Origin of the sequence: Acinetobacter sp. YH16038 (genome assembly GCF_013417275.1) — a bacterium.
Classification (GTDB): Bacteria; Pseudomonadota; Gammaproteobacteria; order Pseudomonadales; family Moraxellaceae; genus Acinetobacter.
This window is the reverse complement of sequence record NZ_VPEG01000023.1, coordinates 1-57,671: the sequence shown is the minus strand read 5'-3', so window position 1 is coordinate 57,671 and position 57,671 is coordinate 1. Positions and strand designations below refer to the sequence as shown.

Below are 57,671 nucleotides of genomic sequence, written 5' to 3'. Positions count from 1 at the left end.
GAGCCAGACTGTAATCACCTAGATGGGTATATTTGTCATAAATTGCCTCATCCAGTTTTTTACGGTGTACATGCGCCAATTCTGTAATCTGACTGGCTGTTGGGGGCATATCAAAACTGAGCCCTTCAAGAGTTCTTTGCATCATGTTGTTCTCCTTTTCTTTTGTTCTATTGTTAAAATCTATACCAACCAAACTTCCAAGTGTGTATAGTTTGATCGTACAAACTATAAATTAAGTAAACAGGAAAGCTGATATAGTTGACTTTTCCATTATTCTGTAATATTAGTTTAATAATACTAAGTTATATTTGTATTTAGACTTAAAAGTCTATCCGAAATCATAATTAAAATTAAGGAGTTTTTATATTATGCAGAATATCTCTCAACATGATTTGGAACATCTGTATGCAGATGCAGTGAATACCATTCAATCGCAAATGAACTTTGTCGATGCAGTAAAACAATTAGAAGATGCAGCGCGCGCCGGTCACGGTAAAGCAGCTCTCTTTTTAGCTGAACTGTATTATCAAGGTTTTCGTGTAGAACGAGATTCACTAAAAGCACAATACTGGCAGAACATGGCCACCATGCAAGCCTGAAGAAACGTCACCTCGGTGACGTTTTTTTTACGCCATTTTTTCGAAATACTGCAATTAAGACATAATTTATTACGATTGCTTGCAAAGCTGAAACAGTAATTTCACTGGAACTTTCTAGAATAGAGCTGAACTCTAATAGCACTTTATTTTAACGACAATGCGAAAAATTATTCAATACGACCCGATTTGTAAAAACTTTCTTTTGAGGCTCACCATCCTCAAATCTATGATGTATTGCGGCGTTTTGTGGGGCGTCTATCATCAGGGTTGGGCGATGATGCGTGATCAGGAAGATTATATTTTTCCATTCTGGCTTAATTCTCTGGATGCCAAAAATTATGCCAAGGAACATTGGCCAGGTTATGTACCCCGTAGAATCAACCCGGAAGATTTCGAAAACAACTTGTTACCTACACTGTCCCGACTAGCCGTGACACCTACTTTATGTAGCGGCAATGGCACTAAACTAAAGTTATCCATTCCACAGATGCGTCACCTGTTTTTTTCACAACAAAGACTGCACTTTGCCTAAAAACATGTTATTTATAAAGACATAAAATAGACACCTAGAGATGTTCAGCTGGATACATACTCTAGGACTAATAATAATTAGATAAAAAGGACTCAATAGAATGACCAACGTAGCACAAGTGCTCGGTGATAAAGTACATCAGGCAGTTTATACCATCCGTCCAGACTCTACAGTTTTAGAAGCAATTAGCCTGATGGCAGAAAAAGGAATCGGGGCGCTGGTCGTTACCCACGAAGATAGTGTGGTCGGCATTTTGTCAGAGCGTGATTACACCCGTAAAATCGCATTGATGCAAAGAACCTCTTTTGATACCACGGTCAATGAAATTATGACACCTAAAGTCATAACCGTGACTTCTGCAACTTCTGTTGAAGACTGCTTAGCATTAATGACTGACCGCCATTTACGCCACTTACCTGTAGTTGAAAATGACAAACTGATTGGCCTGATTTCGATTGGTGACTTGGTCAAAGCTGCAATGGAAGATCAACGTAAGCTGATTGATCAGTTACAACAATATATTTCAGGCTAAAATTCTTTCTTAGTTGAATACGTAAATTAAGACTCAAACTCAAAATGTCATTACAAACAAATGACAATGTCATATCAAAACCAGATTAGATATAAAAAATCCCAGCCTTAAGACTGGGATTTTTTGATTATTAGATCAAATTAAAGACCGAGTTTCTCTGCGACATAGTCAGAGTCTTTATCACCACGACCTGAAAGATTCACTACAATCTTAGTCTCTTTAGGCAGTTTACCCGCTTCACGAATTGCCCAAGCCACTGCATGTGAACTTTCTAATGCTGGCACAATTCCCTCAACGCGTGACAGGGTCATAAAGGCATCCAGACACTCCTGATCTGTTGCTGTAGTGTATTCCACACGACCTAGATCTTTCAGCAGGCTGTGCTGTGGCCCTACGCCTGGATAATCCAGCCCAGAAGCAATCGAATGCACAGGTAAAGGCTCACCCTGCTCATCTTCGAGTACATAACAGGCCATACCATGCAACTGGCTTGGTTTACCCAAAGTCAGCGTTGCGGAATGCTTATCAGTATTTAAGCCATGACCTGCAGGCTCTACCCCCACCAGTTTCACTTCTGGATCATTCAGGAATGCCGTGAATGCCCCCATGGCATTTGAACCACCACCCACACATGCCACCACAAAGTCTGGGTTTGCACCGAAGCGTTCATTGGTTTGAACCTTGATTTCATCGCCAATAATGGACTGGAAATCACGCACCATCATTGGGAATGGATGCGGTCCTACCACCGAACCAATCGCATAGATATAGTTTTTCGGATCTTTCAAGTATTCTTCAAAAGCACTGTCGACTGCATCTTTAAGGGTCGCAGTACCACGCGTCACAGAAATCAGCTTAGCACCCAAGATTTTCATCTTTACGACGTTTGGATGTTCTTTTTCGATATCCACCTGGCCCATATGAATTTCACATGGAATACCCACCAAAGCACATGCAGTAGCCAATGCTACACCATGCTGACCTGCACCGGTTTCTGCAATGACTTTGGTTTTACCCATATATTTCGCCAGCAGTGCTTCACCCAGGCAGTGATTGATTTTATGTGCACCGGTATGATTCAGGTCTTCACGTTTTAAATAGATCTGTGCTCCACCTAACTGGTCAGAAAGGCGTTTAGCATGAAACAAAGGGCTAGGACGGCCGACATAGTTAGCAAACAGGTCTTTTAATTCATTTTGAAATTCTTCAGTTTGACGGATTTCCTGATAGGCAACATTGATGTCATCCATGGCCTGTTTTAGATCCGGTGGAATGAACTGACCGCCATATTGACCAAAGAAACCCTCTTCATTGGGCAACGCAATACTATTAATTTGATGAGCCATAATAATTCCTGAATATTGGAATAAGGTATAATAAGTGACTTTATACTAGAATAATTCGTTTTAAAGCACTAATAACTATAGATAAAGTCACTTATAGATAAATGGAATCAACGCGCCAGATATTTGGTCATATCCTCAATACCTTTTAAGGTCATTGGAAACATATGATCTTCAAAGATTTGCTTAATCAGGCCAATAGTATGCGTGTAATGCCAGTATTTTTCTTCTTCAGGATTGAGCCAAGCGGTTTTATCAAAATGCTGACGCAGACGCTGTAACCAGACCTGTCCTGCCTCATCATTCATATATTCGACCGAACCACCGACGGAGTTCAACTCATAGGGTGCCATGCTGGCATCACCCACTACAATCACCCGGTAATCCCGTCCATAGGTATTGAACAGATCCCAGGTATTCATGCGCGAGCTGGAACGACGGACATTATCTTTCCAGACATAGTCGTATAGACAATTATGGAAATAGAAATATTCCAGAGTCTTAAATTCGGTCTTAGCGGCGCTAAACAGTTTTTCACACTGAGCGATATGCGCATCCATTGATCCACCGATATCAAACAGCATTAGTACTTTAATACGGTTACGACGCTCCGGCACCAATTGCACATCCAGAATCCCCTGTTTGGCGGTTTCACGAATAGTACTATCAATGTCCAGTTCTTCAGCCGCACCCTGACGAGCGAACTTACGCAAACGGCGCAGTGCCATCTGCATCTGACGACTACCAAGAATCTGATCATCATCCAGATTACGGTATTGACGCTGTTCCCAGACTTTGACGGCGGAACGTTTACGCCCCGGCCCGCCAATGCGCACACCTTCAGGATGATCACCATAGGCACCAAATGGCGATGTGCCACCAGTACCAATCATCTTATTCCCGCCCTGATGTTTTTTATGCTGTTCGCGCAAGCGTTCTTCCAGCATTTTCATCAGTTCTTCCAGCGATCCGGCTTTTTTCAGTTCTTCACGCTGTTCAGGGGTTAAGTGCTTTTCCAGAAGTTCCAGATCAAACCAGTCTTTGGGTAGTTTATGCACCTGATTCAGCAGTTCATCCAGATCAAAAGTCGCGATACCATCAAAGTAATCTTTCATGGCGCGATCGAACTTGTCGAAGTAGCGCTCGTCTTTGACCATCACAGTTTTAGCAAGCTGATAGAACTCGCCCTGATCAGCAAAAACCACGCCTGCCGCCACCGCTTGATTCAGATCAATCAGCTCACGGGTGGAAACTGGTACGCCATATTTTCTGAGGGTATAAAACAATCGCACAAACATGCGTGTTTCTCCCTTAGCGACGCGACATAAAGGCTAGACGTTCAAGCAGTTGTACATCCTGCTCATTTTTGATCAGCGCGCCGTACAAAGGCGGAATCGCTTTGGACTTGTCGGTATTTCTTAAAATGTCTTCCGGCATATCATCTGCCATGAGTAGGCTTAGCCAGTCGATCAGTTCTGAAGTTGAAGGTGGTTTTTTCAAGCCTGGAATCTGACGTAACTTGAAGAAGACTTGCAGAGCTTCATTCACCAGCGTTGCTGAAATATTCTCAAAATGTACATCGATAATTTCACGCATGGTCGCTTCATCCGGAAACTCGATATAGTGGAAGAAACAACGGCGCAGGAAGGCATCTGGAAGTTCTTTCTCGTTATTTGAAGTGATGATGACAATCGGACGCTGAGTCGCAGTAATGGTTTCCCCCGTTTCATAAACGAAGAAAGACATCTTGTCGAGTTCGTGTAGCAAGTCATTTGGGAACTCGATATCTGCTTTATCGATCTCATCAATCAGCAATACACAGCGTTCTTCACTGGTAAATGCTTCCCAGAGTTTACCCGGCTTGATGTAGTTCTTGATGTCATAAACGCGATCATCACCTAACTGACTATCACGTAAGCGTGATACCGCATCATATTCATACAGGCCCTGCTGTGCCTTGGTCGTTGATTTGATATGCCAGGTAATCAGCTTCAGTCCAAGGCTTTGTGCCACCTGTTCAGCCAACAAGGTTTTACCTGTACCCGGCTCACCTTTAACCAGCAAGGGTTTTTGCAAACTACGCGCAGCTTTCACAGCTAGTTTTAAACTGTCAGTGGCAATGTACTGATCCGTACCTGAGAATTGTTGAATATCAGCAGACATGATTGAACCTTATTTTTCTATTTACAACGGTGAACTTTTCTTGTTTGACCCAAGACCCGTTTTACTGGATGCATAGGTCGACCAGCAATAGCCAATCACAGACCCGATACCAATGACAAATAAAATAAGTGACGCATTAATCCAAACGAGTTCATATTCCTTGGTCAGAATACCAAACAGCAGCCCGAAAATAGCAGGTGCAACTGAAGCATTGCTGCCTTCAGAAACGGTTGGAGTCAACAGCACGGCAAAGGCCAATAGCCATAAAAAACCGCCCATTGCCTTTGGCATGCGCTTGGTCACCCCATACCAGCAGGCTAACGCAATCAGACTGCCCAGCAGATACACTGCAAACGCAATACTCTGGTCAGGAATTGAGTCCAATACAGCTACAAAACCATTCATTTCACAACTCCTGAACTGAGCTTAAGCCCCACGAAGACCTTCTGGCGCTGGCGCATTCGGGTTAATCAAACCTTCTGGTGGCATTTGCAGGAAGAAACCACGAGTAGAAATTGAATCCATCACATGTAAAACATTGGCACGTGCCAGTTTACGCGATTCACTCAATTCAAGATGCATGACAAAAGTCGCACGACCAAACGCCACACGTACCGGTTCAGCCAATACCTCTAGTGGTTCAAATGTTTCGGCTTCGTTCTCATCTGCAGGACGCGCCACATAAAGATACATTTCATCTTTTTTGCTAGATTTGTAGATAGACACTTGCATGTTTCAAACGACTTTTCTGAAAAAACAATCGCAAGGATACATCAAAAAAACGACAGAAACATTAGCCGCTTCAAATGCATCAGTCGTGATTTTGTATAATTGCTTTATCTTTAATCAATCCAGTAAAAATCACTCAACCACTTTCATCTGAGTCGATAGATAAGACTCATCCTGATGCAGTACCTTAATTAGCGGCAGAGTTAATAACTCATAGCGCCAGCCGAGCAAATAGTTTGGCAGATCCTGTTCATCCTTATGACATACCACATGCTGATATAAGGCATTCAGCCATTTCTTGCGCATCAGCACTTCTTTCGGTACAGAGATTTCATTGGATATATTCTGGATCATTGTTTCGACCTTCTCGCCAATCTCTCTGGATGAATGGCGGATTGGACGTGCCAGACGTAATGGCCAGTCGGCTTGGTCAGGCAAGAATTTCAATAGATCCAAAATAGTCTTGCCATGTTCACGGACAATATTGGCCCGGATGTCTTTCATCTGACTGAGCTGAAAATTATTGCGCGGGAATTTCTCTACCAGATCAATCATGGTCGAGTTTTTCAGAATAAAACTACGTGGCTGATTCAACGCCTTGGCAATCTGTTCACGCCATACAGCCAGTTGTTGTAACTGCATTAATTGACGGCGTGAATGACGATAATTACCGACATCCTGATAAAGCAAGGCAGTCGGTGTTTCTTCACCAATTTCATGGGTCAGAAAACGGCAATCTTCAAGAGCGAAATCGAGCAGATATTTGCTTTCCAGATCCTGTTTGACCTTATCCGACAGTTGCACCAGATAATGCACATCATTGGCTGCATACAGTAACTGCTCAGAGCTTAAAGGCCGTGCCAGCCAGTTAGAGCGGGTCTGATCTTTTTCAATATCGACATCCAGCATCTGTTTCAAGGCATTCTGATAGCTGACCTGCAAACCATGTCCGAGGAATGACATGCCGACCTGTGTATCAAAGACATTGCTCAGGGCTTTTTTCTGGGTGTAATGATAAATCAGGTCAATATCTTCACTGCAGGCATGGAAAATATTCTGTTGAGCATTAAAGATCTTGTTCAGAAATTCACTCAGATCCAGTGTTGTTCCATCCAGCAGGTAGACATTGTTGTTGACATTAATTTGGAAAACACCAAGTTTTGGCCACAAGGTGTCTACCTTAATGAATTCTGTATCCAGGCCATAGACCGGATTTTGATCCATAAGGTTCAGGACATAATTTAAGTCGTGCTGATGTTGAATAAATTGAAACATAAAGACTGAGTCTAAAATTAGATGCTCGATGAAGCTATATTACCCGATATATAGAATTTTTATATAAAAATATGACAACCAAATCACACTTTTTGTTCCATATTTTTCGAATATAGCTTATCTAGTTTATATTTTTAATAATATATTTTTTATATTAAGAGAATATAATTAATATTTCACTTAATTCGCATCCGGTTATGCACTGCCTGACTCAATGTATGACTATCGACATACTCCAGTTCTCCGCCTTGAGGCACCCCTTGAGCGATACGCGTCATTTGCACCGGTAAATGTTTACTGGCTTCAACCAGATAATGTGCGGTTGCTTGTCCTTCAACAGTCGCATTGGTAGCCAGAATCACTTCCTTGATCTGTCCCTGACTTAAGCGTTGCAGTAAATAGGGAATACCGATTTCTTCAGGCCCGATTCCATCTAGAGGTGACAGATGACCACCCAGAACATGATATTTACCGCGGAAACTGCCGCTTTGCTCAATTGCCATGACATCTGCCGGTGATTCTACTACACAAAGCAGTTCATCATCACGCTCAAGTGAGGTACAGATATTACAGACTTCATCTTCTGTCAATGAATGGCAGATCGAGCATTCATGAATATGATCGGTTGCTTCAGTTAAGGCATGTGCCAGACCGATCGCCCCTTCACGATTTTTCATGATTAAATGCAAAGCCATACGCTGGGCCGATTTCGGCCCAACGCTTGGCAAAATGCGTAATGCTTGAACCAGTTGATCAAAACGATCACTAAACATTGCGCATACTTCCTTAGAATAAACCAGCCAGACCAGGTGGTAAGCCCATACCTGAGTTTGCAGATTTCATTTTCTCTTCAGAGATCGCTTCTGCTTGACGCGCTGCATCATTCATCGCTGCTGCAATTAGATCTTCGATCATATCTGGATCGTCCTGTAACAGTTCAGGATTGATTTCGATACGTTTCACCACATTGCGGCAAGTCATGGTAACTTTCACCAGACCGCCACCAGCCTCAGCATGCACTTCAGTTTGCGCAAGCTCTTCTTTGGCTTTTTTCATGTTGTTTTCGACTTCTTTTTGCATGCGCTGTGCTTGCTGCATCAACATATTAATGTTCATAAAGATCTCCGAACATATATTTATAAAATTAGATTAGATCTAAACCACGTGTAATGTCGCGAATAATATCATCAATCTCTTCCAAACCAACAGAAACGCGAATTAAACCTTCACGAATACCCGCTGCTGCTTTGGCTTCTGGGGACAATTTACCATGCGTGGTTGTTGCTGGATGAGTAATCGTTGATTTCACATCACCCAGGTTACCAGTGATTGAAATGAACTGGGTATTGTCGATTACTTTCCAGGCACCTTCACGACCGCCTTTCACTTCAAAAGATACGATACCACCGAAACCGGTTTGTTGTTTTGCAGCCAGTTCATGACCAATATGTTCAGGCAAACCCGCATAGTAAACTTTTTCTACTTTCGGATGCGCATTTAAGAACTCTGCCAGTTTTTGTGCATTGGCAGAATGCTCACGCATACGTAAACGTAAAGTTTCCAGACCTTTCAGGAATACCCAGGCATTAAACGGGCTCATAGAAGGACCAGTGGTACGTACATAACCGAAGATTTCTTCAAGCAGTTTGTGGTTACCTACTACAGCGCCACCGAGTGCACGGCCTTGGCCATCCAGATATTTAGTCGCAGAATATACGACTAAGTCTGCACCAAATTTGAGTGGTTGTTGTAACACTGGTGTACAGAAGCTGTTGTCAATCGCGAGCAATGCATCATTGGCATGTGCAATATCTGCCAAAGCCTGAATATCTGCCACTTCAGCCAATGGGTTTGACGGAGATTCAACAAAGAGTAATTTGGTTTCTGGCTTGATGGCATTTTTCCATGCATCCAGATCAGTCAGATCGACAAACTCAACTACGACACCAAATTTAGCCACGTATTTTTCAAATAAAGAAACTGTTGAACCAAATACGGCGCGTGAACAGATCACATGATCGCCTGCTTTCAGGTAAGCCATCGCCACTGCCATAATCGCAGCCATACCAGAGCTGGTCGCAACAGCACGTTCTGCGCCTTCTAAGGCAGCCAGACGCTTTTCAAACATGGCAACAGTTGGATTAGTAAAGCGAGAGTAAATATTACCCGGCTCCTGGCCTGAAAATTTCGCTGCGGCTTCAGCCGCATTTTCATAAACAAATGACGATGTTAGAAAAATCGGTTCACCATGCTCACCCTCGAAGCTGCGGGTGTGACCGGTACGGATGGCTAAAGTTTCTAATTGATAGTTAAAATCGTCTTGCTGGCTCATCACTTTACTTCAGCCCAAAGGCTGCCTTTTGTAAAAAATTGCCAACATTTTGAGCGTCTAAGCTATTTCAGGTCAAGGCATAATAAGCAATTATTGCTTAGACTTCGACCAATTCTCCTTTGTATACGGATAAATTATTTACATGATTCAGTTCAAACAAAATATTCAACGCCAGAAGAAAAAATTAAAACACCTGAATGCACGGTTATTTAACTCGTCTTCCCTGATTCTTTCGCAAAAAACGCCCTTTGAATATATTGCTGCGACTGAGTTCTGCAAAATTCGCTATTATGCAGCGCCTGAAAAAAAGTACCGTGAGCCGTTAGTCTTTGTTGCCCCTCTTGCGATTAATATGGATATTTATGATCTGTATCCTTACCGTTCACTAGTCAAGCATTTTCAGCATAGCGGTTTTGATGTCTATTTAGTGGAATGGAAACGTTTCCGTTATAAACACCGTCACTTGAATTTCCTGTCTTTTATCGACGGCGCGATTCCTCAGGCTATTGAACGAATCTGCTCGCATTCAGGCAGTCAGTTTATTTCCTTGCATGGCTGGAGTATGGCTGGAATTTTTGTCACGCTTTATACTGCGCTACATTCCCCTGAACATGTTAAAAACCTGATTGTACTGGGTAGCCCGATTGACAGTTATGCATCCGGTCGCGTTGGCAAGCTTTTTAGCATCACCAACAAGCTCATTTCCAAAAATAAAACCCTGCAACAGGCGATTCATCAAGGATTGATTCCTAAGGAATATATTCATTCGCCCGGCATCATCAATGCATTGGGATTTAAGCTCCTTGATCCGATTGGCTGGTTTAAAAGCCAGAAGCAGTTTTTGATGAACCTGGAAAATGTTGAAGATGTCTATGAACATGCCACCATGGGCAATTTTTTGAACAAGATGATTGATTATCCGGGTGGAATCAATCAGGACATGGTGCTGCACTTATGGCTGCAAAATCCTTTAAAAAATGGCTCGATGACTTTAAACGGCCAAACGATTGATCTAAAAAATATCAACTGCTCCTTACTGGTCGGGGCTGGGAAAACCGATCAGATTGTTACGGAACAGTCAGCTAAACCTTTGATGGAATTGACAAGTAGTACCGATAAGACGTTTACTCTTATCCCGGGTGGTCATCTTGGACTGATGTCCAATCAGAAAACAGCCAATACATTCTGGCCGAAACTGACCACCTGGCTGGCACAACGCTCAACCCGGATAGATGCTTAATTCCGGAAGAGCCGGCAATTTTCAGGTATTTATTATTTTATTCAGAGGGTATGACATGATTCAGTCAGTGGCATTTATTGGTTTAGGCGCAATGGGTTATCGCATGGCAGCGCATTTACCCAAGCATTTTGAGACAGTTTATGTCTGGAACCGTACTTTTGCCAAGGCTGAAGAACATGCTGCTGAATATGGCACCCAAGCTGTCGCTTTAGAACAGGCAGTTCAGGCAGATATTATTTTTTCCTGCCTGCCGACCAGTGCCGATGTTGAAGCATTAGTCCAAGGCCTCAGCCTTAAAGCTGGCAGTATCTGGGTAGACTGTACCAGCGGTGTTCCTGACGCTGCCCGACGCTTAGAAGAAGCACTGGCTGAACAGGGTGTGATTTTCCTGGATGCGCCTGTGAGTGGCCAGACCATTGGTGCGGAAAATGGCACATTGACTGTGATGGTCGGCGGTAATGCGGAAGGCTTTGAAAAAGCCCTGCCAGCGATGCAGGCGTTTGGCAAATTGATCAAGCATGTGGGGACATCAGGTGCCGGCTTTGCGGTAAAAGCGGTAAATAATATGTTACTGGCTGTAAACCTGTGTGCAGCAGCAGAAGGCTTTACCACGCTGAAAGCGCACGGCGTTGACCTGAATGAAGCGCTGGATTGTATCAATGCATCAAGCGGTAAAAGCAATGTGACTGAAACCGTTTTACCACAGCGTGTTTTGAACCGTAGCTTCCCTGTTACCTTTGCCCTGCCTCTTTTAGCCAAAGATACAGGCATTGCACTTGATCTTGCGCGCGATGCCAAACTGGCAGTACCACTTCTCGCTTTAGGTCAAAGTCTGGTGCAAGCTGCTAGCAATCTGTCGGATAAAAATAGTGACTTTTCCAGTGCTGTAAAAATGTATGAATCATGGAGTAATATTACCATTGAGTAATATCTCGCCATTGAATAATAATAAACAAACCTAATATTGTGACTATAGACTAGCCACATGCAGTGATACCTGAGGAAACTCTTATGAATAAGTTATTTGTTGCAGCACTCGTCGGTTCTGCAACTTTGTTTGGGGCTTCAACATCGGTTCTTGCATCTGAACAGGAATGCAAAAAATTGAAAAATGACCATGATGTCATTTATGCATCAAAAGGTTTCTGTTTCAAGGATCCTGAAGCAAAAGCAAAGTTTAATGATAATTGCTACACAACCAAGCCAAAATTTTCAGAAAAAGAGCAGCAACGTCTTGACGCGATCAAAGAACGTCAGAAAGAATTGAACTGTAAATAATACAATTCAATTCTGCTCAAGGAATGCACTTATGACTTACGATGACCAAAATATTTTTGCACGAATTCTGCGTGATGAACTTCCAGCAATTAAAGTGTATGAAGATGACCGAGTTCTTGCATTTATGGACATCATGCCACAGGCCGATGGTCATACTCTGGTCATTCCTAAAACTCCAGCAATTACCTTGCTTGACCTGGATCCTGAAGTTGCAGCCTATACCATTCAGGTGGTGCAAAAAATTGCCAAAGCGATTGAAAAAGGTTTAGGTGTAGATGGCATTGTACTCATGCAGCTCTCTGGCGCTGCGGCGGGTCAGACTGTTCCGCATGTTCATTTCCACCTGGTACCTACCTCTTTGCACAACCTTGGCAAACATGCTGCACAAATGGGTGATCAGGAAAAAATCAAACAACTGGCAGAGAAAATTAAAGCTGCTCTTTAATTCATTCTTCGTCCTTAAAAATGGAGCTTCGGCTCCATTTTTTATGCCTTATTTTTCATTTTTTATCATTATCAATAAATACAGAATTCATCTCAAATAATTTTGTTAAGAACAGTATTTCTCATTCACTTGATCAGCTTTAACTAAAGCAAAAAAAATCCTGCACAGAATCTTAAAAATTAAAATTGCTCCCTTTTTAGATTTCATAGATCTGCAATATTTCCTTAACCATACTGACTTATTCATCCTCAATACTGAGCACCAATACAGGATGGTAGCCAAGACCGAGCTACTGCATACACCTCAAAAGACCTAAAAAAGTCTGATTGGAGCTTTATATGAAAAAATCACTTTGCATTTTCGCAATTGGGGCGAGCGTTTTCACACCGCTCATGGCAGTCGCTGCTGATGTCAAAGTCTATGGACGTGCACATGTGTCTTTAGATTATCTAGATGATGGCCAAGATTATAATGAAGTTGGAATTTCCTCCAATGCATCACGCCTTGGATTTAAAGCTGAACAGACACTTGAAAATGGCATGACCGTATTTGGCCAGATTGAGCAGGAAATTAACTTTGCCAGTGGCTCTGCAAATGATGATGTCGAGTTTGCTACTCGTGATACCTTTGTCGGTTTAAAAGGTGAGTTCGGTCAGGCACGGATCGGCCGTTTCGATAGTCCATTTAAAGTGGCACGCAGTCCAGTTAACTTCTTTGGAGATATGGTCGGCGATGTACGTAACGTGACCCGTGTAGGGAATCTGCGTTTTGATGAACGTAATGCCAATAGCATTGAATATAAATCACCAAAATTCGGCAATGGATTTAATGTTCTGGGTGCACTTTCCCTACATGAAGCCAACAGCCCGGATGTTTCTAAGGATGGTGAAAAAGATAAAGATAAGGCTTATGACCTTGCCCTTACCTACCAAAAAGATAAAGTTGATTTTGCAGCGGCATATGAACATTATGAAGAAGAAGCCAGTCGTGGTGAACGTGATGGTTTCCGGATTGCAAGTGCCTACAAAATCACGCCAGACTTGAAACTCGGTGGTCTGTATCAGTTCCTTCAGCATAACAATACCGAAGTCAATCCTGATGCTCAGGTTTTTGGCATCGCGGGTGAATATAAATTAGCAGCCAAGACCTCATTGCGTGGACAGGTCTTTCACCGTGATGTAGATGCCGATGATGCCAATGCTACTTTACTGGCGATTGGAATTGAACATCGTCTTGACCCAGCAGTCCGCATCTACAGCAATCTGGCCAGTGTATTGAATGATGAAAACTCAAATCTGACACCTTGGGCACAAGGCCGTAGTAATGCAGTGGCTGGCGCACGTGGTGAAGACAGCTTCGGACTATCGGTCGGTATGCGTTACGACTTCTAAAACCTTCCCAAAATTTCATATTAGAAAAGAGCCTGCCTGATGTGGGTTCTTTTTTTTAATTAATCCTGACTATTTTAATTAGAATAAAAACCGAATAAAAAACCCAGCAAAATAATCAGAATTAATAAGATTAAAAAATAAATTCCAACCATTTTAGTCAGATTTAAATAATCCTTTGTTTACACAAAATAATCACAAATATTTAGAATAATTATCAAACTTTTAATAATATATTATTAATATTTTCAATAACTTATAAATATATATTTATTTAAACTATTTGGTCTATTTATTTTTTAGTTACAATCGATTAATAATATATAACAAACCACATAATAGGCTTGTTCACATGAGCTTAGTTTCTAAAAATTTAAACCAAAAAACAGTAAGAGAGATTACTGCGATTTTAATTATCAAGATCATTCTACTTCTGGTAATTAAAAATATTTGGTTTGATGCGCCTACTATTCCAAAAGATTTTGACACTCAAGTCGCCGAGCGTATCGCCGGCAATCCTTCCCAAATCAAGGAGACACGTTGATGATTTCTGAAAGCGTGGTCGATCTTTCGCGGTTCCAGTTCGCTATGACCGCGATGTATCACTTTATTTTTGTTCCACTGACCTTAGGCCTGGCATTTCTGCTTGCCATTATGGAAACCACCTATGTGATTTCCGGCAAAGAAATTTACAAGGACATGACTAAGTTTTGGGGAAAACTGTTCGGGATTAACTTTGCCTTAGGGGTAACCACAGGCTTGACCATGGAGTTCCAGTTCGGAACCAACTGGGCATATTATTCGCATTATGTGGGTGATATTTTCGGTGCACCATTGGCTATTGAAGGTTTGATGGCCTTCTTCCTTGAATCTACTTTCATTGGTTTATTCTTCTTCGGTTGGGACCGTTTATCCAAAGTACAGCATCTGGGCGTAACCTGGTTAGTTGCACTGGGATCTAACATGTCTGCACTGTGGATTCTGGTTGCCAATGGCTGGATGCAAAACCCGGTTGGTTCAGCATTTAACTATGAAACCATGCGTATGGAAATGGTGGACTTTGCAGCACTGATCTTTAACCCGGTTGCACAGGTTAAATTCGTACATACTGTTTCTGCAGGTTATGTGACTGGTGCCATCTTCGTACTGGCGATTTCAAGTTACTATATGCTGAAAAAACGTGACTTGCCATTTGCACGCCGTTCATTTGCGATTGCTGCCATTTTCGGCTTAGCGTCAACTCTTTCTGTGATCCTGCTGGGCGATGAGTCTGGTTATGAAATTGGTGATGTACAGAAAACCAAACTGGCTGCGATTGAAGCAGAATGGGAAACTGAACCAGCACCTGCAGCATTTACTTTATTTGGCTTCCCAAATAAAGAAACCATGTCTACCGATTATGCTGTGAAAATTCCTTATGTTATGGGGATTATCGCTACACGTTCTGTAGATACGCCTGTTACCGGTATTAAAGACCTGCTGGTTGAACATGAAGGTCGTATCCGAAACGGTATGGTGGCTTATGAACAACTGGAAAAACTACGTGCTGGCGATCAGTCTCCTGAGCTGAAAGCTGCATTTGCAGAAACTCAAAAAGATTTGGGCTACGGTCTTCTTCTGAAAAAATACACTGCAAATGTTGTAGACGCTTCTGACGAGCAAATTAAGGCAGCAGCAAAAGATACTATTCCACATGTACCAAGCCTGTTCTGGGCATTTCGTGCCATGGTCGCTTCTGGCTTCCTGATGCTGGTTCTGTTTGTTCTTGCGACTTTTGCGGTGGCTAAACGCAATGCAGAAAACAAACCTTGGTTATTAAAATTTGCATTATTTGCACTACCACTTCCATGGATTGCGGCACAAACTGGCTGGTTTGTTGCTGAAGTAGGTCGTCAACCTTGGACTATTGGTGAGGTTCTGCCTACACATTTATCGACTTCAAGCTTAAGCACAGGCGATGTATGGGGTTCAATCATTGCATTAGCAGCGTTCTACACTGTACTGCTGATCATTGAAATGTACTTAATGATTAAATTCTCACGCCTTGGCCCAAGTTCTCTACATACTGGTAAATACCACTTCGAGAAACTTGAAGCTGCAAAAAAGGCAAATGAGGAGGCTCAAGCATGATCGAATATGAATTACTCAAAATAATCTGGTGGGTACTGGTTGGCGTCTTGCTGATTGGTTTCGCCCTGACTGATGGCTTTGATATGGGCTCCATGGCGATCATGCCATTCGTGGGTCAGAATGATGAAGAACGTCGTGCGGCAATCAATACGATTGCCCCGCATTGGGATGGTAACCAGGTCTGGTTTATTACTGCGGGTGGTGCCCTGTTTGCTGCCTGGCCAATGGTTTATGCAACTGCCTTTTCTGGTATGTACTGGGCACTTCTGCTTGTTCTGTTTGCCTTATTCCTGCGTCCAGTAGGATTCGACTATCGCTCCAAACTGGAAAATACCAAATGGCGTAATGCCTGGGATTGGGGCCTGGCAGTTGGTGGTGCTGTGCCCGCACTGGTTTTCGGTGTCGCATTCGGCAATATGTTCCTGGGTGTTCCATTCACCCTAGATGAAACTGTACGTTCAACTTATAGCGGCAGCTTCTTTGCCCTGCTCAATCCATTTGCACTGGTATGTGGTGTTGTCAGCTTATCTATGCTGTGTGCACACGGTGGTGCATGGTTGATGCTACGTACAGATGGCGATTTACGTGAACGTTCTGCCAAAGCAACCAAAATCATGGGGATTGTTTATCTGGTAGCTTTCCTGGCAGTCGGTGCATGGTTATATTTCGGTGGTATCCAGGGTTATACCCTAGTGACTCCTTACGAAACTAACGGTATCGCTAATCCACTAGCAAAAGAAGTACTGACCAATGCCAACCCAGGCTGGATGAACAACTACAGCACTTATCCAATCACGATACTGGCACCAGTTGCAGGTATTTTAGGTGGCATCATTGTGGTATTGGCTGCATCTAAAGCCAAAGCAGGTTTGAGCTTCCTGGGTTCATCTTTAGCAGTGATCGGTGCAATTTTGACTGCCGGTTTTGCCCTGTTCCCATTCCTGATGCCTTCAAGCATTAATCCGGTTGCAAGCTTAACCATGTGGGATGCGGTCTCCAGCCAAAATACCTTAACTGTGATGACTGTGGCTGCATGCATCTTCGTTCCACTGATTCTGTGCTACACCACTTGGTGTTACTACAAGATGTGGGGCGTGATTACCAAAAAACATATTCAAGAGAATTCACACAGCCTGTACTAAGGCTGTGTCTTAGGAGATAAAATTATGTGGTATTTCGCATGGATTCTCGGCATTTTGATGGCCTGTTTCGCTGGTGTACTCAGTGCACTATATATTGAAAATCATCAAGACCTGGATGAGAAATAAGAGATGACAGACGCTGCAGTTGAACAAGTAAAGATAGAAAAAAAATCTAACCCTTTTGCAATGGTGATTTCTTGCCTATTGGCTTTTCCACTCGCAGCGGTGTTGCTGGTTCATCCTGCTGCGATGCTGGATGCCAACGGAGAATATAGCCACCGCGCCATGATGTTTATCATGATCGGGATTTCAGGTGGTTTTATTCACGGGGTTGGCTTTATCCCTCAGCACTGGTTCTGGAAATGGCTATTTAGTCCGTTTCTGGCTTGGCCGTTAATGCTGTGGGGTTATTACACCTGGTTTCTTAGCTAGGTATTAAACAGCTATAAACAAAGCCCTCAAATGAGGGCTTTGTTTGTTCTTTATTTCTTTTGTGAAACACAGCCTGTTTCATAGGTGGTTCCCAAATCCTGAAGGGATTGAGCAAACTGATTATCTAGTGTACTCACAAACTGAAATTCATCTTGCGCTGTCGCAAGATGTAGATTCTGTTCTGATAGATGCTTTAACTGCTTTAAACCAGTTGCATATTCACAGGCTTTAGCAATCATAAGTGCAGGATGCTCACGTCGGTCTACCGATGAGTTCAATACAGCAAGTTTTAGCTCTAACTCATCGTATTTTTGTTTAGTTTGTCCCTTAAATTCAGCCTGATTCAGTGGTTTGGCCCAAGCTGAAACAGATAAGCCCAAAATTCCAATGGCTATAATTAATTTATGCATTCTCCCCTCAACAATAAAAATTACATACGATTTATCTAAGTTATTGAATATTTATAGCATAAAGCTACTTTTAATAAATACGAGCAATAAAAAAGCCAGAACTGGTCTGGCTTTGAAACTTGCTTCATTGAATTTTCTACCGATGAGTATGAATTGACATCACAATACCCATCCCTGCCAACATGGAAATTACGGCTGTACCACCATAACTCATCAATGGCAAAGGGTCACCCGTCACAGGTAAAATCCCACTGACCATGCCTGAGTTTAAAAATACAAAGAAGAAAAAAGTCAGTCCGATCGCACCGGCATACAAACGGCCAAAGTTATGAAAGCTATTCATGCCAATAATCAAACAGCGAATAATAATGGCCGTAAACAGGCTGAATAGCAGAAACACCCCGATAAAGCCAAATTCTTCTGCATAAGTCGACATAATAAAGTCGGTATGATGTTCAGGCAGATAACCTAGATGAGACTGCGTACCTTGCGAATAGCCTTTTCCCATAATCCCGCCTGAACCGATGGCAATTTTGGACTGGATAATGTTCCAGCCTGCGCCCAAGGCATCCGATTCTGGATCGAATAAAGTCAGAATCCGTTTCTTTTGATATTCCTGCAACAAGAACATCCACAGCAGCGGTACTGCAATAGCTAAAGCAGCAAAGGCTCCAGCAATTAAACGCCATGACATGCCACTTAAGAACAGTACAAAGATTCCGGGAATCACCAGACCAATATTTAAATCAGGTTGTAATGCCACCAGTACGAAAGGCACGCCTAAAATCACCAAGGCACCGACAATATCCAGAAACTTTGGAGGGAAAGGTTTACGGGCAAAGTACCAGGCCATCATCAGTGGCATGGCAAACTTCATTACCTCACTCGGCTGCATACTCCCCACACCCGGCAATGTAATCCAGCGTGTTGCCCCCAGACGCTTTTCACCAATCACAAAGACCAGCAGTAGCATAAAGATACCGAACATATAAAAATATGGACTGGCAGCCTGATAAACCTTCGGTGGCACCTGTGCACAGATAAACATCACCACAAAGCCCACACCAAAACTGATCGCCTGGCGAATCACCATCCCCGAATCTTCAGAGGTGGCACTGTAAACCACCATCAGACCCAAGATCGCATTTAAAATCAGGAAACAAAGCAGCCATGGATCAAGGTGCAACTTGGTCCATCGGGAGGCATTCTGGGGATTAATACTACGTCCATCGCGTGCGGACTGCCGCAAAAAACGATACTGCTGTGAAGGGATCATTGGCCCACGGGTAGAAAATTCATGATGGCAAAATTATAAGTTAAAGTGCTCCGGAATAAATCGCCATTGACCGATTTATTCCATTTTTATTGCAATATATTTAGCGCTGGACAGCCAGAATCAACTTCGCCAGTTCCAGATCATCTGGATAGGTAATTTTAATATTATCGGAACGCCCCTGTACTACTTGGACGGGTTCATCTATATGTTCCAGTGCACTGGCTTCATCGGTAATGGTAGCACCATCTGCGAGTGCCTGCTGAATCGCACGCTTCAAAGTTCCAAGTTTCGCCATTTGTGGTGTTTGCGCCTGCCATAATGTCGAACGATCTACTGTCATTTCAATACCATGATCCTTTACGACACGTTTTAAGGTATCCCGTACCGGAATGGCCAGAATCGCAGCCTGATCAGTTTGAATTGCTGTATTGACCAGATCAATCAGGGAGCTTTGACTCACACAAGGACGGGCTGCATCATGCACCAAAACCCAATCCTCTTCTGAAGCAATCTCAGATAAATATTCCAAGGCATTTAGTACAGAGTTGACGCGCTCTGCACCGCCCAAGCAAAAATGTGCTTTATCCAGATGAGAAAGTGGCAGAGTCTTGGCAACATCATCCTGTGCACCAATCGCAAGGACATAACCTGCTAATGGCAATTGATTCAGACGGGAAACCGTGTGTTCAAGAACGGTCCGTTCCTGAATCATCTGGTATTGTTTAAGTTCGGTTTTGGAAAATCGGCTACCGGAACCTGCAGCTGGTAAAATGACCCACAATTTATGGTGTTGTTGGAACATCAGCTGATTCATTGGTTCTCAGGTCTACTTTATTCGGATTAAGATAAATCGGTTTATATTGAGTACTAATAGTGCTCATTTGCACAAAGGTTTCATGCGGCTTGATCAAACCTAGATCGAGACGAGCATGTTCTTCGATGGCTTCAATACCATTCTTCAAATCATAAACTTCTGCAGCCAGAACGCGATTACGTTCTTTCAGCTCTTCATTCAATTCTACTTGTTGCTGAATTTTCTGGGTCAATGCCTGATGGTCATTATAACCACCCTCACCAAACCAGTATAAATATTGAAACCCTGCGATCAAAACGATCGCAAGGCCCAACAGTACTTTACTCATCAAAGAGTCGAATACATTTAACATTGACATAAGTCGCTTAGTTCAAACCTTTGAACTCAGCTTTACCGCGATATGCAGCTTGAGTCAATTCTTCGATACGAAGTAATTGGTTATATTTCGCTACACGGTCAGAACGGCAAAGTGAACCAGTCTTGATTTGACCCGCCGCTGTACCCACTGCAAGATCCGCAATAGTAGAATCTTCAGTTTCGCCTGAACGGTGAGAGATTACAGTAGAGTAACCATTTGCTTTCGCAAGGTAGATGGCATCTAGAGTTTCAGTCAATGTACCGATCTGGTTGTACTTGATCAGGATTGAGTTACCTACTTTCTCATTGATACCGCGTTGAAGAATCTTAGGATTCGTAACGAACAGGTCATCACCGACTAACTGGATCTTGTCGCCAAGGATAGAAGTCAGGTAAGACCAGCCTTCCCAGTCAGATTCGTCCAGACCATCTTCAATTGAGATGATTGGGTATTGGTTTACCAGACCTGCAAGGTAGTCAGCAAACTGGTTGCTTGTGAACGATTTATTGCCTTCGCCAGCCAGAATGTATTGACCGTCTTTGTAGAATTCTGAAGATGCGCAGTCAAGTGCAAGCATGATGTCAGAACCAGCTTTGTAACCAGTTTGCTCGATTGCAGACAGGATCACAGTAATAGCTTCTTCGTTAGAACGAAGGTTTGGCGCAAAACCACCTTCATCACCAACAGCAGTGTTCAAACCTTGTTTCTTCAAAACTGATTTTAAAGAATGGAAGATTTCAGCACCAGCACGTAACGCTTCAGAAAATGAAGTAAAACCTACAGGCTCAATCATGAATTCCTGAATATCAACAGTGTTGTCTGCGTGAGCACCACCATTCAGGATGTTCATCATTGGAACAGGCATAGTCAAAATCTTTTGACCACGAAGATCTGCGATATATTGGTAAAGCGGAGTTTTCTTTTCTTCAGCAGCAGCACGCGCAGCAGCAAGAGATACTGCCAAAGTTGCGTTTGCACCTAATTTTTCTTTGTTTTCAGTACCGTCTAAAGCGATCATCGTATTGTCGATGTCTTTCTGTTCGAATACTGATTTACCCACTAACGCATCACGAATCAGAGTGTTTACGTTGTTAACCGCAGTTTTAACACCTTTACCTAGGTAACGTGCTTTATCGCCATCACGAAGTTCTAAAGCTTCACGAGAACCAGTTGAAGCACCAGATGGTGCACATGCACGGCCAACTACGCCAGATGCCAGGATAACGTCTGCTTCGATGGTTGGGTTACCACGAGAGTCCAAAATTTCACGTGCACGAATGTCAACGATTTGGCTCATGAACAATTCCTCAGTTGATTAATAACAGGATGCTTAAAACTGCATCAATGGGTATCTAATTTTTCAAATCCTTTCACTAGAGTATCCAGCTCTTTTAATTGAGCCAGGAATGGTTCTAGTTGAGATAAACGCAAGGCACAAGGACCATCACATTTTGCCACATCCGGATTTGGATGAGCTTCCAGGAATAAACCTGCAAGACCTGTCGCCATACCGGCACGCGCCAGTGTAGTAATCTGCGCACGACGACCACCGGCAGAGTCAGCACGACCGCCTGGAGTTTGTAATGCATGTGTTACATCAAAGAATACTGGCACGTTCATTTCTTTCATGATGTCGAAGCCCAGCATGTCTACAACCAGATTGTTGTAACCAAAAGCAGAACCACGCTCACAAAGAATCAGCTTGTCATTCCCTGCTTCCAGACACTTATGCAAAATGTGGCGCATTTCGTGCGGAGCAAGGAACTGGGCTTTCTTGATGTTGATAATGGCATCAGTTTTTGCCATCGCTTCAACCAGGTCAGTCTGACGACTTAAGAATGCAGGTAGCTGGATAATGTCAGCAACTTCTGCCACAGGAGCAGCCTGATACGGCTCATGTACATCAGTGATAATTGGCACATTAAAATGTTTTTTAATGTCGGCTAACCACTCGATTCCTTTTTCCAGGCCAGGCCCACGGAATGAGTTCAGGCTTGAACGGTTGGCTTTGTCAAAACTTGCTTTAAAGACATATGGAATATCTAAACGTTTGCAGATATCAACATAAGTCTCTGCAATTTCAAAAGCTAAGTCTTTCGACTCAAGTACGTTCATGCCGCCGAATAGTACAAATGGCAAGTGGTTTGCCATTTGTATATCGCCTAAACGTACAATTTCTTGTGGTTTTAATTGTGACATTTAAACTTCCTAGTTGTGTCTTAAACTCGCATTATTTAGTTTTTTGGTACTGTTTTTTCGCAGCATCAATGAAACCGGCAAATAATGGATGTCCATCACGTGGCGAGCTGGTAAATTCCGGGTGGAATTGTACTGCAATAAACCAAGGATGTGCAGGAATTTCAACAGTTTCTACCAGGTGTTGCACTGGAGAATAACCAGAAATCTTCATGCCTTTTTCTTCCAGCACTGGGATATAACGGTTGTTCATCTCGTAACGGTGACGGTGACGTTCGATAATTTCATCCGAACCATACACTTCAGCAGTCTTGGTACCCGGTACCAGTTCAGACTTCTGTGCACCTAGACGCATGGTACCGCCAAGATCAGAATCTACTGAACGCTGTTGAACTTCACCGCGCTCATCTAACCATTCAGTGATCAGACCAATCAATGGAGATTTGGTTGAACGGTTGAATTCTGTTGAAGTCGCATCAGTGATACCCGCCACATTACGTGCATATTCGATCACTGCAAGCTGCATACCCAAGCAGATGCCCAAGAATGGAACACCGTTTTCACGTGCGTATTTGATCGCCTGCATTTTGCCTTCAGTACCACGTTCACCGAAACCACCTGGAACCAAGATTGCATCCGCATCTTTCAATACTTCATTGACATCTTGGCTTTCAAGCTCTTCAGCATTGACATAGTCGATCTGAACTTTCACGCGGTTTTGAATACCGGCATGTAAAAGTGCTTCGTTCACAGACTTATAGGCATCTGGAAGTTCAACATATTTACCAACCATTGCCACACGAACGGTGTATTCAGGGTTCAGTAAAGCTTCTACCACATTATCCCAGTCAGACAGGTCTGCTTCTGGAAGATTGTCATAGCCGAAACGTTCACAGATGAGATCATCAACGTTCTGTTCATAGAAAGTACGTGGAATCTGGTAGATCGTACGTGCATCTTTACACACGACCACTGCACGCGCTTCTACGTTAGTGAACAAGGCAATTTTACGCGTCGTATCTGCATCAACATCATGTTCAGTACGGCAGATCAAAATGTCTGGTTGAATACCAATAGACAGAAGTTCTTTTACTGAGTGTTGAGTTGGTTTAGTTTTTAATTCTGCTGCAGACTTAATGTATGGGAGTAACGTTAAGTGCATCAGCATCGTACGTTTATGACCAAGTTCAACCATTAACTGACGTACAGATTCCATGAATGGGAGAGATTCAATGTCACCTACAGTACCGCCGATCTCAACGATCGCAACGTCATAACCTTCGCCAGCGCGAAGTACACGTTCTTTGATGTTGTCAGTAATGTGTGGAATAACTTGTACAGTACCACCCAGGTAGTCACCACGGCGTTCTTTATTCAGAACATCCTGGTAAACACGGCCTGAGGTAAAGTTATTCAGTTTGGTCATTTTCGCACGACGCAAGAAACGTTCGTAGTAACCCAAGTCTAAGTCTGTTTCAGCACCGTCTTCTGTAACAAAAACTTCACCGTGCTGGAATGGGCTCATAGTCCCTGGATCGACATTAATGTATGGATCCATTTTTACCATGGTCACTTTTAAACCACGGGCTTCTAAAAGTGCAGCAACAGAAGCAGCTGAAATACCTTTACCTAGTGATGAAACAACACCACCAGTCACGAAAATAAAATGGGTCATTGGGTTTCTCGTACAATCGAGCCTAAATCGGCCTGCAATGTTGCGCAATTTTACTTTACCTTGTACCAATAAAGCAAAGTCAATCCGCATCAAATCAAAGAACAATAAACAATTGACTATTCTAACAGCAATTCCTTAAAAAAATTACAGTAAGTTCATATGATTTATATATTGCATTTTGCTGCTATAATAGGAATATTCACACCCTACACTATTCTGTTTGATGCAATGATGATGAAGAAACTTTTAATCTGTACCCTGATCCTGACTGGCCTTACACTGACTGGTTGTGTAAAAAAAGAAGCTCCAAAAGAAGAAGAACAAACCGAAGTTACTCCAGCATCTGAAGTGGTTGCTCCGGAACCTGTACAACTTGAGCCTGTTGAACCATTAGAATCAACACCAGTTGAACCGGTTGAAGAAGCACCAGCAGCACCGACTGTTGAAATCCAGCGCGAACAAACTGCGAATACTACGACTGAAATTCGCCGTGAAGTTAAAAAACCGGAACCTGCTCAATCAGAGCCTGTGCCTGCAGCTGAAACAAATTCAAGCACTGAGCAGCCTGCAAAACCTGCAGCAACACCAGCCGCTCCTAAAAACAACTCATCTTCTGCAAACAAGTCTGAAGATGATGCAGTTGCAGATGCAATTGCTGCTGCTATGCCAGCACTTGAAAACTAATATAATCCTTCATCAAAAAAACCCAGCTTATGCTGGGTTTTTTATGGTTTAAAAATCTCTTTCAAGCTGCCGTTGGAGTATCGGAAAGTTGCAGTAAATAATCTGCCATCAGACGAGTGGCCCATGATTCTGTCTGCATTAAGCCCTGATAAAAGCCACAATGGCTACCTTTTTTAGTGGTGACGACCACAATATTTGGCATGGCTCGAATGACATCCTTATACGGTTCCAGATTCTGGATATGACAGACCGGGTCATCTTCCGAATTCAAAATCATCAATGGAATTTTGACATTTTCAAATACATAAATTGGATTGGTGGCCTTGGTATAACTTTCATAATCTGAAAAGCCTGCCAGCTCATAGTAGCGCTGTTCAAATTCAGACAAGTCTTTCACCTCAAGCAATTGCTTCCATGAAGGATAAATCTGCCAGGTTTCCTGATAAGGATGGATAAAACGTTTGATCAGTTTTTTAGCCATGACTTTGCTATAAAACGGATGTACATAGGCAAAACCGGTTTCAGTGTTATAGCCTGGGCATAAAGCAAAGGCTGCTTTGAGTGGGGTTTGCTCGCCCTCTTCACCCAAGTAGCGAACCAGCAATCCTGTCCCCGCAGAGGAACCCACACCATAGAGATCGGATTGAGGAAACTTGTCCTGAATATAGAGCAACTGTTCACGCAGATCTTGGGTTGAACCAAACAAGTTCATTTTTGGCACAGGCATTGGCAGGTCAGCATGACCACGGCGCAAACACAGAGCAACACGCCAGCCTGTATATTTATGTAGGTCACGCACCAGCTCCCGCATGGATTCCGGAGAGCCGGTAATGGTATGCAATAGCACAATGGTAGGTGTACTTGGCGGTAAATCTAAACCATACCAGGCAATGCCAGTAATGCCGCCATCGGACATATTCAGCTGCTCAAGCACATCATATTGCAGCTTAATCGTGCGTTTTTTTATCAAGTCCAGATATAGAATGTGCGCATGCGCATTCGATAACCACGGTGTTGGACGATATTTCTGTTTTAAAAGTGGTAAACGTTCAATCACACCAGAAAATAAACCATTCGGATTATAATAAAGTGTTGGAAGATCGGCTCCGCTAAAGCGGTCCAGATATTCACTTGAAAGTTGACTCATTTTTTTAAGCCACATTTTCATCTGTATTCCCCTCTAGTTTTCTATCAGTGATGTACAAACTTCATGCCGACTTGAATCAATTTTAGGAAATTAAGTATTAGCCTGATAAGCCTGAATCCGCTGGCCCATTTCTATAGCTAAGGCTTCAAGTCCAGATTTTGGTCGTATCATTACTTCAAAATCAATGATCTGACCTTCATCATTGAACTGAATCATGTCGATTCCCTTAAGTTTCTTATCGCCGACATTGGCGGAGAACTCAAGTACAACATTGTTACCATCTTCACTAAGAAATTCGCGGTGATAAGTAAAGTTTTCAAAGACCTGAATCACATTACTCAAGATAAAAAATACAACCTGTTTCCCAGGATAAGGATGAAAAGCCACGGGCGAGCGGAATACAACATCGTCCGCAAGGAGTTCATTCAATATGGACATGTCACGTGTTTCAAACATTTCATGCCAGCGCGTGATTGCAGTTTGGGTTATTTGTAGTGTCATTATTATTTCCTTTTTGTTGTAAAGTCCCCCTTTGCAAAAAGGGGGACTTAGGGTGATTCTGTTGTTTCAGAATAGAATCCTCTCCCTAACCCTCTCCTTTAACAAAGGAGAGGGAATGTTGCGAATCAACTTTCTTTCATGACAATTTCGTATGAAAGCAAAAACTGTCATCTTTTAAATTTTATCAATTAAATTACCGCAGCCAATTCAGCACCCTGACGGATCGCACGTTTAGCATCCAGCTCGCCAGCTTCTTTCGCACCACCAATGAGATGCACGTTTTTACCGGCAGCTTTTAGTTCATCAAACATGGCAGTATAAGATTCCTGACCAGCACAGATAATGACATTATCTACGTCTAATACTGCAGGTTGATCATTCACTATAACGTGCAAGCCCTGATCATCAATTTTTTCATAGCTTGCACCGGCAATCATTTTGACATTACGGTGTTTTAAGCCAGTACGGTGAATCCAGCCTGTGGTTTTACCCAGACTTGAACCGACAGAAGCTGCTTTACGCTGCAATAAATAAATTTCACGTTCAGGCTGTTCTACATTGGCGGTCTTGAGTCCACCAACATTTTCATAGTTAGTATCGATTCCCCATTCATCATAGAATTTTTCCGGATTGACGCTACCACTTTCGGTCCCATGACTGAGCATCTCAGCCGTATCAAAGCCAATACCCCCTGCACCAATAATCGCTACACGCTGGCCGACTGGTTTACGCTCTCTTAGTACCTCCAGATAAGACAACACTTTAGGATGATCAATTCCAGGAATATCGAGCTGACGCGGTGTCACCCCAGTGGCAACCACAATGTCATCAAATTCGGCTGAAATCAGCTGATCAAAGGTCGCGGTGCAATTTAATTTCAATTGAATACGGGGTTGCAACTCAATCTGACGTTTGAAATAACGTAAGGTTTCATAAAACTCTTCCTTACCTGGAATGGTCTTCGCAATATTAAATTGCCCACCAATCTGTGCTGAAGCTTCAAATACTGTTACATGATGACCACGACCTGCTGCATAGATAGCAAAGCTTAAACCTGCTGGTCCTGCACCAATCACTGCAATATTTTTGGCTACATTGGTTTCTTTAAAAATCAGTTCAGTTTCATAACACGCGCGTGGATTCACCAGACAGGTAGCAATTTTCATCGAGAAAATATGATCCAGACAGGCCTGATTACAACCGATACAGGTATTAATTTCATCACTACGGCCCTGTTCTGCTTTTAAGACAAACTCAGAGTCTGCCAGCATTGGACGTGCCATTGACACCATATCGGCATCGCCTGTAGCCAGGACATATTCTGCCATTTCCGGCGTATTAATACGGTTAGAGGTAATAAGAGGAATACTCACATGACCTTTTAGCTTGCGCGTAACCCAAGTAAAGGCCGCACGTGGCACTTTGGTAGCAATGGTCGGAATACGCGCTTCATGCCAGCCAATACCGGTATTAATAATCGTCGCGCCCGCTTTCTCAATGGCTTTGGCCAGTTGGATTACTTCTTCTAGAGTTGAACCGCCTTCAACCAGATCCAGCATGGAAAGACGATAGATAATAATAAAATTCTCACCGACCATTTCACGGGTACGGCGTACAATTTCAATCGGGAAACGGATACGGTTTTCATAACTACCACCCCATTCATCATCACGATGATTAGTACGCGCTGCGATGAACTCATTGATCAGGTAACCTTCTGAACCCATGATTTCGACACCGTCATAACCGGCGTATTGAGCCAGTCTGGCACAGTTGGCAAAGTCATCAATGGTTTGCTGCACTTCAGCAGAGCTTAAAGCATGCGGTTTGACTGGATTAATCGGTGCCTGAATTGGAGACGGCGCGACATTTTCCGCCTGATAAGAGTAACGGCCGGTATGCAGGATCTGCATGGCAATTTTCCCGCCAGCCTCATGCACGGCTTGAGTAATGATTTTATGCTTTTCAGCTTCTTCAATCGTGTCGAGCTTGGAACCGCCCTGAAAAGTGACGCCATGATCATTCGGTGAGATACCACCTGTCACAATTAATGCTACGCCACCCTTGGCGCGTTCTGCATAAAAGGCAGCCATCCGATTATAACCACCTGGTGCTTCTTCTAAGCCCACATGCATAGAGCCCATCAAGACACGGTTTTTAAGCGTGGTAAAACCCAGATCCAGTGGGGCAAGTAAATTCGGATATTTAGACATTTCAACTCCCTAGCGTGCAGATGTGCTGGCTATTTTTATTCAGGCTGACTGATTTATTTCCATCAAGCATCAGCCTTATGCAACTTGTTGCACTAATTTATAGTGCAGAATTGATTTTTATGCAACATGTTGCATAATAATCCCGAGTCACTTTTTTGAGACGTTTATGTCTTTATCACATGTTTTACTCACCAGCCTGATTGAGAAACCGAGTACCGGCATTGAGCTAGCACGCCGTTTTGACCGCTCCATGGGTTTCTTCTGGAATGCCACCCATCAGCAGATCTATCGTGAATTGAATGCCATGCTGCAAAAAGGCTGGATTTCGACCATAGAAGAGGAAGATTCTCATAGCCGTAAAAAAACCTATCAGGTAGAACGACTCGGCCGGGAAGAACTGGCTAACTGGATGCTGGAGCATAGTTCTCCTGCACAGCTTCGTGAAGAATTGATGGTTCGTCTGCGTGCAGAAGCCCAGCTTGGCGGCAACAACACCTTACCTGAACTGGAACGCCATCTAGAAATACATAAAGAAAAGCTTAAAACCTATCAGCATATTTTCGCCAAAGACTTTGCTCAAGCTGACGAAAATGACCGAACCCTGTATATTCATAAAATGATTCTGCAACTGGGTATTGATCAGGAACTGGGCTGGATTGCCTGGCTGGAACAGGTTATTCCCAGACTTAAACAATTCGATGTAGAAAAATTATAAATACGGAGATATGCATGCCCTTCTATACCATGGCAGATGGCGAACAGTTATTTGTACGTGAATACGGTCAGGGTCAACCTGTACTAGTCTTATCAGGTCTGGGCATGTTGAGCTGGCAATGGGCAGCTTTTCTCTATCCACATCAGAAAAATTTCCGCTTTATCATTCCTGAATGGCGCGGTTTTGGGGCGTCTAGTCACTGCAAAATCCCGCAAGACCTGGATGCGATTTCCAGTCACTGGCTTGATGTTCAGTCGGTGATCCAGCAGCTCAATTTAGATCAATTCATTGTAATTGCTTACTCTATGGGCGCAACCACTACCATGCATGGCTTGTGCTATGGAGATTTTTCCAAACACATAGCAGCTTATTTGCATATTGATCAAACACCGAAGATTCCGGTGGATGATGCCTGGGCATTTGGACTTTTTGGTCCACGCCATCAGGAATTTATTGAAATTTTGCAGCAGCTTTCAACATTACTTGCAGAACATCAGCATATTGAACTCATTCGGGATCTGGATAATTCAGTACGTCAGCAGATTGCAGCATTATGGCTGCGCTTTATCCAGCTACAAAATGATCGTCCAGCCAGTTTGAAAGTATTTAAGTTCATCATGAATCAACCTCGTCTGCAAAGCCTGCTCCTGCCTTCTAGCCGGGTGGATTATATGACGTGGTACATCAATAATTATTTATATCATCAGGAAGATTATCGTGAAGCTCTGGCGAAGCTTACTTGTCCGGTGACTTTCTTTAGCGGTGTGCAGTCCAAACTCTATCCTGTTGAAGGTCAGCGCCTGATTGCTCAAAGCCTGCCTCAGGCTAAACAGGTATTTTTCACGAAATCTGGCCATACCCCCTTACTGACCGAACCACTCAAATTTGCCAGGGAGCTCGATACCTTTCTAAAAGAAAATTCTCAATACAGTTCTTCAGCGGCCTAAAGATTCAGGAGAAGAAATCATGAAAAAACTGGTGGTGTTTTCAGGTGCTGGCATGAGTGCGGAAAGTGGGATCAACACCTTCCGTGATAGTGATGGGCTTTGGGAACAGTATCGTATAGAAGAAGTGGCCACACCGGAAGCTTGGGCTAAAAATCCGGAACTGGTGCAACGCTTTTATAATGCCCGACGTAAAAATATTCTGGAAGCACAGCCAAATGCAGCTCATCAACTCATTGCCGAACTTGAAGATGATTTTGATGTCCATGTGATTACCCAGAATATTGATGATCTGCATGAACGTGCTGGAAGCTCCAAGGTCATTCATCTGCATGGCAATATCCGCCTAGCCAAAACCTCAGGCCCGAATTGTCAGTACACCACCGAGTTTTATCCGATTGAAGGGACTGAATTAGATTTAACTAAACACTTCTGTAAGGAGGGCTATCCACTACGTCCACATGTAGTCTGGTTTGGCGAAGCCGTACCTGCTTATGAAGAAGCACAAGATTGTGTACAGGATGCTGACATTTTCGTGGTTATTGGAACTAGCTTACAAGTATATCCTGTTGCTGGCTTAATCCATGAGATTACAGCTCACTGCACAGCTTATTATATTGATCCCAAAGCAGATCAACAGCATTTACCCGCCCAGTTCCACAAGATTTCCCAGACGGCCACAGAAGGCATGAAGACCTTACTTAAATTACTTGAGTCCGAGATCTAGTCATCATTCAAAATTCGTATTCTATAGTTGACAGTATGCAACAATCATTTTTTAATCAGCCTATTGTTGCAGGAATGGAATTAAACGATGCTGACTGATCTGGATGATTTTTACTGTTTTGCGCAGGTCGTTGAACATGGCGGCTTTAGTGCAGCCGAACGTGCCACCGATATTCCCAAATCCAAGCTCAGCCGCCGTGTTTATAATCTGGAAGAACGCCTTGGTGTCCGCCTGATTCAGCGTAGTTCTCGCCATTTTGCAGTCACTGATATTGGCATGAATATCTATCGACATGCACAAGTGATGCTCAGTGCAGCACAGGCCGCCCATGATCTGGTGGATCATCTCAGTACTGAACCGCGTGGTACCATTAAAATCAGCCTGCCCGTCTCCATTGCCCAGAATGAAATGGCAAAAATCCTGCCGGATTTCCTGAAAAAATATCCTGAAATTAAAGTCCAGATGATGATCACCAATCGACGTGTAGACATTATTAATGAAGGCTTTGATCTGGCCCTACGGGTACGGACCAGCCTGGATGATGATCCGAATCTGGTGATTCGTCAGTTTGAAAAAATTGAACAGCATCTGTTTGCCAGTCAGGGCTATTTAAATGAATTTGGCGATCTTAAAACACCTGAACAGCTCTCTGAACATAAAATTTTAAGCATGGCTGAGGAACATACTGAACAATTCCTGATATTGCAGAATGAGCAGCAGCAACAGAAGAAAATCCGGATCAACCCGACCGTAATGGGATCAGACCTGAATATGCTGGCACAACTGGCAGCTTCAGGCTGTGGTATTACCTTATTGCCCGATAATGTCGTGCAGCAATATATAGAACGGGGCGAACTGGTTCGGGTACTTTCAGACTGGAAAACGGCACATGGAATTTTCCATCTGGTTTATCCTTCCCGTCGTGGTCTGTTACCAGCTGTAAGAGTATTTATTGATTATCTGGTTGAGCATCTGCATCTTGTATAAATAGACATATTTCAGGCAAAAAAATAGCTCATTCTTGGGGAAAAATGAGCTAATAAAAACGATTCACTACAGCATGAAGTGAACGAAAGGAAACTACTACCGCCAAGCCAAATCTAATACACAGCAATCAGACATCTAACAAAGCAAATATCAACTAACTATAAATAGATTAAGAGAATTTGGCTGGTTAAACCACTTCTTCATGTAGTATTTTGTAGGCTTTTGTCATTAATAACACGTATGCTGTAATTTATGTAAGCTACTGTATTTCAATGCATAACATGAAAAATAATTTAAATTTCCGGATATTCGCCAGTGCCTTCTGGCCACGGCGATAACAGTTCAAAACCTGTTTCAGTCACGACTACCATGTGTTCCCATTGAGCCGACCAGGATTTATCTGCAGTCACGACTGTCCAGCCGTCCTTCAACTCTTTAACACGCGCTTTACCCATGTTGACCATAGGTTCAATGGTAAAGACCATACCGGGTACCAGTTTGATGCCCTGACCTGGTTGTCCGTAATGCAGAATGTTTGGCTGTTCGTGATAAATTTTACCAATCCCATGACCACAATATTCACGCACAATGGTGTAGCCTTCACGCTGTGCAACAGACTGGATTGCATAACCAATATCGCCTAGGGTTGCACCCGGTTTAACGGCATGAATCCCCGCAACCATAGCTTCATAAGTGGTTTCGACCAGACGTTTGGCTTCAGGAGATGGTGTGCCGACATAATACATTCGGCTGGTATCGCCAAAATAACCATCTTTAATGATCGCAACGTCAATATTAATAATATCGCCGTCTTGCAAGACAGTATTCGGAGATGGAATACCATGACAAACCACTTCATTCGGTGAAATACAGGTGGTTTTGGTATAACCATAATAGCCAATATTGGCAGGCGTCACTTTTAGCGTATTGACGATAAAATCATGACAGATGTCATCCAGATATTCAGTCGTGACACCCGGCTTGACATGCTCCCCGATCATTTCCAAGACCTGTGCAGCCAAACGCCCAGATATACGTAATTTTTCGATATCTTGTTCGGTTTTCAGAGTAATCGCTGGAGCTCGCATGGATCTATCCTCAAGGTGAATCGGGAAATTATAGTCCTTTTTCAGCCAAGATGCGCATTTGTTCGCTCTGCATGACAATTCTTAAAACTTGCTCTAGAGAATCTCAATGCTGCTTATTTATACAAACAATAAGCTTAAAATGATGAAATGGAGCCTAAATGATTTATTTATTTAAAAATAAATTATAATTTTTTCAACTGAATATCAAAGATATATTTCTACCAAGCTTTTAAAGTTCCCATTATCCGATCGTCAAGATCAGTAAAATCAAGGCTTTCAGCATTAAATTAAACTCCAAAAATCATCATATATACACTAAAATCGCTTTCTTTTATTTATTTGTTCTCCCTCTATGACAAGTCTCCGTACAAGAGATATTGTGGCCTTAGGTTTTATGACCTTTGCACTGTTTATTGGTGCGGGCAACATTATCTTTCCACCGATTGTGGCTCAACAAGCCGGTGAGCATGTATGGTTAGCTGCCCTAGGTTTCCTGATTACGGCAGTTGGCCTACCTGTTATCACCATCGTGGCATTGTCACGTGTTGAAGGTTCAATCCAGATCTTAAGTTCTCCTTTAGGTAAAGCTGCCAGTCTTTTACTGACTGTTGTGTGTTATCTGACGGTTGGACCTTTATTCGCGACACCACGTACCGCAACCGTTTCTTATGAAATCGGCTTCTCTTCATACTTTGGCAATGCACCTAGCAACCTGCTGATCTATAGTGTGATCTATTTTGCTGTAGTGACTCTGGTTTCCCTTTATCCAAATAAGATTCTGGATACGGTTGGATACTTCCTGTCTCCAGTAAAAATTATCGCATTGATTATTTTAGGCGGTGCTGCAGTGTTGATTCCTGCCGGCAAACCACCTGCTGCAGTGGGTAACTATGTTACAAGTCCGGTCACTGAAGGCATCGTTAATGGTTATCTGACCATGGATACCTTAGGCGCATTGGTCTTTGGTATTGTGATCGTGCGTGCGATTACTTCTCGTGGCGTAACGGATCGCAAGCTGATTACCAAATATGCAGTCAATGCAGCGATTATTTCTGGTATCGGTTTGACGCTGGTGTATCTCAGCCTGTTTAAACTAGGCCTAGGTAGTCACGATGTTGCCCCTAATGCTGCCAATGGTGCGATTATTCTGCATGCCTATGTACAACATGCTTTTGGTGATATGGGTGCTTATTTCCTTGCTACCATGATCTTTGTTGCCTGCATGGTGACTGCGATTGGTTTGACCTGCGCATGTGCTGAATATTTCTCGTCTATTACCAAACTGCCTTATAAAGCCTTTGTCTTTGTACTGGTCGGCTTCTCGCTGGTGATTTCAAATCTTGGTTTGACCAAACTAATTGCCGTTTCTGTGCCTGTATTGAGCGCGATTTATCCGCCTGCGATTGCAGTGATCCTGCTAAGCTTCTGCGGTCATTTCTTTAAAAAGCCTGCTCAAGTTGTTGCACCGACCACACTGGTTGCATTTATTTTCGGTGTTTTTGATGGGCTTAAAGTTGCTGGTCTTGAATTACCTGAATTGCTACAGAACTTACCGCTTTCTGAACAAAATATGGCATGGCTGATTCCATCTCTTATTGTTCTTGTCATTACCGCTGTGATTGACCGCATCAGAAATTAATCTTTCTAAGAGGTCATAAAAATCGTATTTTTACCCAAAATCCGGTTTTAGCGTGATCAATAACTGTCAGGTTTTACCCAAACCGGCATTTATTGTTTACCTCCTCTAATCATGATCACAGCCAGATTGTATTTTAGAAAGCTTTATAGACTTTTATCAATTATTTTAATTAGCTTCTTTCTTACTTCCATTTTCATTCTTTAGCAGAAGATCAACACAACTCTGTATTTTACTGTTTTTAAAACATATTGTTTCCTGATGAAACCAACTCACCTTCATCATCCTACATAGACTTACATTCTCTGGATTATCTCTACAAATCTTTGGCATAGAATTTGCTTTTCCCTATGGTAGCAATGAATGATCGCTTGCACACTTCAGTCGAACTGCCCTCGCTGAAATGTTTAAGATGATGATTCGGAGGCAATCATTGATTAGTGCAGTAATACGACTAAAGGAGGCCTTTTTTAACTGTTAAAGTTCACTTAAATAGTTGCAAAGGTTGAAATTAAGAAGTACAACTGTATATTCAATTCAGACTAAATCAATAAGATTTACTCTTCAATAATACAAATAAACGGGAGGGATGGAGATGTTATCAGTACATTTCAAAAAGCAAGTCTTCATTGACGCTCTTAAGGCAAATACCAATCTGGTGACTTTCTTGAGCACCACGGTTGCGCTTATGCTGACCTTGATTGTGCATTGTTTAATTCAAGGCAATTTAAAATTTGAGTACGTCGGTTATGCCTTGATTGTCTCGGCAGCCTTTTTCTTATGGGCTGTGATCGACCAGAAATACCGATAATTTATTAATAAATTTATACCCCAGTGGATGATCTGGCCAGTCATCCATCTGGCAGAAAAGAAATAAATTGAGCTTAAAGCTCAAAAAATAAAATCAACTATTAAAAAATTAGAATAATCCAACCGCCGCCCCATAAAGAAGCACACTTGTCCCTCCCAATTCCGCAATAATCAAACTGACCATTGCCAAAGTCATAAGCACGCCCGGCAACTGAAATTTACCCAGTTGATACGGTCGCTTAAACTGATTAGTGGTGTCTTTCAAAAACCCATGCAAGATATAAGCGCCAATCGAGAAACTGAAAAAGAGAACATTGATCAATACACAGATCAAATTAATCTGCGAAGATAGTGCTGAATAATAAGCCAATACCGCCAGAATCAATGTCGCAGGGGCATAAAGCAGACTGCTGCGATGCGCAATATCCACATAATAATGCGCCCGTGAATTGACAGACTGGCGGATTTGCCAATATTTCCATACCCCGGTTAACATCCCCATCCATAAGAATATTCCACTAAAAATAATCGCGATCTTTACTGCCAGATCAAGTTCGATTCCCTGCATATTTTCATTCCGTTTTTTATCATCGTACTGACTTTTTAGTCATTGTTTTAACAAGTTTCTTTGAAGAAGTCAGGTAAATTTAAGCATTCATTCTGATTCAAAAATATAGTGTAGCCCATGTCTGAATTCGAAACATTGACTCTAAAGTGCCAGGATGGCTATCAATTAAGTGCACGTTTTTATCCAGTCACTGAGACTGAAAGTAAGAAATCTCCCATATTAATTTGTCCTGCGACTGGCATTACCAAACAGTTTTATCATATTTTTAGCTGTTGGCTGCAAGCTCAGGGTTATGCCGTAATGGTATTTGATTTTCGAGGTATTGGGGAATCTTTAAAAGGTTCAGTTAAGCAGTCTAAAGCCAGTATTGTGCAATCGGGACAACTGGACATTCCGGCTGCGATAGATGCGCTATTAGCTAAAACTCAGGCAGCAAAGGTCATCTTACTTGGCCATAGTGCTGGCGGTCAGTTACTCGGTATCGTGCCAAACTATGACAAAGTAGCGAAAGTCGTCGCTGTTTCTGGTTCAACTGGTCATGTCAAAGGCTTAAAAGGTCGAACCAAACTACTCGCTCCTGTCATGTTTGATGTGATCTTTCCTCTATCACGCTTTACTCTGGGTTATGGCCCAACCAGCAAAATTGGTATGGGTGAAAATCTGCCGAAAGATGTGGCAAAACAATGGGCACAGTTCTGTAGTAAGCCGGGTTATGTCATTAATGCCATTGGTAAGACTGTGCCAAAAACCGAAGATCATCATGAGCAAATCACCTGCCCGATTACAGTGCTATGGAGTACGGATGATGAAATTGCCACCGAAGCCAATGTCAAAGATTTGATCCGTTTATATCCAAATGCAAATGCCAGTCATAAAGAACTCAAGCCCTCCGCTTTTGGACATAAAGCCATTGGACATATGCTAATGTTTAAACGTAGCCACCAGAATTTATGGCCGGTGATTGAACAGGAAATCACAGCGATTTAACTCTTTTTCATTTTTGTATTTTGATACCATCAGGCCTGTAACCCGACCTGATGGTTTTTTGAGTTAATAAGATTCTTTATAAATTCCATCATATATGCGCTCTAATACACAAGATGACTAGTCGCTAACCATAGGCTTTTTAATGTCTGAACATTTATAAAATCAATTTATTAATGTGGGCGTGTTGATGCGCAGTATAAAGCATCCCCTTGATCATTACCTGCAGTTACACCATTTATTTGACCTGATGGAAGCAATGAAATGGCGACGTTATGCGTCACATCATCTGCATCTAGAGGATTTGGATTCACTGCAGCAAATAAAGCACCCTCACTATATTGCACCAAAATTGCGTCATCTTTGTCTTGATTAATACGAGCGGAAATTGTCAATTTACCGTCAGTAATACTTAATATTTCACCGACTTTCGTTAATACACATTTTTGACCAAATACCGAAATCAATTGATCTTCTTCGAAATCTGGAAGTACGCTAGAATTACAATATTCATATCGACCGAATTCCTTTGGATCATAAGGAACACAAGCGCCTGTATTTACTTGTATATTCAATGGATCAACTAAAGCACTATTAGGTTTATCTGGTATAAAAGATAAATTCCCATCCTTAACCAATATCAATAAAGCATCATAATCTTTAATTGTATTTCCAGTTCGAATTGCTTCCAATAAATTTTGTATAACTTGATGAATTGGATCAGCTATTTCAACCTTACCATTAAAAATATCGACATTGTTTTCAATGCCATAACCTTTTTTAATTAATTCAGTTAATAATTCAAATTGACCTGAATTTAATTTATCGGTAGATATCACCCCTGATTTGTACCATATTTCAGGTAGTTGTGAGCTCCCATAAGCTATAGATAAATCTGTTAATGGGTTTACATTCACATTCCCGGCTTTTTGCGCATAGCCATAATATTTTCGGTCAGCTTGCACCTCGATACGACATGGAAACTGTGATGCGTTGACCTCACCAGACCACGCTCCATCTTGATTTGTACTTACCTTAGATTTAAATCCACTGCCATCTTTGCAGATTGCATTTACTTCTGCTGAAGCCAACGCTTTATTAGCGAATGCAACACCTGAAATTTCTGCATAAGTTGTTTGGGTGAGATTATTATTGGATTCATTGGTTGAAGAATTAGAACTATCAGAACTTCCACTGCCACCACATGCGGATAATAAACATGAGAGTGCTACTCCCAATAATATTGGATGTTTTTGTTTTATGAACATTATAACTAACCTAATTTTTATTTAATTTTATAATTTTTAAGTTGTTTTAGAAAAAACTTGCCAACTCTATCACATTGATAAGCGTCATTAAATTAATAGAAATACCATTCGTCTTAAATTAAGACAATCTTTTGGTTTGGTAACTCCCCTACTAAACTGATTTTAAAATAAAGATCAAACCGAATATAAATAAATCAGCTGTTAAAAATCTGGTGAGGAAAATACGATATTTATATCCGTCCATGCAGTTCTGTGTTCTAATACACTTAGTATGAGATGAGCCTCTTACAGTATGTGCCTTAGATGTGCATACGACTAGCCCCTAACCATGGGGCTTTTTCATGTCTATATGATTTTAAAGTCGTATTAACATTTAACCGAAAAATGCAATGATACTCTGAATGACCACAGCATTCACAATATCAATAAAAAATGCACCACACAGCGGTACGATCAAAAAGGCTTTATGCGATGGACCATAACTATTGGTGACCGCTTGAATATTAGCAATTGCAGTCGGTGTTGCTCCCATACCAAAACCACAATGTCCTGCGACTAATACCGCTGCATCGTAATTTTTTCCCATAATTCTAAAGGTCACAATTGCGGTAAATAAAATCAGTACCGCTGTCTGCGCAAACAAAATGGTAATGAGCGGGCCTGCCAAATCGGCCAACAACCAAAGTTGCAGTGACAGTAAAGCCATAGATAAATACAGAGACAATGACGCATTTCCGAATACATCAATAGCACGGTCGAAAATATCGACTTTCAGTACATGCTCCAGGAAGTTACGTACAATCACCCCTGTCCCTAAGGCCCAGACAAAGGTCGGCAGTTCGAACCATCGTCCTTGACTAATCTCTGTCATTTCATTCGCAACAAAAATACATAGTGCAAACATCCCCAAAGTCGACACTGCATTACTGGCTGTAATCAACCGAGTTTTCTTTGGATATTCGAAGGGTGCGGTGTTGATACTAGTATCGAGTTGTTGTTCATTAGTCTCTTGCGCTACTGTCTCTGCCAACTGATTGCGTTTAATCAAGAATTTGGCAACCGGACCACCCACAAGTCCACCAATAATCAAACCAAAAGTAGCACTTGCCATTCCGAGGACAATTGCCCCCTGTATTCCATATTGAGTTTCAAGCACCTCACCCCAAGCACCGGCAGTACCATGTCCACCTGTTAAGGTAACAGAACCAACAATCAAGCCAATCAATGGATCAAGTCCAAGTGCTGTAGCTAAGCTCATACCTACCGCATTTTGTACAACTACAAATAGAATGACGCAGACCAGAAAGATCAGCAGTGATTTTCCACCTTCCTTAAGTTTCAAAAAGTCTGCACTTAAACCAACTGATGTAAAGAACATCAGCATCAGGATAGTTTGGATTTCTGAGTCAAATGTGGCACTGATATTAAAAAATTTATAGAGAATAAAAGCTGTAATCGCTGCGATGAGACCACCGATTACAGGTTCAGGTAAATTATAGTTTCTAAAGAAGCCAATTTTACTAACAAGATACCGCCCAATAAAAAGAAAAAATACTGCAATCACCAAGGTGCCAAAGGCATCAATTTCATAATTCATAACATTCCCTATTGGCTTTATTTTCATACAGTTTTAGGAAAATAGTATGAAAAATCAATTTTAGAAATGTTATGCAAGTTACTGTTTCTAGTAATTGTTTAATTAATAGACTGAATCAGGGTAATTAATGCGATGGAATATCATAAACCCAATTTTTGGCTTGCTGGTCAGTCGTAGTTTCACAGACATAATAGTCGTGATCCCAAGCGTCTTGGTGAAAGATTTCCTTTTTATGGTAAGTCACGTGTTTTCCATTTTCGACACAGACAAAACTGTCGCCTTGGTCTTTGACTTGAGTTCCGTTAAGGAAACCACCAATACAGAGGAATCGGGATTGTTTGGGCATTGTTTATCTCTCTCTAAGCCATTTAAACATATATAGATTTGACCACGATCTTACCAACGTCGCATATTTAAAGCACTTCAACCTTTAAAGGAACATTATATGTCTTTAGTAGTTGCTGAACTTGAAATATATGTTTTTGAGGTACAATGATTTTATTCGCATGCTCTAAAATATGTTTATTTTTAAAATATTTTAAGAAAAAACAAATCATATGCCTTGGTAGCTTTCCACCTAAATAATTAATATCTTTTGAAAAAAACTTTTGATTAATAGCTAAAAGTTCCTTTTGCTGATTAAGGGTAGCTATTTCTGTAGTATCAATGCCATTCGTAGTAAGATTTGCGGGTAGCTTCCATTCCCTTTGCTGATAATATCCATTTTCCTGAGTATATTTCTTATTATCTAAAGGATAAATCATATTCGCCAACCCTTCAAACCATGCTCTTTTTTCTAGAAGATCTGCTTTTTTATTATCTAGTCTATTAATTTCTATATGATTTTGGGTTAGTAAAGCTTGTTTTAATTCCGCTTCTATCTGTTCAGCTTCTTCTCTAGCATTTTGATGAAACTTTAATAATCTATAAACAAACTTAGAAGATACATTCTCAAGATGTCTATCATTATCATAATTAAATATTGGTAAGTACATAGCAGGTGTTATACCAATCTGTCTTAGGATACCTGTATTAAACTCAATACTAAATTTCCCAAAGAGATCTGTATGTCTATAAAGCTCAGACCTTTCTATCAATGTAAAACAGACCCTATGTTGAACAATTGGTTTTAAAGGACTTTCAATTTCAAAAGGAAGTATTATTTCTTCTGGAACAAATAAGAGCCCATTTTTTAAAATACTTTCTAATGTTTGAAAACTTCTTTTATAGTTATCCGCTTCACTTTCATTTTTTAAAAATCTAGAAAATGAATGATAAAAATATTGTTGTGACATTTTTTAGAATCTCAAAAAAAATAAGGGCTGATTACTCAGCCCTTATCTTATACCGCTTATTACTTAATTTTCAATGTAAATCAAACATTTACTCTTGCGCTCGAGAAAAGCCTTTCGGCTTTTCTCCTCGCTCATTAAGCTAATTGAGCAGCAGCAATTTTCTTAGTATCGATGTCTTTAGCAGCCTCTGTATACTCACCCATCTTGTCGAAGTTCAAGTATTGATAGATGTCAGCAGACATGCTGTCGATTTGAGCAGCGTACTGTTGGTATTCTTCTGGAGAAGGTAATTTACCCAATACAGCAGCAACAGAAGCAAGCTCAGCAGATGCTAGGTAAACGTTAGCACCTTGACCTAGACGGTTCGGGAAGTTACGAGTAGAGGTCGATACACAAGTAGTGTTCGGAGCTACACGTGCTTGGTTACCCATACATAATGAACAACCTGGCATTTCAGTACGAGCACCAGCTTTACCATAAATGTTATAGAAACCTTCTTCCATCAATTGGTGCTCGTCCATACGAGTTGGTGGAGCCAACCATAAACGAGTAGACAATGAACCACCAGGTACTTTATCAAGTAATTTACCAGCAGCACGGAAGTGACCGATGTTAGTCATACATGAACCAACGAATACTTCGTCAATTTTCACGCCTTGAACGTCAGAAAGAAGTTTCGCATCATCTGGGTCGTTCGGGCAGCAAAGAACTGGTTCAGTAATTGTAGCTAGGTCGATTTCATACACTTTAGTGTATTCAGCGTCAGCATCAGCTTTAAGAAGTGATGGGTTAGCCAACCATTTTTCCATGTTCTCAACACGGCGCGCCATAGTACGAGCATCGCCATAGCCTTGTGAAATCATCCACTTAAGCATAGTGATGTTAGAACGTAGGTATTCAGCAACTTTCTCTTCAGAAAGCGTGATCGCACAACCAGCAGCAGAACGTTCAGCAGAAGCATCAGAAAGTTCGAATGCTTGCTCAACAGTCAGATCAGTTTCCATTTCTGTCAGGTCGATCTCAAGGATACGGCCAGAGAAGATGTTTTTCTTACCTTTCTTCTCTACAGTCAGGTCACCTTCTTGGATCGCTACGTAAGGAATTGCATGTACTAGGTCACGTAGAGTGATACCAGGCTGCATTTTACCTTTGAACTTCACAAGAACAGACTCTGGCATATCAAGTGGCATAACACCAGTTGCTGCAGCGAATGCTACAAGACCAGAACCTGCCGGGAATGAAATACCGATTGGGAAACGAGTATGTGAGTCACCGCCAGTACCAACAGTATCTGGAAGAAGCATACGGTTTAACCAAGAGTGGATAATACCGTCACCTGGACGTAGAGAAACACCACCACGGTTCATGATGAAATCAGGAAGCGTGTGTTGCATTTGAACGTCAACTGGTTTTGGATACGCAGCTGTGTGACAGAAAGATTGCATTACTAGGTCAGCAGAGAAGCCTAGGCAAGCAAGGTCTTTAAGTTCATCACGAGTCATTGGACCAGTTGTATCTTGAGAACCAACTGTAGTCATACGTGGTTCACAGTAAGTACCTGGACGGATACCTTGACCTTCAGGAAGACCACAAGCGCGACCAACCATCTTCTGAGCAAGGGTGAAGCCTTTGCCAGTGTCAGCAGGTTGTACTGGAGTACGGAACAGAGTTGAAGGCTCAAGACCAAGCTCTTCACGTGCTTTAGTTGTCAAACCACGACCGATGATCAGGTTAATACGACCACCCGCACGAACTTCGTCTAGAAGTACTGGAGTTTTAAGGTCAGCTTCAGCGATTTGAGCACCGTCTTTGAACGCAGTTACTTTAGCAGCAGCTTTGTCGATTTTAAGAGTGATTTCATCACCCATGTTCATGTTTGCTACATCGATTTCAACTGGTAACGCACCAGCGTCTTCCATAGTGTTGAAGAAAATCGGAGCAATTTTAGAACCTAAGCAATAACCGCCTTCTTTCTTGTTAGGAATGTGAGCGATTTCGTCACCGAAGAACCAAAGTACAGAGTTAGTTGCAGATTTACGAGAAGAACCTGTACCAACAACGTCACCTACGTAAGCAACTTTGTTGCCTTTCGCGATGAGGTCTTTAATTTGGTTTAATGGACCAACTTCACCAGGAACTTCTGGGTTGATGCCATCACGTTCGTTTTTCAGCATTGCATTTGCGTGCAATGGAATATCTGGACGGCTCCAAGCGTCTTGTGCTGGAGACAAGTCATCAGTGTTAGTTTCGCCAGTTACTTTGAAAACTGTCAGTTTGATTTCTTCTGGAACGTCTGCACGGTTTGTGAACCATTCAGCGTCAGCCCATGATTGAAGAACAGCTTTTGCATTTGCATTACCTGCACGTGCTTTATCAGCTACGTCATGGAACGCATCAAATACAAGAAGCGTTTTTTTCAAAGCTTCAGCAGCAAGACCACCAAGCTCTGCGTCTTCTAGAAGTTCAACTAAAGGAGCAACGTTATAACCACCAAGCATAGTGCCCAGTAAGTAAACCGCACGTTCTTTAGAAACTAGTGGAGAAGTCGCTTCGCCTTTTGCCAATGCAGCTAAGAACGCAGCTTTTACGTATGCAGCTTGGTCAACACCCGCTGGAACACGGTTTTCAAGCAAGTCAACTAAGTATGCTTCTTCACCAGCTGGGGGATTTTTTAATAATTCAACTAATGCAGCAGTTTGAGCATCATCAAGTGGCTTCGGTGGGACTCCGAGTGCGGCACGTTCTTCAACGTGTTGGCGGTAAGCTTCTAGCACGGTGTTATTCCTCTTTTTTAAAAAATTACCTGTGAATTCCTGCTTTATAAAAGCTTCACAAATAATATGGACTCTAAAATTTTACTAAAATTCCAGTTAAAAGTTAATGCAAGTACAGTGTTTCTTTGTGATGCTCATTATTTTATAACTAAATGATGCTTATAAAGATCATTCAATAAACAAATCATCATCGCCTTGCATAATTTAAATACAGATATGGCAACTTTTAACCAAATTTGACGCATAAAAAAGGCAACATCGATGTTGCCTGATTTAATTAGAAAAAGATACTACACCTTAGTGGACTGTCGTTGAGTTCAAATATTGCTGAAAAGCGTCCCGACAACCCTCAAATTTTAATTCGCATTGATCTTCATAAGTCTGACTATGGTTGTTGCTGGCAAAGGAAATCTCGACCAGACAGCGTTTTTTGTCCTGCTCCAAGATCTGCTTAATCACGACCTTATCTCCTACACTCAGGACATAGCGTCCGCCACCAATAATCGCCAATCCTTTTTCATCTTCTAACAGCAGATCTGAGTGATATAAATACTTCACGACGTCCATATTATTCTTCTCCTAAAGGCTTTGGAGTTAAATTCATTATTCAATATAAAGATAAGCATTTCTATATTTTAGATTTAGCAATTGTCACAAATTATATTTAATGTTGCTTAGGCTATTTTTATTATTAGAAGAATATTCTTATATCTATAAACCACTATTTAATTTGAATGAAGATTCCTTAGTTTGCTTTATTCAAATATAAAAAAACCGTTCCTTAGAACGGTTTGTAATCTGGCATTTTATCATGCGGTGTGGCGATACATTTTTCAGTAAATTCAGCGCGGACTTTCTCACGGGCTGCATCTACATCGGTCTTAATTTCCTGTTCCGGAAGTGCATAGACTTCATCGATAATATTCAGGATAAAACCGCGAGTGATGTCATCATCGATCTTGTTGGCATGCTCAACAGCCTTTTCTTTCTCGATCGCATTCTGACGATCCAGCATAATGGTTCGTGCAGCATTCCCCACACTACGACAATAGCCATGCCACTGCTCTTCAGGGGTTAAAGGTTTTTTCTCTGCACAGCCGACCAGAGCAACCATCAGCGATAAAGCAAATAACTTTTTCATGAATTTCTCCTTCCGAGAGGCACTATAAGAGATCAGCACAGATTTGTCATTTAAAATGAAATTTCTACCTATTCTTATTGATACTGCCTGCTCGAAAGTAGCATTTCATATCTTAACCACAGCTGGCCTGAACTACTTTCTTAGTGGCTGGATCTACAGTGACCGTCACGCGCTCTTCACGATAATCCATAGTGACAGGCTGGCCAGGTGCAACCATGCGTACCATTTGAGCTTTGGTTTTCTCTTTGATTTTTGCTTCAGTTAAATTGGATTGGCCAACCAGCGCAGCTGCCTGATCAGCGATACATTTAGGCTGGTTTGCTCGGAAATATTCCCATTCTTCGACCACTTGCCCATTTTTTAAATGACAATAGCCCACTTGCCCATTACTTTCATTACGGATCTCCAGCTTTCCACCCTGATTGATACAATAGGCACTTGCTGGATTAGCTGTTCCTAATGACGCTGAGTTTGAGTCAGTCGACTGGGTTGTACTACAACCAGCAAGGAGGATGGATGCAAATAATCCGGACAAACCAGATAAAATTATTTTTGTCATGAGCGGTATTCTTCTAAAGGAATTCGCCTTTAATGTAGCATATTCCATTTATAGCGTCAGATCTGAAAAGGCTTGAGTGTTTGTAATTCTGTAAAAAGCGGCTGGATTATTTCTTAATATTATAAGATTTAATTACATTTAGAGTTCACACTATTTCCTATGATTTACCTTAACCAATAATCAACCTTCAAAAGTAGTTTCTTTTTTCAAATAGCCAAAATTTAGTTTTAGTTAACTATTGGAATGGCTTTAAGATGACAATGTCATTACATTCTTATACAAAGTGTTTATTACCTTTCATGATCCCAAGCATTACTCTAATATTTTGTTTTTAGATCATTAAATTAATTATTTCCCAGTTTCTTTGTCCTAGCCTTTTTATGCACGAAGCTTGATGTTTGTATTAGCGACCATATTGATTTAATATTTGATTGAATTTTAAACTTTATCTCGGCATGCAAGACGATCTCCAGCTTTCTTTAAAAGAATACCTTTTTACGGTTCAGGAAGTGGTTAAAATCACTTTCGATACACCGGTGTGGGTCAAAGCTGAGATTCGAAATTTAAATATCAAAGCTGGCCATTACTATCTGGAACTGGCAGAAAAAGATCCTGACAATGATCAGGTCATTGCCAGTTGCCGGGCCACCATCTGGAAATTTGCTGCGCAGAAAATTGTGACGCAATTTGAACGTGAAAGTGGTATTGAGCTAAGCCGGGACCTTAAGGTTTTAATCAAAGTCAAAGCCAGCTTTGATCCGCAATATGGGTTTTCCCTAAATATTACAGAGATTGATTCTGGATATACCTTGGGTGATATAGCCCGACGTTATCAGCAGATTGTAGAGAGACTGACAACCGAAGGTCTGATTGATCGCAATAAAAATCTGCCTACACCTTTTGACCTCAACCGGATTCTGGTGATTGCTCCGGAAAAGGCTGCAGGTCTGGGCGATTTCAAGAAAGATGCTGATGCTTTACAAAAAGCTCAGGTATGCGAATTTATCTATCACAGTGCGACCTTTCAGGGAAATACGGCAGCGCAAAGCATCATGCAAAGCTTGGCACAAGCTTTAAAGCAGTGGGCACAAACTTATCATAACGCGCCTGACCTGATCGTAATCATTCGTGGCGGTGGTGCAGTCAATGATCTGGCTTATTTAAATGACTATGCATTGGCTGCCCTGCTCTGCAAACGTTCAGTTCCCGTCTGGGTTGGTATTGGTCATGAAAAAGACAGGACGATTCTGGATGAAATCGCTCATCGTTCTTTCGACACACCGAGCAAGGTGATTGCTGGAATTCGCAATCATGTCGTCGAGCTGACGCAAGAAGTTATAAATAACCTGCAAAGCATCCAGCGACTTTCTCAACAGCAAATTCAGGCTTATCAAAACCAGAATGAGCAATATCTAAAATTAATCCAAAATCTGGCCAATCACCAGATTGTGAATGCCTTGCAACGTTTAGAGCAGCTCAAGTCCAATACTTCTAACCTTGCCCAGCAACAGACCCAACTGATTAACCAGCAGCTAGATGCCCTGATGCGGGAAACACTACTGCAAAATCCCAAACATGTTTTGTCCAAAGGCTATGCCATTGTGCGCCAGCAAGAACACGTGGTTCGTTCAATTCATCAAATTGATGTGCAACAACCCGTTCAGGTTGAATTACACGATGGTCTATTTTCAGCACAACTTACGCAGGTAACTCCCCATGAGTCATGATACTTTGAGCTTTCAGGAAGGCTATGACATCTTGAAAAAGAATGCTGAATTACTTGAATCTCAGCAAGAACCAGATATTGATAATTTGATGAAAATCGTTGAAGAGTCTATGCAGGCGTATAAAGCCTGTAAATCCCGAGTGGAAGCCGTTCAGAATGCACTGAACGAGACCTTTAAGGATTAATTTTATTAAATACCTTAAATCAGTATAGCCTGATGATTTAAATGCTTAGGCTATTTTTAAATCTCTTGCCTATAAAAAAGCCCTCATTTAGAGGGCTTTTTATTAGATTAGAATCTCCAGTTATAGAACAAGTCAATTGCACGCTCTAAAGACTGACTGGCTTCCAGATATAAACGCTGATTCATTTGATAACGTAAAGTCAGCTTGTTCACTGGAGTAAATACGCCCACCCCATAACGGATATACAAGTCTGGCGTAATATAACCGGTTACAGACACCTGAGTATCATCCCCTGTTCCCTGTGCATCCAGTGCCAGACCACTCAAGCCAAAGCTACGGCCAATCTGGTTGGTCAAAGCACGCGTACCGCCCAAGCCCAGACTGATCCCGGCGGCTGCAATGGTGTTGTTTACATCAGATCTGAAACCTTCCGCCTGACTTAAACCTGAAGCTCCTTCATTGATACGACCAGTAATCAGGGCATTCAACGCTTCCTGTTCAGACAGACCAGCATCGTTATACACCTGAATGGCAGGACTTGAGGCTGTACCTGTAACACGCACACCGACTGTGCTGCCCTGTATCGATTTATTGGCATCAATATCCAGGGTTGGATTCGATAACGGGCCATTGAAACGTGCAATCGCACGGTTCAGATCCAGACTTTGTCCATAGGCTTCAATTTTCACCCGTTGTGATACCCCGATCGCCCCATTGGCACGCATCGCAGATTCCAGACCACGTTGCGTCAGATTGACACGACCTAAGAGTGGTATACGGCTGTCAAAGCCCTGGAAGATCACCTGATTTCCTAACGACACTGCAACATCTGCGCGAATATCCCATGGACGTGCCGCTTTCAGAATGGCGAGCTGGTCATCTCCTTCACGTACAACACGAACATCAGAAGACAAGCCCACGACAGGTTCAGAGGCTTCAGGCATGGAAATCAGTGCACGAGGAACATCGACCTTGCCACTCAAGCTTAATTTTTTATTGAACGGATACATATCCAAGGTCAGGTCAGGCGTAACCACTGCAGTAATCAGCGGTGCCTGACGAATCAACAGATTTTCGCCCTGAAGTTTGAGCTGTACGCGTGGATCACCTTTCCAGTCTACAGAGCCGGTTAATTTACCAGCGCCACGGCCACTGTTAAATGCACCATTAATCGTCGCGGTATTTTGGCGGACTGATGAATAGAGCTGCACATTGGTCAGATTGACTGGCAATGAAATCATGCTGATCGCCCCGTCCTTAACCCGAATTTCACCTTCAAGTAATGGATCGGTTAAGGTTCCGCTAATTTTACCTGCATAAGACAAGGTACCATCCAGATTACGCACATCCTGAATGAATGGTTTAAAGATCTTCAGCTGAACCTGGTTAAAGGCAATCTCGCCACGCATTGGTTTATTGTCACGATATGGATCAATAATCACATTGGCATAGCCTGTACCAATATCTGGTGTTTTCACATCCAGACGAATCTGTAGACCGGCAGCCACGCTTTTTGCGACCAGCCCCACTTCATCATATTTTAAGGTCGAGCCTAAATATTCCGGATCATCAGAAGATAAGCCGATCACCCCATTGCGGGTTACCAGACGTGCATCAATTTTCGGTTTAGCACCTTGTGCCCAAGCTGCCTTGGCATAACCATTCACTTTACCGGTTAATGCTATGCCTTCTGGCAGGAAGGCACTAAAGTCAGCCAGATCCAGATTACGGGTAATAAAAGAAGCACTGCCTCGAGTTTTATTCACTCGAATTGGCTGATCAAAGCAGAGCTGGCTTTGCTGGCTCATCCAGCAATGAGCACCGACAAACAGATCCGACTGTGCAGTGTTATAAATTACAGCTGCATTTTGACGCTGCACCAGATGAGTACGCAGTGAATCGAAATCACCGCGCTGGATCTGGCCTAACCAGTTATTTTGTGCATTAAAACCACCTGCGAGCTGAACAAAGAATTTAGACAGCTTGTTTTCAGCTTGAACTTGCAGTACATGCGCAGCGCGCGTTCCAGCCAGTGAAACTTCACCACGTACAATCTGTCTATTGCCACTACGCAACTGATCCATGGTCGCAGTCAATAAGGTCGGTGTGGTTTGTGAAGTCGGCAACTGACCGCGTACCCGAATCTTGTCTACGCTAAATAGGTTCTTGAAGGCAAAATTATCCACTGCCAGATTCGCAGTTGCTTGCAAACGCGGTTGTGCCTGCATATTGATGTAGCCTTGTACCCGGCCTCTTAATCCCGGATAAAGCTCATATAATGCCGGCGCATTCACTTTAAGTTGCAAATTCTGCGCATTACCTGTGGCCTGTAGCTGGTTGCTGGCATAAGATAGGAACAGGTTATTGGCTTCAAACTGCTGCGGTACAAAACCACGCTGCTTGGAGTCAATCAATACAGCCAGATTACCCTTACCGCGTACCGGTTTATTATTCAACATACCGGCCAGATTTAAGCGTTGAATCTGGACACGCTTCACTGCATCTGACCAGACACCTTGGGTTTGCAGATTGCCAGACAATTCACCTTTAAGCTTGGCATTGAAATACTGAGGTTTAAAACGCACCAGAGAGGCATTTACATTCCAGCCAATACCATTTGCCAGATTCACCTGACCATTGGCATTAATTTTTCCAGCGACCCCATCATGACGCAGTTCCTTGATATTCAGCATATCAGGCGTACCCGACAAGCGTAGTTTTAACAATCCTTGACTGGCCTTGATCTGACTGGCACTTAATGCACCATCATAATTGACCGCATAACTTTTGAATCCGCCACCTGCTTTTTCATCATGGAACAACAAGGCAATATTACTATTACCTGTCAGATGAACGGTTTCATTTTGCGCAGCCAGTCGTCCGGTGAGATCTACACCGCTAAGATTAATAATTTGCTGATTCGGGCGTGCATAACCACGGGCTTTTATCCGACCATTCAAGCGGTCAATTGGTGAAGCTGCAGCCAGAGTTTGAGTATTCAGGTTCTGGGCATTTAATACTGCGGACCATTTGAGCTGACGTTTTTCTTCTGGCAGTTCAACCCGTGCATTACCTGTTAGACTGCCGGCCTGTCCATTTCCACTATATTTAAAACTTGGAACATTCAGAATATTATTTTTCAGGTTTAGTTGTGCCTGATACATTCCTGTCGGCAACAGCCCTTCTTCATGCTGAGCAACCTGAGTAGCGACATGGATATTCTGCTGGCCTTCGACCAGTACCAGATCAACATCGCCTGATTCACTTTTTAACCAGCCGATATAAGGCACAGCACGATCAATATTTTTCCAGGCCACATCCAGTAACATCGGTTGAGCTTTATTGTCTTTAACTGGCTTCTGATCCAGCTTGATATTCCAGGTTTCATAGCGGTCAAAATCCACCAGTCCTGTCAAATGCAGGCCATTTTCCAGGTTACCAGTAGAGGCAATATTACCGTCCAGACTTGGTGGCAGAAAGTCTTGCACCACCTGTGGAATTCGCCGATGTTTCGGATCTATCCCATTCATGCGACCTGTCAGATCCCAATCCACCCGATCAGCCCAGCCTACAGTACCTGCCAGACTTACTGAACCTTTCATCAGCTGACCATTTAGATCAGTAATATTGAGCTGATTGACCAGATCGGTGTACATCACTGCGGTATATTGCCCATCCGGGATATTTTCACCTTCAATATCAGTGCGAACATTCAGATCCAGGCGCTTGGTATTCCCATTAAACTCAGCCACACCATCTTTCGTAAACAGTTTTTGCTCTGTCAGGATTGGCCAGTGATATTGCTTGAACTGGAGTTCACCACGCATGGGTACATTAGGACGCATCGGGTGCAGAACTGCCCAGCCTGTCAGCAAATCTGGCGTGTTGGTCGCGACCCCGGCCTGAATGGTATCCAGTGTGCCTCTAGCACGTACTTGAATATCATGAATATTCAAGCTTTCTCTGAGTGAAGGCAGATTTAGAATACCGCGTGCATCTAGTGGATATTTACCTTCAAACTGCATTTTCCCAGTAGCTTCACGTACCGACAGATAGCCCATGTCCATGCGGGAATCTTCGAAATTCAGCTCGGTACCTGACCATAATGCTTCATTCAGTTCAATATTATAAAAATCAACTGCATTGGTCTGAGTCTTAATCACCAAGTGATCGAGAAGTAAATGATCAACCCGCAATACAAACGGTAAACGAATAGCATTGAACTTGAATGGCTCATCACTTGGCGGATTTTTATTAATAATCTGTAAATTCAGTACATCTGCTTCAGTCAGATGAATTTCTTTTTTGATAATTGCTCGCCAACCCAGCTTGACATCAGCACGATCAATTTTGACATCGACCGGTTTCAGGGTAACCAGAACATTTTTCAGGATAATCCCGCGCCACAGATTTCCGCCTTCATATTCGTAATGGATGATTTCCTGGCGCTGCATCACCTGATCAAGCAGGAATTTACTGCCTTTATCGGTAGAAAACAGGATCGCCAGTACAGACAGCAGAAAAATAAGAGAAAAAAGGACCGACAATAGAATACTTCTAAAGATACGGCGCTTTTTCGGCACAACTTCAGGTTGTTGCTCTTGTTCTGGCTGTGGTTGGTTTTCGACCATGATCTACCCAAATAACTATTTTTTAATTAATAAATGTTTTATAACTGCGAGCCAATAAAGAAATGCAAACGAATCGGATAATTGTCATCCGACAGTCCGGTCGCCACATCTAAACGAATTGGGCCAATCGGTGAAGCCCAACGAATCCCCAGCCCCGCACCATATTCTGTCGGATTACTAAAATCCTCATTATAGGCATTTCCGGCATCCGCAAATACTGCAGCGCGCCAGCCCTCCCTGAACTGATAATTATACTCCAGTGAAGCCACACCCAAAGCCTGTCCGCCCACTTTAAAGCCTTCAATTTCCGGAGAAAGACTCTTATAGTCGAAACCACGGATACTTTGATCACCGCCACTAAAATAGCGCAGGTTATAAGGTACTTTGGCAAAATCTTCAGTAAAGATATAACCCAGATCCGCACGTCCAACAAACTGGTGATCGGCATTTTCACCCAGTGAATAGATAAAACGCCAGCCTGCATTCACAATCGCCATATCGGCATCAGACAATAGAGCTTCACTGCCCAATTCGACTTTATAGGTTTGCTTAAAGCCCTTGGTCGGGTTCACGCGGCGATCACTATCAGTACGGGAAACTTCATACCCCACCAGTAAAGACTGCTGTTCATCTTCAGTATTGAATCTGAATGCTTCCGGAATCTGGCTAAAATCAACCGAACCATCCTGCGTCAGACGATCCAGACGGTAACGTAGACCGTAGGTTTGTTGCCAATTAGCACGCGGATTTTTAATAATCCGGTCAGCACCAAGTACCGCGGATTCAATTAACAGGCCATCACCTTGGGCCACACCATCACGTTCTTCACGCTCATAACCACCTACGATACTGATATAGTCATTAAGTGGATGGTTGTATGGAATATTATAACGACCATCAATTGACTGACGGATTTGTGACAATTCAAGGTTGGCATCAAATGAGTGACCATGCTTGTTTACGATCGCGCGGCGATATTGTCCACGTAAGCGTGTTCCGGTATCCGTACCATAACCCAGACCAACTTCGGCACTGTTAAGACGGTCTGCATTCAGTGTCACGATCACCGGAATTTTTTTCTCTTCACGAGCCTGAGCCTTTAAACGTTCTTCTTCGTCTTCTTTAGTCTGTTGCTGAACCCGCAAAGTTCTTAAATTTGGATTCTCTGCATCACGACTACCAGCAAACTGATCTTCATCCACCACATCCTGTGTAACTTCCTGATCGGATGCCGGTGCAGCTTTCTTGGCTACACCTATTTCATCTTCTGAAAACTTCTGTTCTTCTATCAGACTCTGAATATCCGGTGCCAGTTCCAGCTCTCGATCAATAGGATCAGGACGAATCGCATCCACCAGCGTATAGTTAAAATAACGTGAGTTCGTCAGGTTGTTGGCCAGACTATTCACACGCCAGAAGGTGTAATCAGCACCATCTTCCCAAGTAACCAGACTTTCCAGTACATCACGATTTAGCGGAAATTCTTTTTCAGGATCACTCATCCTGAACTCTACATTACCCAGTTTATAACGCTCACCTGTTTCAAAGCGCAGGTTCACATCGGCTGTATTTTCGGGTTGGGCAATGCGCACATCATGCAAGCGCCAGTACGCATCAAAATAACCATTATTGCTGGCTGCGGTATTAATCCGGTCTTTGGTTTTTTCATAATCCCCATGGTTAAAGATATCACCTTCTTCCTGTTCCGGTAGAAGACTAATAACCTGGAACTGCGGCTGTTCACCACCTGGGCCACTAAACTCAATATTATGGGTATTGATAATGACCGGCTCATTCGGAGTCACATAGACTCTAACCCGACTGTCAGATAATTTTTCAAATCTGAACTGGGCATTGTAATAACCTACAGCTTGGGCAGCCTGATTGGACAGATTACGGAGTTGCGGTAATGCAGATGAAAAATCTTCAAAGGATTCCTGGGTAAAGCTGGAAAGTTTAGCTTTTACATTATTTCTGAGATTCGTATAACCTTCTGACTGGGCTTTACGATTCAATCCGCCATTGCTTTGCGCAGTGCCATTTCCATTCACAATAACCACATCTGCACTGATCCGAGGCAAACTGGCGGTCATAATCTGGCGAGGTGGACGGATTTTATAAAACAGTCGTTTGAAAATATTCGGACGTTTGTCATTTTCAGGCGTTGTTGGTGCAGGCAATTCGGATAAGGTCGCACCCGACTCATTTCTTTGCACGATGATCTGACTATCGGCCTGAATGGACTGCATAAGCTGATCAACATTCACAGGTGCCTGATTGATTTCAACCAGTTCCTGCTGACTCATGTCATTGACTACGGTTTCAGTTTGCGCGGTCTGGCGATAGGCTTGCGCCTCGCGTTTCGCTTCTTCCGCAACCTGATAAATCTCATTGGCCATGCTCTGGTCAATCGTTTGCACCGGCAGGCTTTCTAAATCATCAAATTCAATTGGCTGAAATTCACCCAGAGACGTTCCCATAATCTGCTGTTCTTGCAGCATTTGCATACTATCTACAGCCGAAGTTTCAGGCTCTAAAGCTTCTTCAACTTTTTCTGTTGCTTCAGTTTCGGTCGTAGCTACCCCTTGTCGTACAGCTTCCTGGGATAACTCTTCGATCATTTCTGCCTGAGACAGTGCTACCGGAGTTTCGGTCTGCTCGGTTTGTGCCATGCCCTGATGTGATAACATCATGAAAAATATACTCATACATAGCCTGGCTCGGCCATGATATGGTACGAGAGACCCCATACTACGATTCAGCATCGTTTGTTTAAATTTTCTCTTTGCGGGCATAGCAAACTCTAAACGAATACATTCTTTAATTGATTATTTGACCGAAAAAGATAAGCTAAAGAACTTAAATTATTGGGTTTTGCCTTTACATGGACGAAAGTATCTTACATGATTTTTCTCAATGTTTACGTATATCTCACATTTCTTAATAAATCTTAATGTAGCACGTCTTATATGAACAACAATGAACATTTGTTAGCGAGCCGCCGCTTTTTACCCATGTTCCTGACCCAGTTTTTTGGTGCACTGAATGATAATGTTTTTAAACAGGCATTATTACTGGTGATTACCTATGGCTGGATTCAGCAACAATCAGCCAGTATTAGCACCTTAAATAACCTTGCTGCACTATTGTTCATTTTGCCTTATTTTATTTTCTCTGCGACGGCAGGCCAGATTGCAGATAAATATGAACGTTCCCAGCTGATTCGCTATTTAAAGATTTTTGAAATTGTGATCATGATTCTGGGCACCATTGGCTTCCTGCTCGGTCATTTATGGATTCTTCTGTTTGCCCTGTTTTTAATGGGCACTCAATCCACTTTTTTCGGCCCGATTAAATATGCCATTTTGCCTGAAGTATTAAAACCAGATGAACTGATGTCAGGTAACGCGCTGTTCCAGTCAGGCACTTCTTTAGCAATTTTATTCGGTATGATTCTGGGTGGTGCAGTTATTGCTGCTTCTACAGGCAATCTGATCTGGATCAGCCTGACGGTGTTAAGTATCGCCGTGATTGGCTATCTCTCCAGTCGTTATATTCTGAAGCAGAGCATTCCAGCGCCTGAAATCAACATTGACTGGAATTTTTTCCGGACCAGCTTTCAGACTATTAAATATGCCAAAAGCTTACCGCTGGTTTTTTTAATTCTGCTGGGTAACTCCTGGTACTGGTTTTATGGGGCAACCTATCTTACTCAGATTCCACAGCTTACCTTACAAAACCTACATGCTTCTGAAAATGTCGCCAGTTTGCTACTGACCTTTTTCTCTGTCGGGATCGGTTTAGGTTCTTATTTATGCCGCAGATTAGGCGGTACTGAGGTCAATATTAAAATGGTACCGATTGGCGCTATTGGTCTCGTGGTTTTTGCATTGTATCTGGCAGCAAGTCTTGCCTTTGTTCCGGAACGTACAGGTACGTTACTCGGCTTGGCAGATGTATTCCAGCAAGGCTGGAGCTATTATCATGTGATGCTGGCGGTAACTTTACTGGGCATCAGTGGCGGTTTTTATATCGTGCCGCTGTACGCCATGATGCAAGCGCATTCTCCCCGCTCACATCGTGCACGTGTGGTTGCAGCAAATAACATCCTGAATGCCGTTTTCATGGTATCTTCTGCTATATTCTCGATTATTATTTTAAGCATTTTAGAGTTTGATCTTAAAATACTTTTCTGTATTACTGCAGTGTTGAGTGGTCTATTTACCTTATGGCTGCTCTATAGATTGAAACCGATGATCAAAACCGCAAAAGCCCCTTTGGAGGATTAATTCATGCGTCAATATACAGGTGTCGATAAGCTTATTCATTCTTTTGACCAGGCATTACGCAGTCTTGTTCCCGGAACGACTTCCTCACAACGGGAAAATCCAGCCAAACCGGTCGAAACTCAGCTTACCGTAAGTGATGCCCGTCATGTGGCTGGTTTAATGCGTGTGAATCATAGTGGTGAGGTTTGTGCCCAAGCGCTTTATCATGGACAGGCATTAACTGCGAAGCTGCCAAATGTACGTCGGGAAATGGAACAGGCGGCAATTGAGGAGCAGGATCATCTGGCCTGGTGTGAAGACCGCTTACAAGAACTGGATAGCCATACCAGTTTACTTAATCCGGTCTGGTACGGCCTTTCCTTTGGGATGGGTGCAATTGCCGGCATTGCGGGGGACAAATACAGTCTGGGTTTTGTTGCAGAAACCGAACGCCAAGTGAGTATGCATTTACAGCATCATATTAATCAACTGCCCGCACAAGATGAACGCTCACGTCGCATTCTGGAACAGATGAATGAAGATGAATTGCATCACCGTGATACAGCTTTGGCTGCAGGCGGCGTAGATTTACCCCTTCCAGTCAAGATTGCCATGACCGGTATTTCCAAGTTAATGACTAAAACCAGTTATTATATTTAAGTATCAAATGAAGCCCTCTTTTTTGAGGGCTTTTTTATGCTCAAAATAATTAAGGAAAAATAGTTTAAGAACCCTTTTTTTAAATTTTTTATTTATCATTATTTTATATACTATTTTTATTTAATTTCTATTAAAAAAATTATTACCTAACCCGAATCCTGCTTAAGCCGATGACTTCATAATTTGAATTGTTGGCTTATTTTTATGGATCAGTTGATATGCACACAAGGACGCGTAAATCCCTCCTAGAAATCCATGAACACTACGTGCTTTG

57 protein-coding genes and 1 pseudogene (1 of these 58 running past the window's edge) are annotated in these 57,671 nt (G+C 42.4%); 25 read left to right on the top strand and 33 right to left on the bottom strand.

Going from position 1 to position 57,671, the window contains the following annotated elements; all coding sequences use genetic code 11:
* Positions 1-145: the 5' end (the start) of a hypothetical protein gene (locus FTV34_RS11445; RefSeq protein WP_081402667.1), read on the bottom strand. It extends 218 nt beyond the left edge of the window; 145 of the gene's 363 nt are visible here — the first part of the coding sequence; it begins with the start codon at positions 143-145; its stop codon lies beyond the left edge, outside the window.
* A 220-nt stretch (positions 146-365) separates the two neighbouring features.
* Here FTV34_RS11445 and FTV34_RS11440 point away from each other — a divergent pair, with 220 nt between their 5' ends.
* From FTV34_RS11440 to FTV34_RS11430, 3 genes are all read left to right on the top strand, one after another.
* On the top strand, positions 366-599 hold the full coding sequence (locus FTV34_RS11440) for a hypothetical protein (protein ID WP_034171084.1): 234 nt from the start codon (positions 366-368) through the stop codon (positions 597-599).
* Between the two features lie 157 nt (positions 600-756).
* Positions 757-1,131, top strand: a complete 375-nt coding sequence (locus FTV34_RS11435; RefSeq protein WP_034171083.1) for a DUF2750 domain-containing protein — start codon at positions 757-759, stop codon at positions 1,129-1,131.
* A 100-nt stretch (positions 1,132-1,231) separates the two neighbouring features.
* Positions 1,232-1,663 carry a CBS domain-containing protein gene (locus FTV34_RS11430; protein ID WP_125279146.1) on the top strand — a complete coding sequence of 144 codons (432 nt, stop codon included), beginning with the start codon at positions 1,232-1,234 and terminating at the stop codon, positions 1,661-1,663.
* Positions 1,664-1,803: 140 nt separating this feature from the next.
* On the opposite strand, the gene trpB is transcribed toward FTV34_RS11430, so the two are convergent.
* The 9 genes from trpB to FTV34_RS11385 all read right to left on the bottom strand — a co-directional run bounded on the left by trpB (position 1,804) and on the right by FTV34_RS11385 (position 9,505).
* Positions 1,804-3,009 (bottom strand): tryptophan synthase subunit beta, encoded by a 1,206-nt coding sequence (gene trpB / locus FTV34_RS11425; RefSeq protein ID WP_180070230.1) that lies wholly within the window; start codon positions 3,007-3,009, stop codon positions 1,804-1,806.
* Positions 3,010-3,116: 107 nt separating this feature from the next.
* Entirely contained in the window at positions 3,117-4,304 is a 1,188-nt protein-coding gene (locus FTV34_RS11420) for a VWA domain-containing protein (RefSeq protein ID WP_159124439.1), read from the bottom strand.
* A 13-nt stretch (positions 4,305-4,317) separates the two neighbouring features.
* Positions 4,318-5,169 (bottom strand): MoxR family ATPase, encoded by an 852-nt coding sequence (locus FTV34_RS11415; RefSeq protein WP_104426039.1) that lies wholly within the window; start codon positions 5,167-5,169, stop codon positions 4,318-4,320.
* A gap of 21 nt (positions 5,170-5,190) precedes the next feature.
* On the bottom strand, positions 5,191-5,574 hold the full coding sequence (locus FTV34_RS11410) for a hypothetical protein (protein ID WP_180003755.1): 384 nt from the start codon (positions 5,572-5,574) through the stop codon (positions 5,191-5,193).
* Between the two features lie 21 nt (positions 5,575-5,595).
* Complete coding sequence (locus FTV34_RS11405) at positions 5,596-5,901, bottom strand: YcgL domain-containing protein (protein ID WP_004783715.1); 306 nt, start codon at positions 5,899-5,901, stop codon at positions 5,596-5,598.
* Positions 5,902-6,030: 129 nt separating this feature from the next.
* Positions 6,031-7,173, bottom strand: a complete 1,143-nt coding sequence (locus FTV34_RS11400) for an HRDC domain-containing protein (RefSeq protein ID WP_180070228.1) — start codon at positions 7,171-7,173, stop codon at positions 6,031-6,033.
* A gap of 176 nt (positions 7,174-7,349) precedes the next feature.
* The gene (gene recR, locus FTV34_RS11395; protein WP_125279141.1) at positions 7,350-7,946 is read right to left on the bottom strand and encodes a recombination mediator RecR; all 597 of its coding nucleotides are present in this window, start codon (positions 7,944-7,946) and stop codon (positions 7,350-7,352) included.
* 13 nt (positions 7,947-7,959) lie between these two features.
* A complete protein-coding gene (locus FTV34_RS11390; RefSeq protein ID WP_125279140.1) occupies positions 7,960-8,289 on the bottom strand; it encodes a YbaB/EbfC family nucleoid-associated protein in 330 nt (109 codons plus the stop codon).
* A gap of 28 nt (positions 8,290-8,317) precedes the next feature.
* Positions 8,318-9,505 (bottom strand): O-succinylhomoserine sulfhydrylase, encoded by a 1,188-nt coding sequence (locus tag FTV34_RS11385; protein WP_180070226.1) that lies wholly within the window; start codon positions 9,503-9,505, stop codon positions 8,318-8,320.
* Positions 9,506-9,647: 142 nt separating this feature from the next.
* Between FTV34_RS11385 and FTV34_RS11380 the strand changes: the two genes are divergently transcribed.
* From FTV34_RS11380 to FTV34_RS11335, 10 genes are all read left to right on the top strand, one after another.
* Complete coding sequence (locus FTV34_RS11380) at positions 9,648-10,745, top strand: alpha/beta fold hydrolase (protein ID WP_180070224.1); 1,098 nt, start codon at positions 9,648-9,650, stop codon at positions 10,743-10,745.
* A gap of 55 nt (positions 10,746-10,800) precedes the next feature.
* On the top strand, positions 10,801-11,673 hold the full coding sequence (locus tag FTV34_RS11375; RefSeq protein ID WP_166134859.1) for an NAD(P)-dependent oxidoreductase: 873 nt from the start codon (positions 10,801-10,803) through the stop codon (positions 11,671-11,673).
* An 83-nt stretch (positions 11,674-11,756) separates the two neighbouring features.
* Entirely contained in the window at positions 11,757-12,023 is a 267-nt protein-coding gene (locus tag FTV34_RS11370) for a YARHG domain-containing protein (protein WP_159124442.1), read from the top strand.
* A gap of 31 nt (positions 12,024-12,054) precedes the next feature.
* Positions 12,055-12,468 (top strand): HIT family protein, encoded by a 414-nt coding sequence (locus FTV34_RS11365; protein ID WP_180018324.1) that lies wholly within the window; start codon positions 12,055-12,057, stop codon positions 12,466-12,468.
* A 338-nt stretch (positions 12,469-12,806) separates the two neighbouring features.
* Positions 12,807-13,859 (top strand): porin, encoded by a 1,053-nt coding sequence (locus FTV34_RS11360; protein ID WP_180070222.1) that lies wholly within the window; start codon positions 12,807-12,809, stop codon positions 13,857-13,859.
* Between the two features lie 349 nt (positions 13,860-14,208).
* Positions 14,209-14,400 (top strand): cytochrome oxidase putative small subunit CydP, encoded by a 192-nt coding sequence (cydP, locus tag FTV34_RS11355; RefSeq protein ID WP_004783737.1) that lies wholly within the window; start codon positions 14,209-14,211, stop codon positions 14,398-14,400.
* On the top strand, positions 14,400-15,986 hold the full coding sequence (locus tag FTV34_RS11350) for a cytochrome ubiquinol oxidase subunit I (protein WP_125279135.1): 1,587 nt from the start codon (positions 14,400-14,402) through the stop codon (positions 15,984-15,986). Before cydP ends, FTV34_RS11350 begins: the two co-directional genes overlap by 1 nt.
* Positions 15,983-17,128 (top strand): cytochrome d ubiquinol oxidase subunit II, encoded by a 1,146-nt coding sequence (gene cydB, locus FTV34_RS11345; protein ID WP_180003736.1) that lies wholly within the window; start codon positions 15,983-15,985, stop codon positions 17,126-17,128. Before FTV34_RS11350 ends, cydB begins: the two co-directional genes overlap by 4 nt.
* 24 nt (positions 17,129-17,152) lie before the next feature.
* Positions 17,153-17,254, top strand: a complete 102-nt coding sequence (gene cydX / locus FTV34_RS11340; protein WP_004783742.1) for a cytochrome bd-I oxidase subunit CydX — start codon at positions 17,153-17,155, stop codon at positions 17,252-17,254.
* Between the two features lie 3 nt (positions 17,255-17,257).
* Positions 17,258-17,560: a cyd operon YbgE family protein gene (locus FTV34_RS11335; protein ID WP_125279133.1), complete on the top strand. Its 303-nt coding sequence runs from the start codon at positions 17,258-17,260 to the stop codon at positions 17,558-17,560.
* 50 nt (positions 17,561-17,610) lie between these two features.
* On the opposite strand, the gene FTV34_RS17955 is transcribed toward FTV34_RS11335, so the two are convergent.
* From FTV34_RS17955 to FTV34_RS11300, 7 genes are all read right to left on the bottom strand, one after another.
* Entirely contained in the window at positions 17,611-17,970 is a 360-nt protein-coding gene (locus FTV34_RS17955; protein ID WP_257226156.1) for a hypothetical protein, read from the bottom strand.
* A 136-nt stretch (positions 17,971-18,106) separates the two neighbouring features.
* On the bottom strand, positions 18,107-19,246 hold the full coding sequence (rodA, locus tag FTV34_RS11325; protein ID WP_034171070.1) for a rod shape-determining protein RodA: 1,140 nt from the start codon (positions 19,244-19,246) through the stop codon (positions 18,107-18,109).
* Positions 19,247-19,346: 100 nt separating this feature from the next.
* Positions 19,347-20,060 (bottom strand): 2-C-methyl-D-erythritol 4-phosphate cytidylyltransferase, encoded by a 714-nt coding sequence (gene ispD, locus FTV34_RS11320; protein WP_159123155.1) that lies wholly within the window; start codon positions 20,058-20,060, stop codon positions 19,347-19,349.
* Complete coding sequence (locus tag FTV34_RS11315; protein WP_034171068.1) at positions 20,029-20,412, bottom strand: septum formation initiator family protein; 384 nt, start codon at positions 20,410-20,412, stop codon at positions 20,029-20,031. Before FTV34_RS11315 ends, ispD begins: the two co-directional genes overlap by 32 nt.
* A 13-nt stretch (positions 20,413-20,425) precedes the next feature.
* Positions 20,426-21,715, bottom strand: a complete 1,290-nt coding sequence (gene eno / locus FTV34_RS11310) for a phosphopyruvate hydratase (protein WP_034171067.1) — start codon at positions 21,713-21,715, stop codon at positions 20,426-20,428.
* A 44-nt stretch (positions 21,716-21,759) separates the two neighbouring features.
* Positions 21,760-22,617 carry a 3-deoxy-8-phosphooctulonate synthase gene (gene kdsA / locus FTV34_RS11305; RefSeq protein WP_004783756.1) on the bottom strand — a complete coding sequence of 286 codons (858 nt, stop codon included), beginning with the start codon at positions 22,615-22,617 and terminating at the stop codon, positions 21,760-21,762.
* A 31-nt stretch (positions 22,618-22,648) separates the two neighbouring features.
* Entirely contained in the window at positions 22,649-24,289 is a 1,641-nt protein-coding gene (locus FTV34_RS11300) for a CTP synthase (RefSeq protein ID WP_180070220.1), read from the bottom strand.
* A gap of 228 nt (positions 24,290-24,517) precedes the next feature.
* Between FTV34_RS11300 and FTV34_RS11295 the strand changes: the two genes are divergently transcribed.
* Positions 24,518-24,973 carry a hypothetical protein gene (locus FTV34_RS11295; RefSeq protein WP_218949363.1) on the top strand — a complete coding sequence of 152 codons (456 nt, stop codon included), beginning with the start codon at positions 24,518-24,520 and terminating at the stop codon, positions 24,971-24,973.
* A 61-nt stretch (positions 24,974-25,034) separates the two neighbouring features.
* On the opposite strand, the gene FTV34_RS11290 is transcribed toward FTV34_RS11295, so the two are convergent.
* The 3 genes from FTV34_RS11290 to FTV34_RS11280 form a co-directional block, all read right to left on the bottom strand.
* Positions 25,035-26,141, bottom strand: a complete 1,107-nt coding sequence (locus FTV34_RS11290; protein ID WP_166134882.1) for a YheT family hydrolase — start codon at positions 26,139-26,141, stop codon at positions 25,035-25,037.
* A gap of 69 nt (positions 26,142-26,210) precedes the next feature.
* Complete coding sequence (locus FTV34_RS11285; RefSeq protein WP_180070216.1) at positions 26,211-26,621, bottom strand: nuclear transport factor 2 family protein; 411 nt, start codon at positions 26,619-26,621, stop codon at positions 26,211-26,213.
* Between the two features lie 188 nt (positions 26,622-26,809).
* Positions 26,810-28,834, bottom strand: coding sequence for an NADPH-dependent 2,4-dienoyl-CoA reductase (locus FTV34_RS11280; protein WP_180070214.1), 2,025 nt, complete (start codon positions 28,832-28,834; stop codon positions 26,810-26,812).
* 166 nt (positions 28,835-29,000) lie between these two features.
* Here FTV34_RS11280 and FTV34_RS11275 point away from each other — a divergent pair, with 166 nt between their 5' ends.
* From FTV34_RS11275 to FTV34_RS11260, 4 genes are all read left to right on the top strand, one after another.
* A complete protein-coding gene (locus FTV34_RS11275) occupies positions 29,001-29,549 on the top strand; it encodes a PadR family transcriptional regulator (RefSeq protein ID WP_125279125.1) in 549 nt (182 codons plus the stop codon).
* A gap of 14 nt (positions 29,550-29,563) precedes the next feature.
* The gene (locus tag FTV34_RS11270; RefSeq protein ID WP_180003728.1) at positions 29,564-30,496 is read left to right on the top strand and encodes an alpha/beta fold hydrolase; all 933 of its coding nucleotides are present in this window, start codon (positions 29,564-29,566) and stop codon (positions 30,494-30,496) included.
* A 19-nt stretch (positions 30,497-30,515) separates the two neighbouring features.
* Positions 30,516-31,220 (top strand): NAD-dependent deacylase, encoded by a 705-nt coding sequence (locus tag FTV34_RS11265; RefSeq protein ID WP_159123161.1) that lies wholly within the window; start codon positions 30,516-30,518, stop codon positions 31,218-31,220.
* Between the two features lie 87 nt (positions 31,221-31,307).
* A complete protein-coding gene (locus FTV34_RS11260; RefSeq protein ID WP_166134896.1) occupies positions 31,308-32,207 on the top strand; it encodes a LysR substrate-binding domain-containing protein in 900 nt (299 codons plus the stop codon).
* Between the two features lie 293 nt (positions 32,208-32,500).
* On the opposite strand, the gene map is transcribed toward FTV34_RS11260, so the two are convergent.
* Positions 32,501-33,295, bottom strand: a complete 795-nt coding sequence (map, locus tag FTV34_RS11255) for a type I methionyl aminopeptidase (protein ID WP_180070212.1) — start codon at positions 33,293-33,295, stop codon at positions 32,501-32,503.
* 352 nt (positions 33,296-33,647) lie between these two features.
* Here map and brnQ point away from each other — a divergent pair, with 352 nt between their 5' ends.
* Entirely contained in the window at positions 33,648-34,934 is a 1,287-nt protein-coding gene (gene brnQ / locus FTV34_RS11250) for a branched-chain amino acid transport system II carrier protein (protein ID WP_180070210.1), read from the top strand.
* Positions 34,935-35,526: 592 nt separating this feature from the next.
* The gene (locus FTV34_RS11245) at positions 35,527-35,742 is read left to right on the top strand and encodes a hypothetical protein (RefSeq protein WP_004783783.1); all 216 of its coding nucleotides are present in this window, start codon (positions 35,527-35,529) and stop codon (positions 35,740-35,742) included.
* Between the two features lie 108 nt (positions 35,743-35,850).
* Here FTV34_RS11245 and FTV34_RS11240 read toward each other — a convergent pair whose 3' ends face one another.
* Positions 35,851-36,309 carry a hypothetical protein gene (locus tag FTV34_RS11240; protein ID WP_180070208.1) on the bottom strand — a complete coding sequence of 153 codons (459 nt, stop codon included), beginning with the start codon at positions 36,307-36,309 and terminating at the stop codon, positions 35,851-35,853.
* A gap of 117 nt (positions 36,310-36,426) precedes the next feature.
* Here FTV34_RS11240 and FTV34_RS11235 point away from each other — a divergent pair, with 117 nt between their 5' ends.
* On the top strand, positions 36,427-37,296 hold the full coding sequence (locus FTV34_RS11235; protein ID WP_180070207.1) for an alpha/beta fold hydrolase: 870 nt from the start codon (positions 36,427-36,429) through the stop codon (positions 37,294-37,296).
* A gap of 170 nt (positions 37,297-37,466) precedes the next feature.
* On the opposite strand, the gene FTV34_RS11230 is transcribed toward FTV34_RS11235, so the two are convergent.
* From FTV34_RS11230 to FTV34_RS11195, 8 genes are all read right to left on the bottom strand, one after another.
* Positions 37,467-38,561 (bottom strand): hypothetical protein, encoded by a 1,095-nt coding sequence (locus tag FTV34_RS11230; protein ID WP_180003715.1) that lies wholly within the window; start codon positions 38,559-38,561, stop codon positions 37,467-37,469.
* Positions 38,562-38,934: 373 nt separating this feature from the next.
* The gene (gltS, locus tag FTV34_RS11225; protein WP_180070205.1) at positions 38,935-40,158 is read right to left on the bottom strand and encodes a sodium/glutamate symporter; all 1,224 of its coding nucleotides are present in this window, start codon (positions 40,156-40,158) and stop codon (positions 38,935-38,937) included.
* Between the two features lie 124 nt (positions 40,159-40,282).
* The gene (locus FTV34_RS11220; protein WP_180070203.1) at positions 40,283-40,504 is read right to left on the bottom strand and encodes a hypothetical protein; all 222 of its coding nucleotides are present in this window, start codon (positions 40,502-40,504) and stop codon (positions 40,283-40,285) included.
* 67 nt (positions 40,505-40,571) lie between these two features.
* Positions 40,572-41,453, bottom strand: coding sequence for an abortive infection system antitoxin AbiGi family protein (locus FTV34_RS11215; protein ID WP_104491590.1), 882 nt, complete (start codon positions 41,451-41,453; stop codon positions 40,572-40,574).
* A gap of 134 nt (positions 41,454-41,587) precedes the next feature.
* Positions 41,588-44,227: a bifunctional aconitate hydratase 2/2-methylisocitrate dehydratase gene (locus tag FTV34_RS11210; RefSeq protein WP_180070201.1), complete on the bottom strand. Its 2,640-nt coding sequence runs from the start codon at positions 44,225-44,227 to the stop codon at positions 41,588-41,590.
* A gap of 297 nt (positions 44,228-44,524) precedes the next feature.
* Complete coding sequence (locus tag FTV34_RS11205; RefSeq protein WP_004783805.1) at positions 44,525-44,794, bottom strand: hypothetical protein; 270 nt, start codon at positions 44,792-44,794, stop codon at positions 44,525-44,527.
* A gap of 214 nt (positions 44,795-45,008) precedes the next feature.
* The gene (locus FTV34_RS11200; RefSeq protein WP_004783806.1) at positions 45,009-45,368 is read right to left on the bottom strand and encodes a hypothetical protein; all 360 of its coding nucleotides are present in this window, start codon (positions 45,366-45,368) and stop codon (positions 45,009-45,011) included.
* Positions 45,369-45,480: 112 nt separating this feature from the next.
* Entirely contained in the window at positions 45,481-45,927 is a 447-nt protein-coding gene (locus tag FTV34_RS11195) for an I78 family peptidase inhibitor (RefSeq protein WP_180070199.1), read from the bottom strand.
* A gap of 455 nt (positions 45,928-46,382) precedes the next feature.
* On the opposite strand from FTV34_RS11195, the gene xseA reads away from it, so the two are divergent.
* Complete coding sequence (gene xseA, locus FTV34_RS11190) at positions 46,383-47,654, top strand: exodeoxyribonuclease VII large subunit (RefSeq protein WP_180070197.1); 1,272 nt, start codon at positions 46,383-46,385, stop codon at positions 47,652-47,654.
* Positions 47,644-47,838, top strand: coding sequence for an exodeoxyribonuclease VII small subunit (xseB, locus tag FTV34_RS11185; protein WP_005235956.1), 195 nt, complete (start codon positions 47,644-47,646; stop codon positions 47,836-47,838). Before xseA ends, xseB begins: the two co-directional genes overlap by 11 nt.
* Before the next feature lie 107 nt (positions 47,839-47,945).
* Here xseB and FTV34_RS11180 read toward each other — a convergent pair whose 3' ends face one another.
* Positions 47,946-52,469: a translocation/assembly module TamB domain-containing protein gene (locus FTV34_RS11180; protein ID WP_180070195.1), complete on the bottom strand. Its 4,524-nt coding sequence runs from the start codon at positions 52,467-52,469 to the stop codon at positions 47,946-47,948.
* Between the two features lie 38 nt (positions 52,470-52,507).
* On the bottom strand, positions 52,508-55,264 hold the full coding sequence (locus FTV34_RS11175) for an autotransporter assembly complex family protein (protein WP_180070194.1): 2,757 nt from the start codon (positions 55,262-55,264) through the stop codon (positions 52,508-52,510).
* A gap of 174 nt (positions 55,265-55,438) precedes the next feature.
* Between FTV34_RS11175 and FTV34_RS11170 the strand changes: the two genes are divergently transcribed.
* Both FTV34_RS11170 and coq7 read left to right on the top strand, forming a co-directional pair.
* On the top strand, positions 55,439-56,758 hold the full coding sequence (locus FTV34_RS11170; protein ID WP_180070192.1) for an MFS transporter: 1,320 nt from the start codon (positions 55,439-55,441) through the stop codon (positions 56,756-56,758).
* Between the two features lie 3 nt (positions 56,759-56,761).
* A complete protein-coding gene (gene coq7, locus FTV34_RS11165; protein ID WP_004783823.1) occupies positions 56,762-57,397 on the top strand; it encodes a 2-polyprenyl-3-methyl-6-methoxy-1,4-benzoquinone monooxygenase in 636 nt (211 codons plus the stop codon).
* Positions 57,398-57,559: 162 nt separating this feature from the next.
* Here the strand turns inward: coq7 and FTV34_RS11160 are convergent.
* Positions 57,560-57,671: pseudogene (locus FTV34_RS11160) on the bottom strand (IS982 family transposase); the annotation flags it as partial.

Bases quoted from the DNA above. Each gene is read 5' to 3' on its own strand.
- FTV34_RS11435 (WP_034171083.1), top strand. From the start codon at position 757: ATGCGAAAAATTATTCAATACGACCCGATTTGTAAAAACTTTCTTTTG.
- FTV34_RS11430 (WP_125279146.1), top strand. From the start codon at position 1,232: ATGACCAACGTAGCACAAGTGCTCGGTGATAAAGTACATCAGGCAGTT.
- trpB (WP_180070230.1), bottom strand. From the start codon at position 3,009: ATGGCTCATCAAATTAATAGTATTGCGTTGCCCAATGAAGAGGGTTTC.
- FTV34_RS11420 (WP_159124439.1), bottom strand. From the start codon at position 4,304: ATGTTTGTGCGATTGTTTTATACCCTCAGAAAATATGGCGTACCAGTT.
- FTV34_RS11415 (WP_104426039.1), bottom strand. From the start codon at position 5,169: ATGTCTGCTGATATTCAACAATTCTCAGGTACGGATCAGTACATTGCC.
- FTV34_RS11410 (WP_180003755.1), bottom strand. From the start codon at position 5,574: ATGAATGGTTTTGTAGCTGTATTGGACTCAATTCCTGACCAGAGTATT.
- FTV34_RS11405 (WP_004783715.1), bottom strand. From the start codon at position 5,901: ATGCAAGTGTCTATCTACAAATCTAGCAAAAAAGATGAAATGTATCTT.
- FTV34_RS11400 (WP_180070228.1), bottom strand. From the start codon at position 7,173: ATGTTTCAATTTATTCAACATCAGCACGACTTAAATTATGTCCTGAAC.
- recR (WP_125279141.1), bottom strand. From the start codon at position 7,946: ATGTTTAGTGATCGTTTTGATCAACTGGTTCAAGCATTACGCATTTTG.
- FTV34_RS11390 (WP_125279140.1), bottom strand. From the start codon at position 8,289: ATGAACATTAATATGTTGATGCAGCAAGCACAGCGCATGCAAAAAGAA.
- FTV34_RS11385 (WP_180070226.1), bottom strand. From the start codon at position 9,505: ATGAGCCAGCAAGACGATTTTAACTATCAATTAGAAACTTTAGCCATC.
- FTV34_RS11380 (WP_180070224.1), top strand. From the start codon at position 9,648: ATGATTCAGTTCAAACAAAATATTCAACGCCAGAAGAAAAAATTAAAA.
- FTV34_RS11375 (WP_166134859.1), top strand. From the start codon at position 10,801: ATGATTCAGTCAGTGGCATTTATTGGTTTAGGCGCAATGGGTTATCGC.
- FTV34_RS11370 (WP_159124442.1), top strand. From the start codon at position 11,757: ATGAATAAGTTATTTGTTGCAGCACTCGTCGGTTCTGCAACTTTGTTT.
- FTV34_RS11365 (WP_180018324.1), top strand. From the start codon at position 12,055: ATGACTTACGATGACCAAAATATTTTTGCACGAATTCTGCGTGATGAA.
- FTV34_RS11360 (WP_180070222.1), top strand. From the start codon at position 12,807: ATGAAAAAATCACTTTGCATTTTCGCAATTGGGGCGAGCGTTTTCACA.
- cydP (WP_004783737.1), top strand. From the start codon at position 14,209: ATGAGCTTAGTTTCTAAAAATTTAAACCAAAAAACAGTAAGAGAGATT.
- FTV34_RS11350 (WP_125279135.1), top strand. From the start codon at position 14,400: ATGATTTCTGAAAGCGTGGTCGATCTTTCGCGGTTCCAGTTCGCTATG.
- cydB (WP_180003736.1), top strand. From the start codon at position 15,983: ATGATCGAATATGAATTACTCAAAATAATCTGGTGGGTACTGGTTGGC.
- cydX (WP_004783742.1), top strand. From the start codon at position 17,153: ATGTGGTATTTCGCATGGATTCTCGGCATTTTGATGGCCTGTTTCGCT.
- FTV34_RS11335 (WP_125279133.1), top strand. From the start codon at position 17,258: ATGACAGACGCTGCAGTTGAACAAGTAAAGATAGAAAAAAAATCTAAC.
- FTV34_RS17955 (WP_257226156.1), bottom strand. From the start codon at position 17,970: ATGCATAAATTAATTATAGCCATTGGAATTTTGGGCTTATCTGTTTCA.
- rodA (WP_034171070.1), bottom strand. From the start codon at position 19,246: ATGATCCCTTCACAGCAGTATCGTTTTTTGCGGCAGTCCGCACGCGAT.
- ispD (WP_159123155.1), bottom strand. From the start codon at position 20,060: ATGAATCAGCTGATGTTCCAACAACACCATAAATTGTGGGTCATTTTA.
- FTV34_RS11315 (WP_034171068.1), bottom strand. From the start codon at position 20,412: ATGTTAAATGTATTCGACTCTTTGATGAGTAAAGTACTGTTGGGCCTT.
- eno (WP_034171067.1), bottom strand. From the start codon at position 21,715: ATGAGCCAAATCGTTGACATTCGTGCACGTGAAATTTTGGACTCTCGT.
- kdsA (WP_004783756.1), bottom strand. From the start codon at position 22,617: ATGTCACAATTAAAACCACAAGAAATTGTACGTTTAGGCGATATACAA.
- FTV34_RS11300 (WP_180070220.1), bottom strand. From the start codon at position 24,289: ATGACCCATTTTATTTTCGTGACTGGTGGTGTTGTTTCATCACTAGGT.
- FTV34_RS11295 (WP_218949363.1), top strand. From the start codon at position 24,518: ATGATGATGAAGAAACTTTTAATCTGTACCCTGATCCTGACTGGCCTT.
- FTV34_RS11290 (WP_166134882.1), bottom strand. From the start codon at position 26,141: ATGAAAATGTGGCTTAAAAAAATGAGTCAACTTTCAAGTGAATATCTG.
- FTV34_RS11285 (WP_180070216.1), bottom strand. From the start codon at position 26,621: ATGACACTACAAATAACCCAAACTGCAATCACGCGCTGGCATGAAATG.
- FTV34_RS11280 (WP_180070214.1), bottom strand. From the start codon at position 28,834: ATGTCTAAATATCCGAATTTACTTGCCCCACTGGATCTGGGTTTTACC.
- FTV34_RS11275 (WP_125279125.1), top strand. From the start codon at position 29,001: ATGTCTTTATCACATGTTTTACTCACCAGCCTGATTGAGAAACCGAGT.
- FTV34_RS11270 (WP_180003728.1), top strand. From the start codon at position 29,564: ATGCCCTTCTATACCATGGCAGATGGCGAACAGTTATTTGTACGTGAA.
- FTV34_RS11265 (WP_159123161.1), top strand. From the start codon at position 30,516: ATGAAAAAACTGGTGGTGTTTTCAGGTGCTGGCATGAGTGCGGAAAGT.
- FTV34_RS11260 (WP_166134896.1), top strand. From the start codon at position 31,308: ATGCTGACTGATCTGGATGATTTTTACTGTTTTGCGCAGGTCGTTGAA.
- map (WP_180070212.1), bottom strand. From the start codon at position 33,295: ATGCGAGCTCCAGCGATTACTCTGAAAACCGAACAAGATATCGAAAAA.
- brnQ (WP_180070210.1), top strand. From the start codon at position 33,648: ATGACAAGTCTCCGTACAAGAGATATTGTGGCCTTAGGTTTTATGACC.
- FTV34_RS11245 (WP_004783783.1), top strand. From the start codon at position 35,527: ATGTTATCAGTACATTTCAAAAAGCAAGTCTTCATTGACGCTCTTAAG.
- FTV34_RS11240 (WP_180070208.1), bottom strand. From the start codon at position 36,309: ATGCAGGGAATCGAACTTGATCTGGCAGTAAAGATCGCGATTATTTTT.
- FTV34_RS11235 (WP_180070207.1), top strand. From the start codon at position 36,427: ATGTCTGAATTCGAAACATTGACTCTAAAGTGCCAGGATGGCTATCAA.
- FTV34_RS11230 (WP_180003715.1), bottom strand. From the start codon at position 38,561: ATGTTCATAAAACAAAAACATCCAATATTATTGGGAGTAGCACTCTCA.
- gltS (WP_180070205.1), bottom strand. From the start codon at position 40,158: ATGAATTATGAAATTGATGCCTTTGGCACCTTGGTGATTGCAGTATTT.
- FTV34_RS11220 (WP_180070203.1), bottom strand. From the start codon at position 40,504: ATGCCCAAACAATCCCGATTCCTCTGTATTGGTGGTTTCCTTAACGGA.
- FTV34_RS11215 (WP_104491590.1), bottom strand. From the start codon at position 41,453: ATGTCACAACAATATTTTTATCATTCATTTTCTAGATTTTTAAAAAAT.
- FTV34_RS11205 (WP_004783805.1), bottom strand. From the start codon at position 44,794: ATGGACGTCGTGAAGTATTTATATCACTCAGATCTGCTGTTAGAAGAT.
- FTV34_RS11200 (WP_004783806.1), bottom strand. From the start codon at position 45,368: ATGAAAAAGTTATTTGCTTTATCGCTGATGGTTGCTCTGGTCGGCTGT.
- FTV34_RS11195 (WP_180070199.1), bottom strand. From the start codon at position 45,927: ATGACAAAAATAATTTTATCTGGTTTGTCCGGATTATTTGCATCCATC.
- xseA (WP_180070197.1), top strand. From the start codon at position 46,383: ATGCAAGACGATCTCCAGCTTTCTTTAAAAGAATACCTTTTTACGGTT.
- xseB (WP_005235956.1), top strand. From the start codon at position 47,644: ATGAGTCATGATACTTTGAGCTTTCAGGAAGGCTATGACATCTTGAAA.
- FTV34_RS11180 (WP_180070195.1), bottom strand. From the start codon at position 52,469: ATGGTCGAAAACCAACCACAGCCAGAACAAGAGCAACAACCTGAAGTT.
- FTV34_RS11175 (WP_180070194.1), bottom strand. From the start codon at position 55,264: ATGCCCGCAAAGAGAAAATTTAAACAAACGATGCTGAATCGTAGTATG.
- FTV34_RS11170 (WP_180070192.1), top strand. From the start codon at position 55,439: ATGAACAACAATGAACATTTGTTAGCGAGCCGCCGCTTTTTACCCATG.
- coq7 (WP_004783823.1), top strand. From the start codon at position 56,762: ATGCGTCAATATACAGGTGTCGATAAGCTTATTCATTCTTTTGACCAG.